This is a genomic window from Candidatus Hydrogenedentota bacterium (assembly GCA_035450225.1).
Taxonomy (GTDB): Bacteria; Hydrogenedentota; Hydrogenedentia; order Hydrogenedentales; family SLHB01; genus DSVR01.
Genome location: DAOTMJ010000029.1, coordinates 1 through 57,671, shown reverse-complemented (window position 1 = coordinate 57,671; position 57,671 = coordinate 1). Strand labels below are relative to the sequence as shown.

The 57,671-nt window shown below is 61.1% G+C and carries 33 protein-coding genes and 1 tRNA gene (1 of these 34 running past the window's edge); 21 read left to right on the top strand and 13 right to left on the bottom strand.

Translation table 11 applies throughout. The features are described from left to right. Both P5540_14445 and P5540_14440 read left to right on the top strand, forming a co-directional pair. Positions 1-365, top strand: the end of a protein-coding gene (locus tag P5540_14445; protein HRT66014.1) for a glycosyltransferase family 39 protein. The gene continues 2,995 nt to the left of window position 1, outside the view; 365 of the gene's 3,360 nt are visible here — the last part of the coding sequence; the start codon falls outside the window, past its left edge; it ends in the stop codon at positions 363-365. Beyond that, the gene (locus P5540_14440; protein ID HRT66013.1) at positions 362-3,604 is read left to right on the top strand and encodes a glycosyltransferase family 39 protein; all 3,243 of its coding nucleotides are present in this window, start codon (positions 362-364) and stop codon (positions 3,602-3,604) included. Before P5540_14445 ends, P5540_14440 begins: the two co-directional genes overlap by 4 nt. A gap of 66 nt (positions 3,605-3,670) precedes the next feature. Here P5540_14440 and P5540_14435 read toward each other — a convergent pair whose 3' ends face one another. The 5 genes from P5540_14435 to dnaG all read right to left on the bottom strand — a co-directional run bounded on the left by P5540_14435 (position 3,671) and on the right by dnaG (position 16,807). After that, the gene (locus tag P5540_14435) at positions 3,671-11,602 is read right to left on the bottom strand and encodes a leucine-rich repeat domain-containing protein (protein HRT66012.1); all 7,932 of its coding nucleotides are present in this window, start codon (positions 11,600-11,602) and stop codon (positions 3,671-3,673) included. Between the two features lie 256 nt (positions 11,603-11,858). Then, positions 11,859-12,977 (bottom strand): pyridoxal-phosphate dependent enzyme, encoded by a 1,119-nt coding sequence (locus tag P5540_14430; GenBank protein ID HRT66011.1) that lies wholly within the window; start codon positions 12,975-12,977, stop codon positions 11,859-11,861. A gap of 183 nt (positions 12,978-13,160) precedes the next feature. After that, a tRNA-Ile gene (locus tag P5540_14425) sits at positions 13,161-13,236 on the bottom strand. 12 nt (positions 13,237-13,248) lie between these two features. Next, entirely contained in the window at positions 13,249-15,012 is a 1,764-nt protein-coding gene (rpoD, locus tag P5540_14420; GenBank protein HRT66010.1) for an RNA polymerase sigma factor RpoD, read from the bottom strand. Between the two features lie 52 nt (positions 15,013-15,064). Further along, the gene (gene dnaG / locus P5540_14415; protein HRT66009.1) at positions 15,065-16,807 is read right to left on the bottom strand and encodes a DNA primase; all 1,743 of its coding nucleotides are present in this window, start codon (positions 16,805-16,807) and stop codon (positions 15,065-15,067) included. 399 nt (positions 16,808-17,206) lie between these two features. On the opposite strand from dnaG, the gene P5540_14410 reads away from it, so the two are divergent. After that, on the top strand, positions 17,207-17,497 hold the full coding sequence (locus P5540_14410; protein HRT66008.1) for an HU family DNA-binding protein: 291 nt from the start codon (positions 17,207-17,209) through the stop codon (positions 17,495-17,497). A gap of 104 nt (positions 17,498-17,601) precedes the next feature. On the opposite strand, the gene srlD is transcribed toward P5540_14410, so the two are convergent. Genes srlD through P5540_14395 form a run of 3 tightly spaced genes read right to left on the bottom strand, consistent with a single transcriptional unit; the run spans position 17,602 to position 20,825 of the window. After that, on the bottom strand, positions 17,602-18,393 hold the full coding sequence (gene srlD, locus P5540_14405) for a sorbitol-6-phosphate dehydrogenase (protein ID HRT66007.1): 792 nt from the start codon (positions 18,391-18,393) through the stop codon (positions 17,602-17,604). Beyond that, complete coding sequence (locus P5540_14400; GenBank protein ID HRT66006.1) at positions 18,393-20,006, bottom strand: alcohol dehydrogenase catalytic domain-containing protein; 1,614 nt, start codon at positions 20,004-20,006, stop codon at positions 18,393-18,395. Before P5540_14400 ends, srlD begins: the two co-directional genes overlap by 1 nt. A 54-nt stretch (positions 20,007-20,060) precedes the next feature. Beyond that, positions 20,061-20,825: a class II aldolase/adducin family protein gene (locus P5540_14395; protein HRT66005.1), complete on the bottom strand. Its 765-nt coding sequence runs from the start codon at positions 20,823-20,825 to the stop codon at positions 20,061-20,063. A gap of 211 nt (positions 20,826-21,036) precedes the next feature. Between P5540_14395 and P5540_14390 the strand changes: the two genes are divergently transcribed. The 4 genes from P5540_14390 to P5540_14375 all read left to right on the top strand — a co-directional run bounded on the left by P5540_14390 (position 21,037) and on the right by P5540_14375 (position 27,798). Next, complete coding sequence (locus tag P5540_14390; protein ID HRT66004.1) at positions 21,037-22,308, top strand: GDSL-type esterase/lipase family protein; 1,272 nt, start codon at positions 21,037-21,039, stop codon at positions 22,306-22,308. 87 nt (positions 22,309-22,395) lie between these two features. Then, entirely contained in the window at positions 22,396-24,582 is a 2,187-nt protein-coding gene (locus P5540_14385) for a hypothetical protein (protein ID HRT66003.1), read from the top strand. Next, positions 24,579-26,246 (top strand): hypothetical protein, encoded by a 1,668-nt coding sequence (locus P5540_14380; protein ID HRT66002.1) that lies wholly within the window; start codon positions 24,579-24,581, stop codon positions 26,244-26,246. The genes P5540_14385 and P5540_14380 overlap by 4 nt, the downstream gene beginning before the upstream one ends. A 118-nt stretch (positions 26,247-26,364) precedes the next feature. Further along, positions 26,365-27,798 carry a sulfatase-like hydrolase/transferase gene (locus P5540_14375; protein HRT66001.1) on the top strand — a complete coding sequence of 478 codons (1,434 nt, stop codon included), beginning with the start codon at positions 26,365-26,367 and terminating at the stop codon, positions 27,796-27,798. A 19-nt stretch (positions 27,799-27,817) separates the two neighbouring features. Here the strand turns inward: P5540_14375 and P5540_14370 are convergent, their stop codons facing one another. After that, on the bottom strand, positions 27,818-29,728 hold the full coding sequence (locus P5540_14370) for an OPT/YSL family transporter (GenBank protein HRT66000.1): 1,911 nt from the start codon (positions 29,726-29,728) through the stop codon (positions 27,818-27,820). Positions 29,729-30,032: 304 nt separating this feature from the next. Here P5540_14370 and buk point away from each other — a divergent pair, with 304 nt between their 5' ends. From buk to P5540_14355, 3 genes are all read left to right on the top strand, one after another. Then, entirely contained in the window at positions 30,033-32,126 is a 2,094-nt protein-coding gene (gene buk / locus P5540_14365; protein HRT65999.1) for a butyrate kinase, read from the top strand. A gap of 386 nt (positions 32,127-32,512) precedes the next feature. Beyond that, positions 32,513-33,649: a DegT/DnrJ/EryC1/StrS family aminotransferase gene (locus tag P5540_14360; protein HRT65998.1), complete on the top strand. Its 1,137-nt coding sequence runs from the start codon at positions 32,513-32,515 to the stop codon at positions 33,647-33,649. Then, positions 33,646-34,395, top strand: coding sequence for a class I SAM-dependent methyltransferase (locus P5540_14355; GenBank protein ID HRT65997.1), 750 nt, complete (start codon positions 33,646-33,648; stop codon positions 34,393-34,395). Before P5540_14360 ends, P5540_14355 begins: the two co-directional genes overlap by 4 nt. A gap of 73 nt (positions 34,396-34,468) precedes the next feature. Here the strand turns inward: P5540_14355 and P5540_14350 are convergent, their stop codons facing one another. Further along, positions 34,469-35,854 carry an NDP-sugar synthase gene (locus P5540_14350; GenBank protein HRT65996.1) on the bottom strand — a complete coding sequence of 462 codons (1,386 nt, stop codon included), beginning with the start codon at positions 35,852-35,854 and terminating at the stop codon, positions 34,469-34,471. 403 nt (positions 35,855-36,257) lie between these two features. On the opposite strand from P5540_14350, the gene pdxB reads away from it, so the two are divergent. From pdxB to P5540_14325, 5 genes are all read left to right on the top strand, one after another. After that, complete coding sequence (gene pdxB, locus P5540_14345) at positions 36,258-37,418, top strand: 4-phosphoerythronate dehydrogenase PdxB (protein ID HRT65995.1); 1,161 nt, start codon at positions 36,258-36,260, stop codon at positions 37,416-37,418. Next, positions 37,415-38,665, top strand: coding sequence for a lactate racemase domain-containing protein (locus tag P5540_14340; GenBank protein HRT65994.1), 1,251 nt, complete (start codon positions 37,415-37,417; stop codon positions 38,663-38,665). Before pdxB ends, P5540_14340 begins: the two co-directional genes overlap by 4 nt. 112 nt (positions 38,666-38,777) lie before the next feature. Next, positions 38,778-39,395 carry a tetratricopeptide repeat protein gene (locus tag P5540_14335; GenBank protein HRT65993.1) on the top strand — a complete coding sequence of 206 codons (618 nt, stop codon included), beginning with the start codon at positions 38,778-38,780 and terminating at the stop codon, positions 39,393-39,395. 77 nt (positions 39,396-39,472) lie between these two features. Continuing rightward, a complete protein-coding gene (locus P5540_14330) occupies positions 39,473-40,759 on the top strand; it encodes a diphosphate--fructose-6-phosphate 1-phosphotransferase (protein ID HRT65992.1) in 1,287 nt (428 codons plus the stop codon). 75 nt (positions 40,760-40,834) lie between these two features. Next, positions 40,835-42,598 carry a sodium:solute symporter gene (locus tag P5540_14325; protein ID HRT65991.1) on the top strand — a complete coding sequence of 588 codons (1,764 nt, stop codon included), beginning with the start codon at positions 40,835-40,837 and terminating at the stop codon, positions 42,596-42,598. A gap of 8 nt (positions 42,599-42,606) precedes the next feature. On the opposite strand, the gene P5540_14320 is transcribed toward P5540_14325, so the two are convergent. Next, entirely contained in the window at positions 42,607-44,061 is a 1,455-nt protein-coding gene (locus P5540_14320) for a radical SAM protein (protein ID HRT65990.1), read from the bottom strand. After that, positions 44,061-45,932, bottom strand: coding sequence for a tRNA uridine-5-carboxymethylaminomethyl(34) synthesis enzyme MnmG (gene mnmG / locus P5540_14315; GenBank protein HRT65989.1), 1,872 nt, complete (start codon positions 45,930-45,932; stop codon positions 44,061-44,063). Before mnmG ends, P5540_14320 begins: the two co-directional genes overlap by 1 nt. Positions 45,933-46,116: 184 nt before the next feature. Between mnmG and P5540_14310 the strand changes: the two genes are divergently transcribed. Then, complete coding sequence (locus P5540_14310; protein HRT65988.1) at positions 46,117-48,591, top strand: galactokinase family protein; 2,475 nt, start codon at positions 46,117-46,119, stop codon at positions 48,589-48,591. A 135-nt stretch (positions 48,592-48,726) separates the two neighbouring features. Here P5540_14310 and P5540_14305 read toward each other — a convergent pair whose 3' ends face one another. After that, entirely contained in the window at positions 48,727-51,456 is a 2,730-nt protein-coding gene (locus P5540_14305) for a right-handed parallel beta-helix repeat-containing protein (GenBank protein ID HRT65987.1), read from the bottom strand. A gap of 348 nt (positions 51,457-51,804) precedes the next feature. Between P5540_14305 and P5540_14300 the strand changes: the two genes are divergently transcribed. The 5 genes from P5540_14300 to P5540_14280 all read left to right on the top strand — a co-directional run. Next, complete coding sequence (locus tag P5540_14300; GenBank protein ID HRT65986.1) at positions 51,805-53,199, top strand: arylsulfatase; 1,395 nt, start codon at positions 51,805-51,807, stop codon at positions 53,197-53,199. 75 nt (positions 53,200-53,274) lie between these two features. Further along, positions 53,275-54,888, top strand: coding sequence for a putative Ig domain-containing protein (locus P5540_14295; GenBank protein HRT65985.1), 1,614 nt, complete (start codon positions 53,275-53,277; stop codon positions 54,886-54,888). 147 nt (positions 54,889-55,035) lie between these two features. Next, positions 55,036-56,226 carry a uroporphyrinogen decarboxylase family protein gene (locus P5540_14290; GenBank protein HRT65984.1) on the top strand — a complete coding sequence of 397 codons (1,191 nt, stop codon included), beginning with the start codon at positions 55,036-55,038 and terminating at the stop codon, positions 56,224-56,226. A 14-nt stretch (positions 56,227-56,240) separates the two neighbouring features. Next, complete coding sequence (locus P5540_14285) at positions 56,241-56,426, top strand: hypothetical protein (protein HRT65983.1); 186 nt, start codon at positions 56,241-56,243, stop codon at positions 56,424-56,426. A gap of 236 nt (positions 56,427-56,662) precedes the next feature. Beyond that, on the top strand, positions 56,663-57,671 hold a 1,009-nt coding region (locus P5540_14280; GenBank protein ID HRT65982.1), incomplete at its 3' end, for a hypothetical protein.

Below are 57,671 nucleotides of genomic sequence, written 5' to 3'. Positions count from 1 at the left end.
CCGATCCTTTGCTGCTGCAAACAAAGGGCCTTGCCCACCGCGCGCTGCGACAATACGGCGAGGCCGTGGCCTCGCTGCGGCAATGTGTCGAACAAAAACAGGCTGCCGTGTCCGTCTATTGGGACCTTGCGCTCGCGCAGACCGCTGCCCACGACAACACCGGCGCGATCGAATCGGCCCACCGGGTCTTCGACGGCGACCCCGGCCTTGCGGCCAGTTACCGCGCGTTGTTCGACGCCGTCGTCGCCAATCCCGACCCGATGCGCGCCGAGAACGAGCGCGCGCGCCTGCGCGCCGAACGCATTGCCATTCCGCACGAACTCTGCGCCACTAATGTCCGCGAAACCCGCCAGGCCAATCCATGATGGATCCGGAAAACGACATCGCAACGACATGTGCGGGCGATACGGAAAACGGGCGAAACCGCTTTTCCGCCTTTTCCGGTCTTGCGCTGGCGGCGATCGTGCTTCTGGCCGTTGGGCTGCGTGCATACAATCTCGACGCGCAATCGGTCTGGTATGACGAATGCCAGAGTATAAGCCGCCTGAATGAACCGGGGCTGATTGCTTTTCTCCGCGCGGAGCGCAGCCAGGACTGGTACATGGTCCCGCTGTATTTCGTTCTGCAATACGCATGGGCGCACACCGTGGGGGATTCGGCAACCGCCATCCGGTGGCTTGGCATTCTGTTCGGCGTGGCGTCCATACCTTTGCTGTATGCGACGGGGCGATTTTTATTTGGCCGGGCGGCGGGTCTGACGGCCGCGTTGTGCATGGCGCTTTCGCCGGCCCACCTGTTTCTCGCGCAGGAAATCCGGCCCTATGCCCTCATGAACCTGTTAGTGCTGGTTTCGGCGGGGGCTTTCCTTCAGGCGCTTCGAAAGGGCGGCCGCCGGTGGTGGATGTTGCATCTGGGCGCGAACTTCCTGCTGATCTGGACCCATCTGTTCGGGGCCTTTTTCATCATGGCGCAGGGCGCGTATCTGTTGGCGCGGCGGAACGGCAAACGCAAGGCGGCGGCATGGGCGGCCGCGCATGTCCTGCTGCTGCTGCCGACCGTATTTTGGGTGCTTTCCGTCAATCGTTCCTTCGCGGGGAAGGAAGAGGCGCCCGCTGCATGGCGCATTGTCGGCAATGCCTTCGGCGACTGCATGCCGCGCAATTCGCCCGCTTACATGCCGGAAGACCGCCCATGGGAAAACGCGCCGCCCGCATGGACGCGGCCCTTGCGCGCGGCGTTTCCCTGGTTCGACCATGCCCTGTTTCTCTTTTTCACGACAAGCCTCCTTTGGTTTTTGGGGAAACAGATCCTTCGACACAAACGATCCGACGGGGCCTTTCTGCTGTATTGGCTGTTTTTACCGTGCCTTTGCCTCTTTTTTGTCGCGCGATTATGGCGGCCGGACGCGTTTGCCGCGCGCTACACATCGTACTGTCCGCTTGCCCTGTACCTGATCGTGGGCGCGTTCCTGGCTGGTCTCCCGCGCCGGACATGGCGCGTGGCGGCCATCGCGCTGCTTGTCGTCCTGTACGGGCATCGCCTGACGCTGGCGCTGGCTTCGCCGCAACGGACCGATTGGCTGGCGGCCCGAAAATGGATTCTCGAATCCGGCGCCCCGGCTCAGCCCATCATCGTGTATCCCCCCGGATACCATTTTGAATGCATTTACAATTGGCGTCCCGAACGCCGTTCCGTGTCTTATGCGGCCCATCTCGAACATTTGTGCGACTGGACCGAAAAGACGCTTTCGCGGGAACCGTCCGCATGGATCGCGTGCGTGGGGCTGGCCGGAACGGATGAACTGGCGGCGCGGTTCGAACGGTATCTGGCGGCGCGGACCATTCCCCATGAAACAAAGGGGTATTGGGCGTTTCAACTGCCCTATCTGATCGTTTATCGCCTCTTTCCGCCGGAAAAACCCGCCACGGCCGATGCAATCGCCTCGGCAATCCGCGCGGCTACCGAAGAATTCGATGCCGAACAGGCGCGATTGAAGGCGGCGCGCGACGCGCGCGCGGAAGGCTTGGCCTTGTTGCGCGCGGGTTCGCATGAAGCCGGCTGGGAGGCGTTCGACAAGGCCTTCGCGACCCTGTCGTGGGACGAGGAGGCCTACGTCGCGCTTGCGATGAGCGTCCAGAAGGCGAAACAAGGCTACCCGCGTCTCGTGTCCGCGGCCCGCGCGTATGCGGAAACGCATCCAAACGATCCGCGCCCGCACGCCGACCTCGGATTTGCGCTTGCCGCCGAAGGCGACGACGCCGGGGCGGAAGCTGCCTTTCGCAAGGCGATCGAACGCGATCCGGCGAACCAGCCCGCGGCCTGTCGCGCCTTGCTGGAACTCCTCCGCCGTCGCAAAGACACACGGGGATCGCTCGACGTGGCGATGGCGGCGGCGCGGAACATGCCGTCGGAATCCGTCTTCGCATCGCAAGCCGTCCTGCTGGCGTTGGAGTTGGAGGATTGGGACACAGCCACCGCCGCCTACGAATTGCTGTTGAATGCGCGGCGGAGCGATCCCTTCGCATTCGAACAACTGGCGCGGGCCCTGATGACAAAGAAACGGGACCCGCGACAGGTTATCGAACTGGCCCGGCGCACGATTGCCGTCGCGCCGAAACAGGCGGGCGCCCATGCCGCGCTGGGGACCGCGCTTATGGAAACCGGTTTGCGCGACGAGGCTTTCGACGCGTTCTGGAAGGCGGCCGCATGCGACCCGGAAATCGATCCCGCCATCCATCGTTACCTGGCGGATATCGCGTGGGAACGGAACGATTACGCGGCCGCCGCCAAGGCCGCCGCGAGGGGTTTGCGGCACGCCCAAGGCGATGCGGCGCTTGCCTCGCGGCTGGCCCAGGCGCTGTGCAAGCAGGGCAAGTGGAAGGACGCGCGGGCGCTTGTCGAAAAGGAAACGTCGCCGGAGACGGCCCCGATTCTCTTCGGCATCGTCGCCAACGCCCTGCTTTGGGAAAAAAAGGATTTTACAGGCGGAATCGCCTTCACGCGGGCTTATCTGGAGCGTTTTCCAAACGACGCGGGCGCGCAGGCGATCCTGGGCATGGCCTTGCGCCATGAAAACGACATGGAAGGCGCACTGGCGGCTTTGCGGAAGGCTATCGAATTGGCGCCCGGCGCCTCGCCGTGGACCTACGGGAACTTGGCGCTGGTTCTGCTCGAACGCGCCGATGCGGCGGGGGCTGTCGAAGCCGCCCGGCAGGGCATCGCGCTTCTTCCGACGGACTCGTTCCTCTACGATGTGCTGGCGCAGGCCCTGTGCCGCATGGGTGAGCATACCGAAGCCGTCGAGGCCGCCCGCAAAGCCGTCGAACTGAATCCCCGGATCGGAAGTCCGCCGTGGACGCTGGCCATGGCGCTGCTCGGCGCGGGACGGCAGGCCGAAGCCATTACCGCGGCGAAGCAGGCGTTCGACCTCGATGGCGGACTTGCGGACACCTACCGAACCCTGTTCACTCTTGCGTTTGAAAAACCCGACCCCGCCGCCGCCCGGCAAGAAATGCGGCGGTTACGGCGCGCAAACATCGCAATGCCCCACGAACTCATGAAAGCGGTCGAAAGGCTGCCGCGGGATATTTCCACGGGGCGATAAAACCCGGAACCGGCGGTCGAAAACGGTTCCTTGGGTCTTGCTGCTACGGCCGGTGTTGACGCAGCGTTATGTTCGTATTCGTTTTCTCCGGAACACTGCCGAGGCGGCGAGGGCCAGGATGACCGCCGCCGGCATGAGGGGATCGCCTTCGTGCGGCGGCGCGATCCGCGTCACATCCTGAAGAAATCCGCCGCAACAGCCGCCATTGATTGGGCCCGCCGCCTCAAGCTGCAATTCGACGGTCGCGACCGAACCGCCCATGATCGTCACTTGCCCGGTGGCTTCCTTGAATCCCGGCGCGGTCGCCTTGACCTGCGCCGTGCCCGTGTTCATGCAACTGAAGACGTAGATGCCGTCGGTGTTCTGGGTCAGCGCGAAGGGCGGCCCGGGCGACAACTGGACCGATCCGGTGCGGATGGGCGCGCCGGTTGCCTTGTTGACCACGGACACCACCGCCGCGCCGCACAGCAGGCTGTTGACCGAGAGCGTGCCGGCCGATTTCTCGACGCTGTTGTACCATGAAAGGTCGTCGCCGAATTCGCCCTTGAGTTTCGCCTCGTTCAGTGAAATGGGCAGTTCGATTTTCTTGGGCGCGGTGTCGGGCACGTTGAAATGCAGGATGGCGAGCGATTCGGTGGATTTGGCGGCCTTGGCGGCCTCGCTGTTGCTGAAAACAATCCGCGCCAGCCCGTTTCCGATGTCGTAGGCCATCGAATAGTTTTGCGTGGCCGTCCCGCGGCTAATCGAATTCAGCACCAGCATCGAGCTTTGCGCGGGGAAGGTCACGAACAATTCGCAGCCGCTCAGGCCTTCCGGATTGTCTATGTAGATGGGAATATCCACCGAGCCGCCCGGTCCCGTCTCCATATTCGGAATGTAGCAATGGATCTGGCGTCCCCGGACCGTCTGGCCGTCTTCTTCCGGATTCAGCGGGCGATCCTCCGCAATGCGCATGATCATGACCGCGTCGGCGCTATCCACCAGCGTGTCGCCGTTCATGTCGCCCGCAGTGAGCTGGCAGCCGTCCGGGATGACCTTTTTGACCACGATGCGCAGGACGACCGTGGCATCGAACATTTGCACGATCCCGTTGCCGTCCATGTCGCCCATCTTGCACGCGCCCGTCACGCACACGCGCGCGGTGTCGAAATAATCCGCGAGCACGTCGTTGCCGTTTTCGTCCCGGAAAAACACATCCGTGAACGACAGGTTGCCGCAGGTGTTGAGGGCCAGCCCCGGCTTGATACAGGCGCGGACGTCGAAGATGTGGCCTTCGCCCTTGAGCACCGAACCCTGGCTGGTCGTGATGACGAGTTTGCCCGGCGTAGACGTGTCTTGCGCCACCACTGCGTCCGCCGTGATGGCGGTCCGCTCGACTTGAATCGTGGCGGGATCGAGCACGTTGGCGTTGTAGGCCAGTTCGATCCGCAGTTCGTGCGGATCGATGCCCGCCGTGTTCGCCACGTTGAGCGGAATGCGGATGCACTCGCCCGAGTCGCCGTCAATGTCCGGCATCCAAATGGTGATTTGTCCCGGACGTCCCTCGACCTGTTCGGAATAATCGCTTTCGTTGTCCTGCGTGTCCACGGCGGTGACCATGTAAAAATACGAATGCCCCGGTGCGGCGGTGGTGTCCACGTGACGCAAATACGGTATCGCGATCGGCGTGATCGGCGCGGGCGTCCCCGTGGGCGAGTCCGACCGGTATACGCGATAGCCCTTCAGATCCGGCTCCGTGTTGGGTTCCCAGCGCAGGAGGATTTGGGTGGCGCCGGGGATGGCCGTCAGACCCTGCGGGGCATCCGGCGCGGAGGGAATCAGGGCGACATTCAGCCCGGCGGGCGCCTGGAATCGCGGTAGATCGTAGTTGTCGTAATTGGCCTTGGACACGTGCAGCGACAGGAAAAGATCCGCGCTGGGCGTGGACACGGCAAACTGCCCCGATTCGTCCGTCTGCGTCTGGTCCAACGAGGCGCCGGTTTCGAAGTTGAACAAGGTCACGGTGGCGCCTCCGATCGGCGAACCATTCCGGGCGTCGGTGGCCACGCCGGTTACCTGCAAGGTCTGCGCGGATGGCACGAATACCGCCGTGGCCTGCGAATCGTACATCACCTGGATCGTGGTCATTGCGGACAGCGTGTTGACCACCAAGCCGTCCCATCGCTTGAACTGCCAGCCGTTGGCTGGATTCGCCTGAATGGAAACGGTCGTTCCTTGTTTGACGGCCTGCGTTCCCTCGAACGGCTGCACCGATCCGCTGCCGATTTTGGAAAGTGTGAGCAGCGCACTGGGAACAAACACAGCCCGGACGGACTTGTCGGCATCCATGACCACTTGCGTGGACGGGGCCGCCGTATTCAGCACGGGGCCTTCCCACCGGTCGAACATCCAGCCGGAAAACGCCGTCGCCGCCAGGTCAATGGTGGCATTCACGCTGTGGGTATACTGGCCCGCGGCCGGCGTCGTTTTGCCGTTGCCTGTCACGGCGACCGTGAGGGTATACTGGGTGCGGACAAACACAGCCGTCACCGTCTTGTCGGCGTCCATAACCACCGTGGTCGGATTCGCGGTGGGATTGGCCACGGCCCCTTCCCAGCGATCGAAGGCCCATCCCGCCACCGGCAACGCCCTGATCGTGACCACTTCATCGGGTGCGTAAGAGTGAACGCCCTGCGCCGGGATCATCGTGCCGGTGCCGACCCGCGCCATCGTCAATTGACGGGCGTTTACCTGCAAGGTGGCCGGATCGGACGGCACGCCGCCGTAAGGATTGGACACGGTGCAGACATACGAACCCGCATCGGAGGACTGCGCCGCCGCGATGTTCAGCGTGGCCGATGTACCCGAGGCGATCGGCGTGCCGTTCCGGGTCCATTGGTAACTCAGCGGCCCCGCCCCTTCCGCCACGACGGAAAACGACACCGGCTGGCCCAGATTCACCGTGGCGGATGCCGGCTGCTGCGTAATCACCGGCAGCGCGTTCACCGTAAGCGTCGCGGTGTTCGATTCGACGCTGCCGGCCATGTTGCCGACCGTACAGGTGTATGAACCGGCGTCGGACGGCTGCACCGAGGCGATGGACAGGGTGGCGGCGGTGGCGCCGCCGACGGAGACGCCGCCCTTGGCCCACTGGTACGACAACGGGGCCGTGCCCGTCGCGGCGACCGTAAAGGAGGCCGACTCACCGGTTGCCACGGTCAGCGACTGCGGGTGCGTGGTGATGGCCGGCGGATCGTTCACGACCAGCGTGGCGGCGTTCGAGATGGCGCCGCCCGGATTGGCTACGTTGCTCACCACGCAGCGATAGGCGCCCTCGTCGGATTGTTGCGCGGAGGAAATGGTGTAGGACGCGAGCGTCGCACCGGCGATGTCCACCGTGCCTTTCTGCCAGCGGTAACTCAGCGGCGCGGTGCCGGTGGCCGCCACGGTAAAGGTCACGCTGGCGCCGGGATTGACCGTGGCCGGTTGCGGCTGCGTCGTGAACACCGGCGGATCGGTGACGGTCAGCGCCGCCGCGTTGGACGTGGCGCTGCCGACGATATTGGTCGCGACGCACGTGAAACTGCCCTCGTCGGATTGCTGCGCATTGGTTATCGAATAGGTGGCATTGGTGGCATTGACGATAGGACTGCCATTCTTTCGCCATTGGAAACTGATCGGCGGCGTGCCCGTCACGGTCGCCGAAAACGTCGCGTTGGCGCCGGGATTCACCGTCAGGGATTGCGGGTGCGCCGTGAATGCGACCGGATTGTTCACGGAAAGCACGGCCGCATTCGAACTGACAGACCCCGAAGCGTTGGAAACCTCGCACCAATACCGGCCCTCGTCGGCTTCGGCGACGCCCTCGATCGAAAACGTGGGCGAATCCGATCCCACCATGACGGGATCCTTCGCGGTGTTGTCGAACCACCACTGGTACGTGAACGGCTCCGTCCCGGCGGCTTCGACGGTAAAGGCGGCCGTGTCGCCCGGATTGACCGTCTGCGATACGGGGTGCTGGAGAATCACGGGCGGTTCGGCTTCATATTCATACGTAAAACCATCGTACAGGTAGGCGTGCGCTCCGCTCGGATTGACGACGACCACATCGCAGACGCCGGGTGTGAAGGCCGGGAACGTGCAGGTAATCGTTGTCGCGCCGGTATAGCCGCCCGACTGGACCACGACGTCCGTGGCGTATTCGAGTTCCTCCGTCGAGGACCGCATCACCTTCACCTGCGTCGTGCCGAACTCGTCGAAACGCTCGCCCGTGATCGTGACCATGAAGCCGCCGCCGACCGGCCCGCGATCCGGGTTGACCGCCCAAATGACCGGATCGTTGTAGTCCACATAGACGCCGCGCGAGCGAAGCGTCTCGATGGCGTTCAGGGAGGCGAGATTCAAGGGATTCCCGGACAGCCATACGGTATCGCCGTCTCCGATGCCTTCATTGGCCAGCAACGGGGTTATGTCCACAAGGAGATTGGCGTCAAGGTAAAGATATTGAAGATTGGTCAGGGATGCCAACGCCCCAATATCGGTCAGCAGGTTTTCGGACGCCACCAGTATGGACAGATTGGCAAAGGCCTCGATGCCATCCAACGACTCGAACGAGTTGCCGGGAATGGTAAGCGTTGCAAGGTTGGGAAGCACGGGAAGGTTCGCCGCCGAGGCAATCAGGTTGTAACCCAAATGCAGCGCATGCAAGGCAGTCAAGCCGGACAGCCCGGATGCGTCCGTTATTTGGTTGCTGCCGAGATCAAGGAGGGTCAATGCCGTCAGCGGCGCCAGCGGCGCCACGGATGCTATCTGGTTGCCGTCCAATTCAAGTATTTGCAGATTCGTCAAGCCCGACAAGGGCGATGTATCCGCAATCGCGTTTCCGTTCAGGCTGAGTTGCGTCAGATTCACGCAGTATTCCAGTCCGGTCAGGTCCGTGATGCCCCGGTACGAGGCATACAGTTCCGTCAACCGCAGCAGCGGATCTTCATAGATAGGAACGCCTACAAGTATGCCGGTGGCCTCGCGGATGGCGGCTTCGAGGTTCGCGTCGGGAAAGATTACTTCCGTCATGGAGGGCATGCTGAGCGGATCGAGCGGGTTCGAGTCGCCCGCGACTTCATGCAGGTCCGACGCCCAATCGCCATCCGTGTCCCACGACCGCGGATCCGTTCCATGCGTCACGAGTTCGTCGTAGTCGTTCAGCCCGTCGTTGTCGCTGTCCGCCTTGGTCAAACTCGTTCCCACCTCGGATTCATAGGCATCGAGCAGGCCGTCGTCGTCGGAGTCCTGCCCGCCGCAGGTTCCCGTGTACGAAACACCGACGCCGCGGCCTTGCAGCGCCGGGACATGGCTACATAACGAAGTCTGGTTCAACGGCGTGACCTCGAGGTTCACCGTGTCTTCGCTGCCGATTCCCGCGTTCGCCACGAGCGGACCGATGTCCGTGATGGGGTTCCAGGCAAGATCCAGATGGTAAAGGTTTGTCAAACCGGTCAACGCCGCGACGTCGCCTATGCGGTTGTTGTTCAGCGTGAGCTCATTGAGCGCCGTAAGACCCGAGAGTGCGCCGATACCGGCGATTCGGTTCTCGCCTAGGTAGAGATGGGTAAGCGTCGTCAAGCCGGAAAGCGGACTCAGATTCGAGATCCGGTTCTGTTGCAAATAGAGCGTGTTCAGATTTGTCATGGCCGAAAGGGGGGCGATATCGGCGATCTGATTGCCCTCTGCATCCAGCCTTTGCAGGTTGACCAGACCGGCGGCCACATCGAGCGAGGTCAATTGCAGCCACCAGATGCCGAGAAATTCGAGATTGACGAGACCCGCTATCGGACCGACATCGGCGATTTGATTGCCGCCCACGTCCAGGTAACGAAGCGCCGTCATGCCGCTTACAGCCGAGATGTCCGTAACCGCGCTTTGGTGCACATCCAGGGTTTGCAGATTGGGCATGTCGCTGACCGCGTAAATGGATGCCAGAGAGCTGCGGTCCACATAAAGCGCTTGCAGGCTGGTCAAGCCGCGCAGGGGTTCGATGGACGTAAACGGATTGATGGACAAATATAAATATTCAAGGTTCGTCAAGCCGGTGAGCGGTGTAAGATCCGCGATCCCGGTATCGGCAAGATACAGGTTTTTCAGATTGGTCAAACCGCTTAGGGGGGAGAAGAAGGTGATTGGATTGCCGTTGAAAAAAAGAGTCTCCGCGTTGATGAGGAACTCCGAACCGGTCAGATCCTGGATGTCGCTATAGGATGCATACAAGGCATTGATATGTTCCACCGGATCCCGCCAGATGGGGCCTTCGGGTTTGTTGATGGCGCTCCGGATGGCCGCTTCGAGATTGGAATCGGGAAAAATCACTTCCGTGAGCACGGGCGTGCTGGCCGGATCGAGCGGGTTGCGCTCCGAGGTAATTTCGTGCCAATCCGAGGCCCAGTCGCCATCGGTGTCCCAGCGGGTGGGATTGGTTCCGTAATAAACGAACTCGTCATAATCGCTGATGCCGTCATTATCGGTGTCCGTCTTGTTGGGGTTGGTTCCGATTTCGTTTTCGAGTTCGTCCTGCAAGCCGTCGTCGTCCGCATCCTCCCCGCTGCAGGCGCCGGTGTAATCCACGTCGGCGCCGCGCGCGGTCAGTGTGGGAATTTGCTCGCAGAGGGCATTGCTGCCCAACGGCGTGCGGCGCACGTCGAGATAATTTCCGGAGCCGAAGCCCGTTATCATGACGATGCCCGAAAGATCCGTTATCGGATTGTCGGAAAGAACGATAGATTCCAATCCATTCATCGCCGAGAACGGGGATGTGTCGGAGATGCGGTTGTTCGACAGATTCAGATGGACGAGATACATCAGGCTCGAGAGCGGCGATACCGAGGTGATGCGGTTGTTGGCGGCATCCAGCGTGTTGAGGTTGTAAAGGCTATCGAGATCGTCCAGGCCGGTCAGTCCGCACGAGCCGAGATAGAGATAGCGCAGGTTGTACATCGTGGCTAGGGGCGCGAGCGCCCCCAGCGGATTGGAGGAAACATCCAGATTCTCTAAGGAAGTAAGAGCCGATAATGGCGTTAGATCCGCGATATTGTTGTTTCTGGCTACGAGAAGTTGAAGATTGTATAGATTGGCAAGGTCGCTCAGGTCGTTCAATCCGCAGGAATCAATATAAAGAGATTGGAGGCTGTACACCGCGGCAAGGGGCGCGAGCGAACTCAGCGGGTTGTATGACACATCCAAGTCGTAAAGATACATAAGGTCCGACAACGGCGACAGATCGCTGACATGGTTGTTCGAAATGTGGAGCAGGAAAAGGTTGGGGAGCGATGCGAGGGGCGCTATCGAGGCAATCTGGTTGTCCGTCACGATGACATCCGTCAGATCGGTGCATTCTTCCAAGCCTTTTAGGGTCGTGACGCCCATGCCGCAAAGTCTGATGTAGCTGAAGCCCACGCCTTGTACGTCCGCGGGATAGATGGGACCGGTATATTTGTCTATGGCATGCCGCACGGCGGCCTTGACCATGGGATCGCCGAACACGATGCCGCCCCCGGCGTCCAGGGAAAGATCGATTGCCACGAGCGAGAAGTATCCTGTGGAACCATTGTTTTCCGCCACGCGAATCAGATACGTGTTCCCGGAAGTCACGCTTATGCGTATGGCCGACTTGTTATCGCAGTTGCTGTCGTCGTTGCAGGCGAGTTCCGTTCCGCCGCAGCCGTCGTAAACGGCCAGCGTCGAGTCGAAGACGTCGCTCTCCCATGTATCAATCAGTACCTCCATGTTGGTAGCGGGCGTAAACGAATACCAGACATCCAGCGCATCCTCGTATCCGCAGGAAGAGATATCTGTGCCCGTGGCGCCAACCGTGGTTCCAAATACGGGAGTACCGGCGAGAATGACTTCGGCATTGCCGCACAAGTCGTTGGGCGGCGGCGCCTGCGCCCCCGCAACGGAGGAAAGCAGGACCGCCATGCCGCAAGCCATGACAGCCAATTCCTTGGTAAAACGGTATTTATCGCGCATGACCCACTCCCCTGAACTGTTTTTCCAAGCCTATGGCCACTTCCCGCCTACAACCGTATACGAATGGTATCATAACTTGGACGAAATTCGCAAAGGTAAAAAGTTGGAGTGCGATCCGCATACAAAATGCGGCTGGATGCGTTTCATGCCGTGCTGGCCGCGTTGCGGTGGGAAAGGCATGGTCGCGCGCCGATGAAGTTGGGGAGTGCGCGCGTCCCCGCGCGCCGCATGGCATTGACCAACCCGGTCGGTTTTTTCAGGTTGCCGGGACGTCGTCGGGCATTTCGAAATAACGGTGGAAGGCCTTGGGTAATTCGTGGTAGTCCACATTGGCGATTTCGGCGCTGAAATCGCGCGAATTGTAGGTGTTCCAAAACAGGGCGGTTTTATTGCACAGACGGCCCGCGGCGGCATCGGCCAACAAGGCCGCGAACGCCTTGCCGGTGTAGGTGCCTTCGATGCGGATCCCTTCCGTATCGTTCAGAAGTCGAATTGCATCAAGGGCTTCCGGCGTTGGAACGCCGTAATCCTCCCCGTAACAGTCGTGGCGCAATATAAATTGCTGATCGTCGAATGCAACCGTGGGAAAGGCCGGATCGGCCTTGCGCAGAAGCCGCAGCGTGTGTCTGAAATAACGCCGCGCCTTCTCCATCGAAGTGAACTTTGCGGCGGTCACGCGGACCGCCACGATTTGCGAATGGAGTCCTGCCGCTTGCGCGCCCAAGTGAAGTCCCACCACCGTGCCCATTGTCCCCGAGGCGGCATAGATGCAATCCGGTTCCGGCAGATCGCCGCGTCCGATCTGCTGCCGCAGTTCGAAGGATGCGTTGACGAACCCGAACATGCCCACCGGCGACGACCCGCCGGGCGGGATCAAATACGGACGTTGGCCGTCGTCAATCCGGCGCCGGACCAACTGATACAGCGCATCGCGCGCCGAAGCCGCGTAATAGGGGCTGAAATGCAGTTCCGCGCCCACGCGGTGGCTCATGAGCAGATTCTTGCGGACCGACGGGGAATTGGGCTGCGGCACCAGCATCGAAATCGTGTGCAGGCCGGCCTGCCGCGCATAGATGGCCGTTGCCAGGGCGTGATTCGATCCCGCCGCGCCAAAGGTCAACGTCGCCTTGCGGCCTTCGTGCAACGCGCGCCCCAGCAGAAATTCCAATTTGCGGACCTTGTTCCCGCCGTAGGGCTGCCCGCTCAAATCGTCGCGCTTAACGAAGAGGCGCGCATCGCCGAGCCCATCGCCGAAACGTTCCCGCAACGCCGCCTCCAGCCGTTCCATCCGCTGCACCGGCGTCGGCCACTGGCCCAGTGCCGCATGCGGCAGCCGCTCCGCCAACCGCGGATATATCTCGAACAGGGCAATCATCGTTTACCTGTGGCGCGGGCAAACCCACCGCTGGAGTTTACGCCCTTCCCGCGATCCCTTTCCGGTTTTAGCGGCCTTTCCCGGCGGCGATGGATTGGGCTGCATTTTCGCGAATCCGCCTTTTGCAATATTGTCCGGACGACACCAAAAAAGCCCCATAACTTTTCCGTAAGCGTTTTAAAATGGTGGGCCTGGTAGGAGTCGAACCTACGACCAAGTGATTATGAGTCACCTGCTCTAACCACTGAGCTACAGGCCCATGAAAAGGGCGTTACAGGTTCAGGGACCATTCGAGGAAGGGCTTGAGTTCGCGTGCGCGGGTGGGGTGGCGCATTTTGCGCAGGGCCTTGGCTTCAATCTGGCGTACCCGTTCGCGCGTCACGTTGAACACGCTGCCGACTTCTTCAAGGGTTCGAGGATACCCGTCTCCGAGTCCGAAACGCAAGCGGAGCACTTTTTCCTCGCGTTCGGTAAGGGTGTTGAGGACGTCGTTGAGTTTTTCCTGGAACACGCTGAAAGCGGCGGAGTTGGCGGGGGATTCGGCGCTCTTGTCCTCGATGAAATCGCCGAAACTGCTGTCCCCGTCGTCGCCGACGGGGGTTTCGAGGCTGATGGCTTCCTGGGCAATTTTGAGGATGCTGCGGACTTTGTCGGCGGACATCTCCATTTCGCGGGAGATTTCCTCGGCGGTGGGTTCGCGACCGTAGGACTGGATGAGGCGGCGGCTGGTGCGCACGAGTTTGTTGATGGATTCGATCATGTGGACCGGGATGCGGATGGTGCGGGCCTGGTCGGCGATGGATCGCGTGATGGCCTGGCGGATCCACCATGTCGCGTAGGTGCTGAACTTGTAGCCGCGCTGGTATTCGAATTTGTCTACGGCTTTCATGAGTCCGATGTTGCCTTCCTGGATGAGGTCGAGGAAGGACATGCCGCGGTTGGTGTATTTTTTTCCGATGCTGACGACGAGTCGGAGGTTGGCCTCGACCAGTTCCATTTTGGCCTTGTAGATTTTTTCTTCTTTTGATCGGATTTCGTCAATGAGGACAGCAATCCGGTCGGTGGACAGGTGGGCGTCGGTCTGGATTTGGTCAATTTTTCGCTGGGCCAGCGAGAGGCGCCGGTCGGCGTCGAGGATCTGGTCGCGGTCGCATGGAATTTTCGGCATGGCGTTCGGCCGGCGCAACTGGGCGGCGAGCGCGTGGATTTTGTCGGTGGCCATGCCGACTTCGCGTTCGACGCGGTCAATTTCGTCGCGGGCAGTGGCGATGCGGCGCTTGAGCCCCTTGATTTTGCGGGCGATCTTCATTATTTCCTTGGGTTTGAGTTGGAATCGGCGAATGATTTCGACCTGTTCCTCGCGGAGTTCACGGATGTGCTCGGTGTTGGCCTCGACGGCGCGCTTGGAGAGGCCCGACCGTTCCAGGCGTTTTTCGATTTGATCAATTTGATGCGAGATCTGGCTGATTCGGTCCACGGCGGCGGGCAGTTTTTTGATGAACTGCTCTTGGGCCTTTGGGTCTTCGATGTCGCTGACCTGCGGCAGGACGAGTCGTCCCGCGAGCAGCCGCGCGGAGAGCATCTGCACTTCCTTGAGGGTGTAGGGGGTATTGAGCAGGACTTCGGTGAGTTCTTTCTCGGCGGCTTCGATTCGCTTGGCGATCTCGACTTCCTGTTCTTTTTTGAGCAGGGGCACGCGGCCCATTTCGCGCAGGTACATGCGGACGGGGTCGTCGGCGCGTTCGATGGTGCTGTGGGTGGCGTCGCGGCGAATGACGGCCTTTTTGCCGAGCGCTTCTTTTTTCTGTTGCGCCTGCTGTGTTTCGGCGTCCATTCGGAATTCGTCCACCACTTCGACGTTCATGCCGCCGAGTTTGACCATCAGTTCGTCCATGGCCTCCCAACTGGCGTCTTCCGGGAGGATGTCCAGAAGGTCGTCGTAGGTGATTTTCCCTCGTTTTTTCGCGAGTTCGAGGGCGTCTTCCTTTTTCTGCGTGTTTTTGTTCGGGATTTCTTTTTTCTTTTCCGTGCTCATTGCCATCCTCGATGTCACCGTTCGCTTGTTGAATCTATTTTCATGCGCAAGCTCATGCCGCGCCCAAACCCTGGATTTGTCGATCGATGCCCGCCTTTTGCCGAAGTAATTCGGGAATGCTTTCCCGGTCCATGGCGCGTTCGGCCTGGAGAATCAAGCGTTGCACATTTTCGCTTTCAGCCTTGAGTAAGGCCCGTTTGAGGTTTTTGACATATTCGGCCACGATATTGGCCGCCGTTTCCGGCGTGATTTCATCCCAGTTCGCCGCCGCCGCGTACAACATGCCGGCGTCCTCATCGTTATGAAACACCGGCGAAGCGCCGTTATCTTCCCATAATGCCTTCAATACCTGGATTACGGGTCCGGGTTGCAGGGAAATGCCGTTGAGTGCTTCATGCGCGCGTTCGAGCAGGCCGGGATACTGTAGCAGGGCGGCAATGAAATCCCGATCCGGCATGGAGAAGGCGCGCCGTGGCGGTGCTTCCACGGTGGGGGGGCGGGCCTCCTGTTCGTGGCGGAGCCGGGCGAATTCGCTTCGACAGGCCCATTCGCCGAGTTGAAGGGCGCGGGCCATGTGTCTCAGATATTCATTCACGCGCAATTCGTCGTTGATGCCGGCCAGGATGACGAAGAGTTCCCGGGCGACAGCGGTCCGGCCCTCGATGGTGTCGAGGCGGTTTTCGCTCATCCGCACATAGAAGGTAACGAAATCCGCCGCGGCGTCGGCCAGCGCCCGGAAGGATTCCGGTCCGTGTTTTCGGATGTATTCGTCGGGGTCCTTGCCGTCGGGCAGCGTCATGGCCCGGACGGTCAGGCCGGCGTTGGTCAGCAGGCTTACTCCGCGGAGGGCCGCGCGAATGCCGGCGAGGTCGGCGTCGTAGACGATAACGACTTCCGGCACATACCGGCGGATCAGGGCGGCCTGCTCGGCGGTCAGCGCCGTGCCGCAGGTGGCCACGACATGATCGATTCCCGCGTCGAAACAGCGCATCAGGTCGAAATACCCCTCGACCAGCAAGACCCGCTTTTCGCGGCGCATGCCCTCGCGCGCCTCGAACAGGCCGTACAGGGTGCGAGTTTTCTTGTACAACGCGTTTTCCGGCGAGTTGATGTATTTCGGAACGCCATCGCCCAGGTCGCGTCCGCCAAACGCGACGGGGTTGCCCGAAATGTCGCGGATGGGAATCATCAGACGGTTGCGAAAGAAATCGAAAAGGCCTCGTTCGTTGCGCCGGGCCAGGCCGGATGCCTCGATGACGTTGTCCTTGAATCCCTTTGCGCGGGCCGCTTCCACGAACCGGTTGCCGCCGTCCGGCGCGTAGCCCAGTCCGAACCGCTTGACGGTTTCCGGCTTCAACTCGCGGGTCTTGAGGTACTGGCGCCCCAGTCCGCCTTTCAGCACGTCGCCGATGCAGTCCTGAAAAAAACGGGCCGCGAATTTGCCGGCCTCGACCAATTGCGCCCGCAGGTGATCTTCGCGGTCGTCGTAATCCGACACGGCGGGCAAGCGGACGCCGCCGCGATCCGCGAGCTTGCGCAACGATTCAATAAAGGTCAATCCCTCGAATTCGATCAGGAAACCGATGGCGTCGCCGTGCTTTTCGCAACCAAAGCAGTAATACTGCTGGCGGTCGCGGCTGACGGTGAACGAGGGTGTTTTTTCGTTGTGGAAAGGACAACAGGCCTTGAACCGGCCCGATCCGGCCGGTTTCAATTCCACGCAGGAACCCACGACGTCAACGATGTCGTTCGCCGCAAGCACCTGCGCCACCACTTCTCTTGAATACTTCGGCACTGGCCGTTTCCAGACACTCAATACAGCCCCTTGGCGTCCGCCGGCCAAGGAGCAAGCCCAATTTCTTTGCACCCTGGACCGGTGTAAGGTCCCCAAAAAGACGGACCTCCCCTCAGGGCTGTCAAATCGGGTAAAGTATACCACCTTTTCGCCCGAAACGTCAAGAATTGCTTGCAAAGCGGGACAGCCCGTCCAATCCCGTAAAAAAAGGCCTGAAAAATAAGACTTGACAAAATCCCCTTTTATTTGTATGGAAATAGCGTGGCCGGGCGAGCGGCAGGCCCGTGGGCCGTATCGGAAAGGCGCGCCGACGCGCGCAAAGCGGTTTGCAGACAAGCAGTGAACTGCTCTTGTATTGTTGTGGGAACACAGGTGGCCAATAAGGCAAGGAGAACGAACATGGCAAAGGCAATGACGAAGACGCAGATTGTGGCGAAGCTGGCGGAGAAGGCGTGCATCACGAAGAAGCAGGCCGGCGAGGTGCTGGGATGCCTCGTGGAACTGGCCTACAAGGGCGCCAAGGACGGCTTCACGATTCCGGGTCTGGGCAAGCTGGTGGTTGTGCAGCGCAAAGCCCGCACCGGCCGGAACCCGGCCACGGGCGCAACCATCAAGATTCCGGCGAAGAAGGTGCTCAAGTTCCGTATCGCCAAAGCGGCGAAGGACGCCATCGTCCCGGCGAAGAAATAAGTTTTCCATCGTGTTGCAAAACGCCGGCCCTGTTGCGCGGGCCGGCGTTTTGCATTCTTCGGAATAGGACGGATCGGACGGATTGGAGGGATCCGGCCGATGTTTCAGCGCATTTCTTGTCCGCCGGTGACGTTGATGGCTTGTCCGGTCATGTAGCCGGCCTCGTCCGAGGCGAGGAAGACCACCACGTTGGTCACGTCGCGGTATTGGCAGGGGCGTTTCATCGGCACCTGATCAATGTATTTTTGCCGTACCTGCTCAACGGTCAATCCCTGGTTGGCGGCGTATTGCTTGAACAGGCTGTTCACCCACAACGGTGAATCGAGGAGGTTGCCCGGGCAGACGCTGTTGACGCGGATGCCCTGTTCGGCGAATTCGAGCGCCAGGCTTTGCGTGACGCCGATGCCGCCGAATTTCGACGCCGCATAGGCGCTGTTGCGGAAACTGCCTTTTTTTCCGGATTTCGAGTTGATTTGGATGATTGCGCCGCCGCGTCCGCCGGCGAGCATGACGCGGGCCGCCTCGCGTGCGCAAAGAAAATATCCCACCAGGTTGACGTCAATCACCTTGCGCCACTTGGCCGCGTCGAAGGTTATCGAGTCGCCCGAAATGAGGATGCCCGCGTTCGACACGAGGATGTCCAGTCCTCCGAGCCATGCCGCGGCATCGTCCATCGCACGGCGCACGGCATCCGCATCGGTGATGTCCACCTGCGCGCCCATCGTGCGGCGCCCGGTCTTTTGGGCCGTCTCGGCGGCCGTGGCCTGTGCCTGCTCGATGTTCACGTCCCATCCCACGACATCGCAGCCTTCTTCCGCGAGCCGTTCGACAATGGCCGCGCCGAGCCCCTGCGCCGCGCCGGTGACCAATGCTTTCTTTCCAGCCAGACGTTCCATCACACAAACATCTCCAGGAGGGCCTGTTCGGCCTCTCGTGTCCATGCGCCTTCCGGACTGAGTTTGTCCGCCAGCGCCGGCAATCGTTTCGGAATGTCCTCAAGGCTCATCAACGGCAAATCCACCACATGCGGATAGATGACCGTTTTTCCGGGAAACCGCGCCGCCTTGACGCCTTCGAGCCCTTCGCGCGCGGCGTTGAGTCCGCCGATTGCCGCGACGCTGAGATTGGTGTTGAGCCGGCGCGTTTCGACCATGCTCAGCAGTTTGCGAAGGTCGCTGATGCGCGATCCGCTGCTGCCAATCAACTTGACGCCGCGGCACAAGTCGCGGAGTTCGATGTCGGCGAAACTGCCGATGCCCAACCCCGCAAAGATGTTCACGAACGCGTCGTCCGCCGCGAAACGGAGCGAATCCTTGACGAGCGCCGCCACGGGCGCCAGCACGATCACGTCGTCGTAGCCGTCCGGCGCCTGCGCGTGAATCCACGCGTCCATCGCGTCCTTGTTCGGGAAGTCCGACGGCGCCAGCGTGATGAAACGGATGCCGTTGCGATCCGCCAGGTTCTGGAAACGGTTTTGCAGGTGATCCAGTCGGCCGCGATCCAGATCGGTCACGACGACGCGCTTCGGCCCATTGGCGATTTCCAACGCGCGCTGCACGTGCATTTGCCCCATCGGACCGCCCGCGCCGATGAACAACGCGTTGCCGTCCCGCAGCAAATCATGCCGTTTGTTGGCTTTTGCAACGTCCCCGATGGTATCGCCGCCCCCATAATACCGGATATTTTCATAATGGATTCGCCCCAGATCAATCGAAACGACGCCGGGTTCCGCGGGATCGCCGAGCAGGAACATTACGCCGTTCTTGCGCAAGCGCGGCGAAAGATCGTTGACCATTTCCGGCGAGGGATCGGGAACGATGATATCGTCGAATTTTTCGTCCGCCAGTCCTTCGAGCGAACGCGGGACAATCCGCGCGCGGGGATTCGGTTCCCGCCACTGTTCCGGCGTGTCGCTTACAATCAGCAGGTCCCCGCCGCCCGGCGCAAGGCGATCGTCGAGGCTGTACGACATTTCGACGCATGCCCACGGTTCGGCGAGCGCCGCCTCGCTGTAGCCTGTTTCCGGTTGGACCGGCAACAGGTAACAGCCTTCGTCGCCGGCGAGCGCGCGTTCGTCGAGATAGCAATACTGTTGCATGCCGCCCGGAATCAGATAGCCAAAGGCAAAGCCGGCGCCCTTGTAATAGATGTCCGCCTGCACGATGTAGCGTTCGCCGGGCCGAAATGTGTCCTTCCACTGGTTGCCGGCCTTCACGACCGTTACGGCGCACTCGTGGCCGAGCACCGTCGGATCGCTGGCAAGGTCGCGCCCGCGCAGCCGGGGGTGAGCCCTGCCCTGATTGATGATTTTGATGTCCGACAGGCACAGGCCCAACGCGTCCACACGCAGCAAAATTTCATTGTCCGCCGGATCGCGCAGGGGCAGCGTTTGCGGCTTGCCGTCGCGTCCGAGATTGTCGAATCCGGCGCCAAACACCTGCCACGCCAAGTAAGTTTCCGGCAGCGGCAACCCGGCCTTGCGAAACGCATCGAAACGTGACACTTCCATCTCCTTCCGGTTCCTTGCCAAGGGTGCGACGTATTCGTGCCGCGGCTTATTCCTTCATCCCTCGGACGCCAGCCTTTTTTCCCGGTATTTTTCATCCGGTCGCGTGTAAATCCGGGCAATATCTTTTTCGGACATGAACACGGGTCCGCCGAGGCTGTATGTGCCCACAATGATCCGCGCGGCCTTTTCGGCCATGTCCGTGATGTTCATGACGGTTCGGGGGGAATCTCCGACCGCGATAAAGCCGTGGCCCTGCATCATGATTGCCCTCGGCAATGTTCCTTCCGTCTCGATAAACGCCTCCACCCGCGCGCGGATTTCCCGTGCAAGGACCAGTCCGGGGTCCACATAGGGAACAAACACCGATTTTGCGGCCATCACCACGACATGATCCGGGCAAATGCGGCCCGTCGAGGCCTCCTCGGCCTTTTTTGAACACAACAGCATGTTCGTGTGGATCGGGTGGGTGTGACCGACGAATTTTATCTCCGGATAACGCAACAGCAATGCGTGAAACAGCGTTTCGACCGATGGTCGCCGCGTTTCGCCGGGATCCACGCGGGCCTCCGTCAGCACACGCGACACCGCCGCGTCGTCCGCGCCGGGGTCGTCCAGCAGCGCGAGTACTTTCGCGCGCGATACGGCCACGAATCCGCCGCCGTCAATGTTGCCCAAGACGGATCCCGACGCTTTTACATAAAACGTATCCTCGTCAATCCGCGCTGAGGTATTGCCCTCGCCGAGGATTGCATACCCCCGGTCCGGATCGCCCAGATAACGCGACAAGTCCACCAATTGCTGCAGGATCGCATCACGCATAAAAATATACACATCCCTTCCATGTCATGCAGGTGATAGGGGAGTATACCATTTTCGCGCCGAACCCGGCAAAAAAACACGCGTTGCGAAAGCCAACACTATACGCATAAAATGACATTTGTTGAAACGCAAGCGCGCTGCTGTCGGCGTCCCGTTGGGCCGCTTTTTCCAATGTCTGAATTGGGGTGCGCCCGGGCAGGAAAACAATGCCATGAAACGTATCCTTCGCATGATTGTCAATTTGTTGCTGGCGATCATGGCGATTTATGCTGCGGCCAAAATGTTGGTGATACTGGATGCCGTTGCCGGATGGTTGCTTCCCGAACGGGTTTGGCCGGGGCCAACGGGGATTTATTTTGTTCCCGGCACGGAAGTCCGTTACGAGATGCACGACTACGTTTGCACGGATCGAATCAATTCCCTGGGATTCCGGGATCGGGACATTGCCCTGGACAAGAAAAGCCGGCGGCGCATTGTGGTCATCGGCGATTCGTTTACCTACGGCTGGGGGGTCAATATCGAAGACGCGTGGTGCAAGCGGGTTGAATCCCGTTTGCGCGAGCAGGGTTTCGACGTCGAAGTGCTGAACCTTGGCAAGCCCGGCGCCGGTCCCCGCGACTACGCGGGCATCGCGGAATGGGTTATACCCCGGCTGAAACCCGACATGGTGGTCGTTGGTTGTCTGGCCGCGGAAGATCTCGCCCAACTTGGCGACATCTGGAGCATCGAACCCGGGACATGGCTCCGGGAAAATTACTCCCATCTGCTCGATCTCGTGCAACATGTGCAACACGCTTGGCGGGGCTTGCCGCCTCCGCCTTCCCTCGTGCGAACCGCCGAGGATGTGCGCCGGGAATACGCAAACGTCGCGCAGGATATCGCCAACGGTTTTTCCGATGAGCAGCGATCGCGTTTCAATGCATTGGAAGAATCCGTCCGGAACGTCTTTTTCGAGGGACGTCTGAACCCGTGGATGATTGAGCATGCCATTGTTTCGCCGAATTATTTCAGCGACATGACCCATTTGCGCCTGCAAACGAGCCGACTTCAACAGCACCTTCGGCGCATCCAAAAAGCCGCCACGCGCCAGGGCGCCAAACTGGTGGTTCTTACCATTCCGGAAGGCTTCTATGTGAACAAGGAGGCGTATGCCAACATCGGACGCGTGGGTTTTCGCGTACACCCCGAAATGCTCCAATCCAACGCGCCCGACCGGGCCGTGGAAAAGGCGGCCCGGGGCGCCGGCGTATCCGCGTTTTTCAGCGTTACGGATGAATTCAGGAAACATCAGAACACGAAAGGCCTTTATTTCGAGTTGGACCGACACATGACCCCGGCGGGAAACGCCCTGTATGCCGCGCTGGTTTCCCCTTTTCTGGCGGAGGAACTGCGCTCCCTGGATGCACGGCCTCCAACCCCCGAAACAGACGCGCTGGACTCCGGCGCGTCACAAGGCAATCTGGCTGCCATGTTTCCTTCATGAGTATGATTTTCTGGTTGGCAATGTCTGCGCGCCCGGCGTGGATGTTTTGAGCGAAGAAACCAACAGCCCGTGGCAAGGCGGAATCCCATGCGTGTATTCCAGACAAGAAGCGGCGAGGCGGTCATCGTGGCGGCCCTGTTCCTGATGGCGGGCACGGCGGGGTGGGCGTTTCTGAATCAGCCGGGCGTTCTTTTTCGCGCGGACGCGGAAAGCGATTGCAAACTGTTTGGAGCTTCCCTGCTTTGGGCCATGGGCCGCGGGATGCACGGAACCACCGAAATCACGCCGGAAATGGCCGAATTCTTCACGCAGCAACGTCCCTCCTTGTCGCCTGAAGAGGTTCCCCCGGACCTTGCGCGATTTCCCACCACCGGCAAGTTTCACGTGGATCGCCTTTACATGCTTTATGCCGTGGGGATTCTTTGGAGGCTGTTTGGAATCTCCTGGGCGTCCGTCAAAATTTTTTGGGCCGCGGTATTTGGCGTGACCGGCGTGTTGACGTATGGGATCTTTCGCTTGGGCATGAACCGGTGGCTGAGCCTCGCCGGAACGGTGTTGACGCTGGCTTCGCCGGTCATGCTCGGCCAACTTCCGTGGTTGCGCAGTTTTTGCAAGGCGCCGTTTCTCTTGGCCGTGATGCTGGCCGCAGGATACCTCCTGTTGCGCGAGGTACGCCCGCGCACCCTGTTGTGGCTTTCCTTGGTCATGGGATTTGTCATCGGAATAGGATTTGGATTCCGGCAGGACGCCGTCATGGGCCTCCCGGCCCTGTTGGCGGTTGTCGCGCTGGGTACGCGGGTAGCCCATCGAACCCCGGGCCGGTTTCGACTTGCGGCGGCTTTGGCGCTTGTCGGCGCTTTTGCGATTCCCGCATGGCCGGTCCTGCGAATGACACGCGAAACCGGCGGCAACAACGCCTTTTACATGGCCCAGGGATTCGCCCTGGAATCGGTCTTCGACATCGGCGCCGAACGGGCGATGGTGTGCCCGTTCCATAGCAACGGCGATTATCTCATGCACGCCCTGATTGCCGATTACGACACCAAGCAAGACCATCTGCCCCCCGACGATTTTTCGAGCCTGCGCACGCTGGGTGCGGCCCGCCTTGTCACAAGCCTGCAAGCCAATCCGCTTCAGGCCGTGATGGACCTTGTATTGAACATGGAGTTATTCAATCGTGATCAGGTGGACATCTGGCGGAAAAAGACCGAATTGCTGACCCGGAAACTGGTGTTGTCCTTGTATGCGACTTTTCCGGCGGACGTGATAGGCCGTTCGTATGCCGCCTCGCTCAGGATTGTCCGCAACCTGCAGCCACGGAACTTTTTCAAAGAAGAAAACGGCATGTTCCGCGCGGCGGAACGATGGGCGGTTCCGGTGTCGCGCCATTTGGATGTGTTCGGCCCATGGTATGCCGCGGCGGCGTTTGTGGTCATCGGATCCCTCGGTTTGCGGCGGGCCGCCGGATGTCTGCTGTTGTTTCTGTATTTTACCGGTTATACCAGCATCGAATTTCAGATGCGTCATGCGTTTCACCTCAATTTTCTGTCCTTTTGGTTTCCTCTTTTTCTTGCGGGAGCCGCGTGGGCCGGTCTGCGCGGTGTGATGCGTGACGGCTTGAAACAGGCGATTGCCAAGGCAAGACCGGCCTTTCCCCGCGCGGTGATCTTCACGGTTTGCACGGCGGCGTTTCTGGCGGGACCGTTATACGCGGCCCGGTTCTACCAGGAAAAAACAACGGGCAGGCTTATGGAGACTTATGCACAAGCCGATCTTGAGCCGCTCGATGTCGAAATCCGCGAGAACGGCGGGGCAACCGTCTTTTCCCCGGCCCGGCTGCCGGCGTTCGAAAACACGGCGATGGACAACCTGCGGAAAAACCTGGCGCTGGATCGCCTTGGGCTTTGGCCGGAACGCAATGTCCGGACGGAATACCTGGTGGCCGAAATGCGCGTAACCGGACCTTGGGCGCGGGTGTCGTGGCGCTACCGCGACCTGCCCGATATCCTGTTGGATTCGTACCGCCTTCCGAACCCCGGCGGTCCCTGCATGTTTCGCTATTATTTTCCCGTCATCCAGTATTCGGATTGGTACCAGGATCAACATCCGGGCGAAGGCCGCTTTGGTCCGTTCAACGGGCTTACGTTGGGGTCGGACGCCGAGTTTTTAAGGTTTTACCGGGTGCGAAATGTGCAGGATTTTCCTTTGTTGATGAGCGTTTGGCTTCCATCGGAACGGGAGCAGATGCGCTATTGCCTGGAACTTGGACTATGAGGAAACACAGGGCGAATCCATGCCGCCGGACTCTGTCCGCCGTTGCCGTTGCGTTGACGGCCGCAGCCGTTTTCCCATGCGTTGGATCGGCTGCGCCGAACGGCGATGCCGCTTCCGCCGCAAGGTTGCTTTCCCTGGCGCCTGAATCGGCCGCCATTGCCTGTGTCGTGCCGCATCTGTCGAATCTTGCAGGCAAAAGCCTGAATGTCGCGGATCGGCTTCTGCCTCCGGAGATGCGCAACGGCGAGACGGCCCACGCCCTTTTCGAAGGGGCAATGTCCGCATGCGGTTCCGACGGCGCGAAGACCTTTTCCGATTTCCTCGTGGAGAAAGGTTTCGCGCCGGACACGCCGTTGGCGTGTTTCTTCGATTTGAGTTCGCCGGCCAAGGAGGCCGCGGAACTCATGGAGACGATTCGGACGGAAGATTTGGGCATTGTCCACCGTAAAAGACCGCCCGCCGCCTTTGCGGCGATTGCCGAATACAGCGATGCAACGTCCGCGGCGGCCTCGCTGCATTCCCTGGCGGACGCATGGCAGATTGCGTGTCGAAACGTGTCCGCTCAAGGGAAAACCGAACCCGACGGCCTGTCCTGGCCGGATGGCGCGCTGGGCTACTGTTTCGCGGGCGGATGGATCGTCGTATCCAATAGCCCGGCGTTCCTCCGGGAAACGATTGCCCGCATCGAGTCTCCCGCAACCTTCGGCCTGTCTCCCGAAGCCTGTCCGGATTTATTGTCATGCGATGCCGCATTGGCGACGCGCCCGGAAATGATCATGCCGGCCACGCCAAACCTTGCGCCCCTCCTTGGATATGTCGCCCATGTGCTGAAGCACGAGGCGGCGGAAAAGGCCGGCATCATCGAGGAACGGGATCAAGCCTATCGGGGAAACGGTCTGCTCGTGACGACCTTGACGATTGCTGAAGACGGGATTGCGCTTCGATCGCGTCTCGACACGCGAAACCGTCCAGCGCTGGCCGTTCATTCCGGCGATATCCCGCCGATGCGCCTTGCGGCGGTGCTGTCCCCTGAAAACATGTTCAATGCAAGCGTGCGCATTACGGCGCCGTTGAGACGGACGGTGTTCGACTTGTTCAATCTGATACCTGGTTTTATGCGGATGCGGGAAGTTCGCATCGCGCAACAGGCCGCCGATTGCCTCCTTGCCTCCGAAATCGCGGTGGGCATCGCCGTCGAAGATGGCAAGCCGGCATTGTTCGGCGCGGCAAGGATTGCCCAAGGCCGGGATCCAAGAACCTTCCTGAAGGCGCCGGGAACCTTCCCGAAAACCGGCGGAGAATCCGGCGAGACGTGGACTTTCGATGTCGCCGGAATCACGTTGCATGCCACAGTCCGCGAGGATATCCTCGTTGCGGCCACCCGTCGGGACAAATGCCTGGAACTGGCGGAGGCAATCGCCAGACCCGGCGAACCGGTTTTCCCGTTCCCTCTGAACACCGGCATCAATCCGGCGTCCATTTTGACCTTCTGGTCGCTGGACGCGCCCAAAGCGGCCCACGTGTTGCCCCTGCTTGTTCCGGAATTGGACAACCCCGGACGGCAGTTGCTGGGGCGAATCGGCGAAACGGTTCGTGAAGTGCGCGGCATCAAGCGTTCCGACAAAGGTTGGCAGGAAATGACCCTGTCGGTTTACCTGAAATAAACAGACAAGGCGCGGACATCCATGGCCGAAATTCCGAATCCGGCATGAAGGTCCCCGCCGGGAACCAGCCCGTATGAATGGGGTTACATGGATAAAAACCACGGGAAAGGTGCGAGCGATGGACTCCAAGGTGAACAGAAGGGATTTTTTGGCCAAAACGGGTGGCGGCATGGCGGCGGCTTGGCTGGCCGGCGCGACCGCACACGCATCGGGTTCCAAGGGCACGGATCGTCCGCCGAATTTCATCGTGATCCTTGCGGACGACATGGGCGCCAAGGAACTTTCGTGTTACGGCAACAAGGTTCACCACACGCCCAATCTGGACCGGCTGGCCGAAACGGGCGTCAAGTTTGAAACCTGTTTCGCCTCGCCCATCTGCCATCCCACCAGGCTCATGATCATGACGGGGCAATACGGGTGCCACAACGGCGTCTATAATTTTGCCGGACGCCGGGGCGGCCCCGAACCGAATTCGCCGGTGGAAGACATTGCCAAGTCGCACGTGACGTTTGCGAATCTGCTGAAAAAAGCCGGGTACGCAACGGCCCTCGCGGGAAAATGGCAACTGTCGGGGGAGCAGCCCAATCTCATCCGTGAATGCGACTTCGACGAATACTGCATGTGGGCCTATGAACGGGACTTGCCATCGGGCGTAACGCATGCGGGGGCCTATGAAAACGACCGGAAACCGTCGCGCTACTGGCATCCCTCCATCGTCAAAAACGGCGAATACATCCCGACAACCCCCGACGATTACGGACCGGATATCCATGCGGATTTCGTGAACGATTTCATCCGGCGCAACAAGGACCGGCCTTTTTTTGTTTACTACACCATGTGCCTGACGCACGGTCCGCATGTGCCCACGCCCCGTTCTTTGAAACCGGGCATGGACAAATTCAAGAACGACAAGGCGAACTTCAAGGACGGGGTCGAATATGCCGACCTGCTGATAGGCCGGCTCGTGGCGGCGTTGGACGAACAGGGTTTGCGCGAGAACACGGTCATCTTCTTCACGACCGACAACGGCACCGGCGGCGAAGGCAAGGGCGATCCCACCGAATTGGGCGCGCGGGTGCCGATGATCGTCAATGCGCCGGGTCTCGTGAAAACCCGGGGAACCACGATGGAACTCACGGATCTCTCCGACGTCATGCCGACGATGATGGAACTTGCCGGCGTGAAACTGCCACAGGACCGCATCATTGACGGGAAATCGTATGCGCGGTTCCTGCGCGGCAAGACCGATCGCACGCGCGAGTGGATATTCAGTTTCATCGGCGACGCGCGTATCCTGCGCACCAAACGCTTTCTGCTCGAGGACAATTCGCCGCACCGGTTCGGGCGGCTCTATGATTGCGGCGACAGCCGGGATGGTTCCGGTTACAAGGATGTCACGGACTCGACGGAGGCCGCGGCGCTCGAAGCCCGGAAGCATTTTACCGCCCTTCTGGAAAAACTACCCGCGCCGATCATTTCCGGCGAGGGCCATCCCAAAGACAAAAAGGAAAAACCGCGGCGGCCGTCCGGAAGGGAACGCCGGCGGAAATAAAGGGGCCGTATTTTCCGCGTCAGAACCAGAAGCGGTAGACTTGGACTTCCATGACGATGCCGTACAGGTTCCAGAGCGCGCCGACGATGAAATCGCCGAGGATGAGGCCGATGAAAAACGGCACGGCGGGCCGGTAGGCCTTGACGCCCCCATAGCGCATCACGGCCACCTTCAACAGCCAGCCGATCAGCACGCAAACCCACAGGCGGTCCATGGACCATGTCCCGGCGAGCGCGAATCCCATCGGATGCAGCGGCCACCAGGCGAAGTTCATGCGCATCGCGGCCAGCAGAAACGAGAACAGGGCGCCGAGGCCGATGACCATTGTCGAGACGAGTTGATGTGGCTGCGGCGCGGTGAACCACATATTGACGCGCGACCAGATTTCCCAGCCGAACCCGTCGCCCGCGACCATGCCCGCCGCCCCGCCGTAATGGTAGTGCATCCACATCATGGCCCACATGGAGGCCATCGTGCCCGCGACGACCGCAACGAGCATGGCCATGAGATACCGTAGGTTGTCCATCTTGAGTTGATGGGCCAGTTTGAACGCCTCCATGCCGTGCGGCATCGGGTGGCCGCGATAGACCCGGTTGAAGAAATTGAGCATGCCGAACATGACGAGGTCCGCCGGATTTTCCTTGCGCATGTTGGTCATGCCCATCGCGTTGAGAATCTGGATGTTCGGTCCGAAACTGTGGAGATCGTGGACGGGCGGTCCCAATTCGGCGCGCATCCGCGTGATCGCGAGCGAGATCAGGAAATAAAGCGCAAAGAACAGTGCCGTTACCCACCACGTCATCCCCGTCCGCCAGCAAAAGAACAGGAGGAACGATCCGCCGCCGGCCAGCAGCAGGGCCGCCCATCGTGCCTCATGGCGATCCCAGTCGGTGATGTCGTCGTCGCGGCATCGGCCCAGAAGGATGAGCGCCACGCGCTTCAGGTGGCGGCGGCTGATCCACAACGCGATGAACGCGATGGCGTAGAATCCGCCGGCCATCTGTTCCGTCAGAAACGGCGCACCCTGAATGCCCTGCAATCCGAAATGGCTGACCAGAATCCGCTCGGCTTTGAAGAAGAAAAAGAAGAACCAGCAGGAAAACGCGAGGTCCACCGGCATCAGGAAGAACATCGCGATCGCGAAGGGATAGAACGACACAATCGCCTCGCCCATGTCGGACCACGGGCGTTCCGGAAAGAAGGTGCGCAGATCCACGATCGAGGCGATGGGGATGCGCGGCAGCAGCGGGAAAAGCCGGTTCAGGCCGTTGATCATGCCGATCGAACCGGCAAGGCCGAAACCCGCCCAGAAAATTCGGTTTTGGAAGAGCGTCCGCGGCTGAACGGCCAGTAGATAGGGCACTTGCAGGATGGGATAGGCCAGTTTTTCGTGTTCGACCCACTGCTTTCGGAACAGCAGGGTAATGCCCCACATGACCGCGCACAACGCAATCACGAAGCCGAACCACCATGCGAGCGGTTCGATCCAGGGCGCGAAGTTGGCCCAGTGATACACCGATTCCTGGCCGATGTACAGGCCCTGCAGTGCGGCCTGATCCTTTACGACGAGCCACGGCGGAACGTGCGGCAGGATTTCGGTGTACAGCCCGCGCAACGGCGCGTAGCGGTGGAGATGCGTTACCGTTTGCAGCCAGAGTTGCAGAAAATCGTGGCCGGCCAGCCCGCTCGCGATGCCAATCATCGTGTAGATGACGAGAATTTCGCTGCCCTTCAACGCCCACGCCGGATTGAAACGCTCAACGGCCATGTTCACGATCGCAATAACGAAAATGCAGAACACGGCATTGAAAAACAGGCTCAGGCACGTGGGAAAACCGGAATACCAGCCCAGTTCCGCCAGCACGACCCAAAGCGCGTTCAGCGGAATCAGGATGAGCCCGATCGCCACACTGCGAAACGTTACACCCATGTTCGGTTCCCAAGCCTTGCATGAAACCCCGCAAGTCCAACACGACGCGCATGGCCGTGTCAAGGCATCCCGGCCGGGATGCGGATAAATTCATTTCTTTCATGCTTGCTCATGCTCGTGCTCGTGTTCGCAATGCCGATGGCGATAGCGATGGCGGGCACAAGAGAGAAACGATGGAACCTTCCCGTTGACAGCTGATTACTTTCGCAATTCAGGCGGGCGTTTGTTACCATTCAAGGCGCGCGATCGTTTTTTTTGCGACGCCGGGATCGGAGGGCCGGCAATGTCTGGAAACGGTGGACGAATGAATACGGAACTGGCGGGCGGTTGGCGGACGGTGACGGACCTCGTCGAAGTGGCGGGGCAACTGCCGCCGACGAAAGCCGCGGTGGCGGGGGGCAGCCGGATCGAGGATCTGCGTCTGGTCGAATCGGCGCGCGATCACGGGATTCTGGACCGTATTGTCCTGGTGGGCGACGCACGTCGCATCGCGCGGTCGGTGGAAGAGGCGGGCATCGAGATTCCCCCGGAAGACATTGTGGCCGTGGAGGACGACGAAGCGGCGTGCGCGGCCACGGTTGCGCTGGCCCGATCCGGCGTGGTGAACATGGTGCTGAAGGGGAGCGTTTCCACGTCGTCCATCAATCGTCACATGCTGCCCCTTGCCGATCGTCCAACGGTCAGCCTCGTTTCGCTGTTCGATGCGGCGCCGATCGCGGACGGACGGCCGATGATCCTGACCGACGCGGGCATCACGACGGTCTGCCATTTCGGACGCATGGCGGACCTGATTGGAAACGCCGTCGAGGTCGCGCGCGTGGTCATGGGCATCGAGCATCCACGCGTCGCCGTGTTGTCCGCGAGCGAGAAACCGGTCGAATCCATGGCCTCGACATGGATGGGCAGGCGGTTGGCGGAACGCGACTGGCCCGGTGTCCATGTCTACGGTCCGATTTCGCTCGATTTGGCGACGGATCCGCGATCGGTCTCCATGAAGGGCTTCGATGTGCCGGAGGCGCGCGAGGTGGCGGGCCGGGCGGACATCCTGCTGTGTCCGAACATTGACACGGGCAACGTCATCTACAAATGCATCAGTGCGATGATCAAGTACGGCCTCGCCTCGCTCGCGAACATGATTGTGGGATTTCCCATTTCCTATGTCCTGCTTTCGCGATCGGACGCGCTCGAAACGCGCCTGAATTCCGTCGCGCTGGGCAGCATTTACGCGCAGCGCGCGCTCAACCGGCCGCGCCCGGCATGCACCGTGGCCGTTCCCGATCCCGTGGCGTACCGCATTCTGGCGGTCAATCCGGGTTCGACGTCGCTGAAACTCGCCATTTATGAGGACGACCAAAACGTGCGTGAAACCGAATTGGCGTGCGAGATTCGCCATTCGGGCGTTTGGGAATCCGACGAGGCGGAAGCGGCCCGTCTTGCGGATCTTGCGCAGCGGGAATTGGAAACGAGCGGCGTTGGCGGCGTGGACGCGATTGCCGCGCGCGGCGGATTTCTGCCGAGACCGCCCGGGAAACTGCCGGGCGGCGTGTATGTCGTGGCCGAACGCACGGCAGACGGCATCGCGGTTGACGAGGCGATGGTCGGGCAGGTATTGCGGCATCCGGAACGCCGCCACGCCGCCAACTTCGGGATTCCCGTCGCGGCGATTCTGTCGCGGCGGTTCGGCGTGCCCGCGTATGCGGTGGATCCCGTCGTCGTGGATGAATTCGATCCCGTCGCGGAGATTTCCGGGTATGCCCCGATAACGCGGCGTAGCACCTCGCACGCGCTGAGCATCCGCGCGGCGGCGGCGCGGGCCGCGCGCGAGATTGGGCGTCCGCTCGCGGATCTGAATCTCGTCGTGGCGCACCTGGGCGGCGGAATCACGGTGGCGGCGGTCAAACGCGGCCGCATGACGGACAACAACATTGCCCTGCTTGGCGGCGGGCCGTTCACCCCGCAACGGGCGGGCGCGCTTCCCACGGGCGCACTGATCGATCTGTGCTATTCGGGACGGTTCGCTCGTGATGAATTGATCGAAGAATTGACCCGGCGCGGCGGATTGCAGTCCTATCTTGGCGAATACCGCATGGAAACCATCGAACGGCGCATCGCGGACGGCGACGAACACGCCCGGCTCGTGGTGGACGCCATGGCGTATCAAATCGCCAAGGAAATCGGCGCCATGTACGTGGCCACGGGCTGCGACATCGAAGCGATTGTCCTGACGGGCGGGCTGGTTCACGGGGCGACGATACGGAACGCTGTGCGCAAGCGTATCGGCATGCTGGCGCCCGTCATCGTCTATCCCGGATCGTTGGAGATGGCTGCCCTTGCCGCCGGGGCAATCGCCGTCCTGTCGGGACGCGAAAACGCGCAGGTCTATCGTCCGTTATCCTGAGACCGGAGATTGAAAGCGGCTCTTGTTGCCCGAATTCCGGACGAGGTGAACGTTATGAAAAAGAGGATCTTGTCTGAAAGGTGAAACCCCTCGTGGGTCCATGTCGTCTATAAAGTCCATTTTCCCGATTACGATTGTCGTGAGCCCCGGGTTCCCCATGGAGGGTGAAAATGAGTTCCCTTGAATAATCCTGCAAGCGATTGAAGAAGTTTATAACTCCTTGTTTCAAGCACGAGCACGATTACGAATACGAGCACAAGCACGAGAGGTTATGATGTTATACTGATTGGCATTGCAGCGCCAAACAGGGCCCATTATGGAAATAAACGGATTGTCCAGTCTGTTTCACGCACTTTCCGTAATTGCCCGCGACAGGAGATGGGCGCATGGCGGGTGAACCACCCATCGAGATACCTTTTGGAGAACTGAAAAGCCAATTCCGCGCGATCGAGACCGAGATTCGCGCGGCGATCGACGACGTCCTCGGCAATGCGTGGTATATCTTCGGAAAACACTGCGCGGCGTTCGAATCGGAATTCGCGGCCTACATCGGAACGCGGCATTGCGCGGGAGTCGGATCGGGCACGGAAGCGATCCATCTCGCATTGCGCGCGGTGGGCGTACAGGCCGGTGACGAGGTAATTACCGTCGCCAACACCTGTGTGCCGACCGTTGCGGGAATCGCGGCCAGCGGGGCGACGCCCGTGCTCGTCGAACCCCGCCCGGACACGTTGGCCATGGACCCGGATCGTCTGGAGCAGGCCATCACGCCGCGCACGCGGGCCATCGTCCCCGTTCATTTGTACGGCCATCCGTGCGACATGGACGCCATTGGTGCGGTGGCGGCCGCGCACGGGCTTGCCGTGGTCGAGGACTGTGCACAGGCCCACGGGGCCCGCTACCGGGGCCGACGCTGTGGATCGTTGGGCACGGCGGCGGCGTTCAGTTTCTATCCGAGCAAGAACCTCGGCGCGTACGGCGACGGCGGCGCGGTGACGACCAGCGATCCGGAAGTGGATCGCCGGGTCCGGATGTTGCGCAATTACGGCGAAGAAACGCGCTATCGCCACGTGTCCGAAGGGTTCAACAGCCGGCTCGACGAAATTCAGGCGGCCATTTTGCGCGTGAAACTGGGATATCTGGACGCGTGGAACGAGGCCCGGCGCGAACGCGCGGCGGTGTACGGACGGTTGTTGTCCGGCGCGGGCGATATCGTCCTGCCCTTCGAGGCCGCGAATGCGTTTCACGTTTACCATCTCTATGTGATTCGTACGGCGCATCGCGATGCGTTGCAGACGTATCTGCGCGCGCGCGGCATCGCGACGCTGCTGCATTACCCCGTGCCGGTTCATTTGCAAAAGGCATACGTGCGGCTCGGATATGCCCGCGGGGCGTTTCCGGTGGCCGAATCGGCGTGCGACCGCGTGCTGTCGCTGCCCATGTACGCCGAAATGCCGCTCGAATACGCCGTGCGCGTCGCGGAAGCCGTGCGGGCGTTCTTCGACGCCGAAGGCTGCGCATGAATCGCGAAGAATACGCCATCATGTTCGCGACCGAAGACCGGCATTGGTGGTATGCCGGCCTGCGCGCGATGCTCGACGGCGCGTGGCGCCGCCACCTGTGCATTCGGAATCCACTCGTGCTCGACGCGGGATGCGGCACAGGCGCGACGCTGCAATGGATCGCGGGCCGGACATCACGACAGCCGGTAGGTTTCGACATTTCACCCGATGCGATGCGTTTCTGCCGCCAGCGGGGTTTGGCGGGGCTTGTGCAGGCGTCCGTTCTGGCGATGCCATTTTCGGAGGCCGAGTTCGACGCCGTCGTTTCGCTCGACGTGCTCTATCACCGGAACGTGCCGGATCGCATGCGGGCATTGGCAGCGATCTTTTCGGCCTTGAAACCGGGAGGCTTTCTGATCCTCAACCTGCCGGCATACGGCTGGCTCCGTTCGTCGCACGACGAGGCCGTCCACACGGCGCACCGCTTCACGCGCGGGGAGTGCGTGGAAATGCTGCGTGCCGCCGGTTTCGAGGTACTCCAGGCAACGTATTGGAACACGCTGCTCTTCCCGGCGATTGTCGCGACGCGGCTATGGCGCAAGATGCGCCCGCCCGCGGATTCGGACCTCGCGCCGCCCGGCGCGATGGCCAATCGCCTATTCGGCGCCGTGCTGGGCATCGAGCGGAAAATGGCCGGCCTGTTTCCGCTGCCGTTCGGCCTGTCGGTTTTCACGGTGGCCCGCAAGCCTGAAGCGAACTTGTCGTAACGCCCCTGTCAAGGATGCGAGTTCTTTGTTTGCAACTTCTTTGCGCGGCGCGTGGAAATCGCGAAGAGGGAAACTACCAGCCGTATTTTTCCGGCCCCCAGGGCTTCATGACGTGTTCCTGTTTCGGGATGAGCAGGGTCCGTTCGGGGACGTCGTCGTAGACGATCGCGCCGCCGCCCACGCAGGAGTAGTAGCCCACCTTGATACCCGGCATGAACATGGCATTGACGCCGGTCCGGCAGTAGTCGCCGATGAACGTGTACGAACCGTAACATTCGGGGTGTTCGCGACGGCCCTGGACGGTTTGCGCGCGGATGCCGTCGTCGAAACGCCATGTACCGCAGACCGTCGCCGCGCCGATGTCCACATGCGTGCCAATCAGCGCCGTGACACAGCAATAATGATAAAGGTAGACGGTGTCGAACATGACGCCGTCGAATTCGGCGCAATGGCCGACGATGCTGTTTGGACCGATGACGGATCCCTCGCCGATCTTGCCGTATTCCTCGCAACGGGCGTTTGCGCCCATGACGACGCCCGGTTCGAGGATCGCGCCGCACGTCGCGCGGGCGCCGGCGCCGAGAATGGCCGATCCGCCAATCCGGCAATGTTTGCCGATGTGTGCGCCGCGTCCAAGCCACAATTTTGCGTTCGGGGCGATGTCCGCGCCGTCGTCTATGCGCGCGCCTTCCTCCATGAGGGTGGATTCGAGCGCCTCGACGGCCTCGCGCGCGGCGAGCCGGTTGGCTTGCACGATGTGCCAGGGCTTGTCCACGTCCACGAAAAAGCCGGGCGCCATGACGGCATGCACTTCGATGCCGTCGCGCCGCATCATCTCGAACGCGAAGGCCGCGTCGCCTTCGCGGGGCGGCATCGCGCCGACGTGGACATTCGGCATGATGCCCGGATCACGTTCGAGATAGCGAGTCAGCAATGCCGTCCGCGCAATGGCCATCCCGCCGAACCGGGGATGACTTTCGTCGCCGCCGCCCCAAATTTCGCGTACCCATCCATCCGGCGCGACATCCACCGTCGTGCACGAGGCGGTAAGCCCGCGCGGCGTTTCGGCGGCCAGCACGGTCGCCTCCGCCTTGTTTGCACGGTGTCCGTCGAGCAACGCCCGCACCGTTCCCCGCGCAACGACAATGTCGCCGGAGCAAAGCAATACGCGTTCGCCCGACACGGCGGCCAAACCGTGCAGGGCGGCGTCCACGGGTCCCCGGTTGGCCGGCGTTTCCACGAAACGCACACCGTCCAGATCGCCCAGAACGTGCCGCACCGACTGGCCTTCGGAATCCACCACGACGACAATATCCTTGATCCCGTCGGCCAGCAGATCGAGCGCCATACGGCGCGCCAGCGGCACATTCGCAACCGGCAGCGCGGCCTTTCGGCGGACGCCGGTGTAGGGCCATGCCCGCGATCCCGTTCCCGCAGCGAGAATAACGGCTGAATCCATCGTGTCTCCTTCGCATTCTTCCCGAACCGCCCGTTTTCATGCGCCTCCGGTCTTTGGGCGTTGTCTCTTTCGGCGGATCGCGGCGTGTCGTGGCATCAGTATATCCGGGGATGGCCGTAGCCGCAATACGCCCTGCGCGTAGGGAACACGGCAAGGGCGCCGTGTCTACAGTGGAAGCGTCATCTTGCCGCTTTTTCGTCACCCCGTTCGATCAAGCCGGCTTTGCAGAAGCCTTTTCGTGCGGTGGCATAGTTGATATCCAATGGCGCGGTTGGAGACGCGTGTATTCTTCGCGTAGAATAGCGGGAGTTGGACGTTTGGAGTTGTGATTGGCAATAGTGTTTTGTGTCCCGTTTTCATGGTCTCCGATGGCCTTTCCCGTTTCAAGCCCAAAGATGCTTGCATGATGAACATTTTGGCTGATGAAAACATCCCGTATGTGCGCGAGGCGTTTGCCTCGCTGGGCGAGGTGGCGGCCGTTTCGGGGCGCGCGATTTCTCCGGAACGGGTGCGTGGCGCGGATATGCTGCTGGTCCGATCCATTACGAAGGTCAACGCGGATCTGCTCGACGGAAGCGCGGTGCGATTCGTTGCGACGGCCACCATCGGCGAGGACCATGTGGACAAGGCGTATCTGGCTTCGCGAAACATCGCGTTTTCGAGCGCGCCGGGATCCAACGCCGGCAGCGTGTGCCAATATGTTTCGGCGGCGCTGCTGCGAATCGCCGAACGATTCGCATTGGACCTCGCTCGTCTGAAACTGGGTATCGTCGGCGTGGGGAATGTCGGCGGCCGCGTGGATCGCGCTGCACGCGCCCTGGGTATGACGACTGTTCTGAACGATCCGCCGTTGGCGCGGCAGACCGGCGACACGCGATACCGCCCAATCGATGAGATTTTCGATTGCGACATCGTGACGCTGCATGTTCCGCTGACGAAAGAAGGCCCGTACGCCACGCATCATCTGGCGGATGATGCGTTCTTTCGCCGCCTGAAATCCGGCGCAATCCTCATCAACAGTTCTCGCGGGGCCGTTGCCGATGGAAAGGCGATTCTCCGCGCATTGGACGGAGGCCGCCTGCGCGCCTGCGTTCTTGATGTCTGGGAAAACGAGCCGGACATAGACATTGCCTTGTTGGAAAGGACATTTATTGGAACGCCGCATATTGCCGGTTATTCGTTCGACGGAAAAGTAAACGGCACGCGGCAAATTTACGAGGCCGCCTGCGGATTCCTCGGCGTTCGGCCCGCGTGGGATGCAACGCCGTTGCTGCCCGCGCCGGAATGTCCGCGGGTGTCCGTTGACGGCGCGTCGCCGACGGCTGTGCATGATGCCGTGCGCGCGGTTTACGACATCATGCGCGATGATGCCGCCATGCGGCGATTGATGTCCGTATCCGCCGAAGAAAGGCCGAAATTGTTCGATCGGCTACGTAAGGAATATCCGCGCCGCCGCGAATTCTTCAACACGCGTGCGACGATATGTCCTCCCAATCCGGCCGTCGAAGCCGTGCTTGCGGGGTTGGGCTTTGTCGTGGAATCGCAAGGAGGTGTCCCGTCATGATTTCCCGAATCGCGCCCGAAGGCGCCCACTTGTCGGATGAGGAGTTGCGCGCATTTGTCGGGCAGGCGTTCGCGGACGCGCCCGTGGATGGCCGTAAAATCCTGTTTGTCATCCCCGACAGCACGCGAAGCATGCCGATGCCCGCGATGTTCCGTGCGCTTTGCGCGACATTGTCCGGCCGCGCAGCCCAGGTTGATTTTCTGGTTGCGCTCGGCACGCACCCGCCGATGTCGGAAGAGGCGTTGAACCGCCTGCTCGGCATCTCGGCGGAGGAACGCCAAGGCGTCTACAGGGACGTGGGCGTTTACAATCACGAGTGGCAAAACCCCGAGGCGTTGGCCTTCATCGGCACGCTCGACGAAGACGAAATAGCGCGCTTGTCGAACGGTCTGATGCGGCAATCCGCGCGGGTCATGGTGAACAAACGCCTCATGGATTATGACCTTGTCTGCATTGTCGGCCCCGTGTTTCCCCACGAGGTCGTCGGGTTTAGCGGCGGCAACAAATATTTCTTTCCCGGCGTGGCCGGCGAGGAGATTCTGAACCTGTTTCATTGGCTGGGCGCCTTGATTACGAATCCGAAGATCAACGGAACGAAGGACACGCCGGTCCGCGCCGTGGTGAACCGCGCGGCCTCGCTGATCCCCGTCGAAAAGCGCTGTTTCTGCCTGACGGTCGTCGAGAAGAAGGCCCGCGCCATTTTCTTCGGCGCGCCGGAGGAGGCGTGGAGCGCCGCGGCCGATTTGTCGGCGCGGGTGCATGTGATATACAAGGACCACCCGTTCCATAGTGTGCTTGCGATGGCGCCGCCGATGTACGACGATTTGTGGGTGGCGGGCAAGTGTATGTACAAACTTGAACCGGTCGTGGCGGACGGCGGCGAGTTGATTATCCATGCGCCGCACGTGAAGGAAGTCAGCGTCACGCACGGCGCGCTCATCCGGAAGATCGGTTATCACACCCGTGACTATTTTCTTGCGCAGATGGATAAATTCGCGGACATTCCGGGCGGCATTCTCGCGCATTCGACGCATGTTCGAGGTATCGGAACGTATGAAAACGGCGTCGAACGTCCGCGCGTGACCGTCACGCTGGCGACCGGCATACCGGAATCCGAATGCCGCGCCATCAACCTGGGATATCGCGATCCGGCGTCGCTCAATCCCGACGATTGGAAAGACAAGGAAGACGAAGGGCTGTTGCTGGTTCCGAACGCCGGCGAAATCCTTTACCGATTGCATCAATAATGATTGTTGCGGGGAAACTGGTATACTTGGGACATCTTATTTTCACGGGTAACAGGAGTTTCTCAAAGTCCCAACAAACAAGTCCGTGACGTTTTGTCGCGAAGGATTGGAGATGATGAAAGCGGTAAGATATGGGCTGGTGATAGGCATGGTGATGCTGCTGTCGGCCTGTTCGGCGCCGGACAGCGAGGATTACAAGCCGTCGAAACGTGCGGCGGATCTCAACAACAGCGCGGTGCGTGCGTTGAACGAAAAAGATCCGGCGCGCGCACTGGCGCTGGTGAGCGAGGCCATTTCGCTCGAACCGAATTTTTACAAGGCCTACGCCAATCAGGCGGCCATCCTGAACCAGTTGGGCCGGCCGGAAGACGCGGCGGCGGCGCTCCAAAAACTGGTTTCGATCAAGCCGGATTATGCCGAGGCCTATGTGCCGCTTGGCCTGTTTCTCGAAAAACTCGGAAAAACCGAAGAAGCCATGGCACAGTACGAAAAGGCGGCGGAATTGTTTGCGATCCTTGCGCAAAAGAAACCGAAAGACTCCAATCCGGTGATCAACCGGGCGGTGGCCTTGTTCTTGTCGAACAACAAGCGCCAGGCGGTGGAATCGCTGAACGCGTACTTGGCCCAATTTCCGGACGAGGAGTATGCCAAGAAAGTGAAAGCGAAAATCGAAAATACCGATCGTCCGTCGTTTGTGACTTCGATGGAAGAACAGAAGAGTAGTCAGTAGGCATCATTGTACGTGCACGTGCAGGAGCAGGAGCACGAGAATTGCGCGAAGATGAAGTGTGAAGGGAGAGTTTGATCATGCCGAAGAATGTGATAGTTGCCCAATCGGGCGGGCCGAGTCCGGTTATCAACAGTTCGTTGCGCGGGATTATCGAAACATGCGCGTTATTTCCGGAGACGTTTGGAACCGTCTACGCCGGCTGGCATGGCATTGAAGGGGTGCTCAAGGAGGAATTGCTCGATCTTTCCGCGCAGGACGCGGAGGAGGTGGCGCTGCTGCGCTACACACCGGCGGCCGGTTCGATCGGCACGTGCCGTTATAAACTGAAGAAGAACCAAACCGAAGACTTTGCGCGCGTCATTGACGTGATGAAGGCGCACGATGTCGGCTACTTCTTCTACATCGGCGGCAACGATTCGATGGACACGGCGCATAAGGTCAGCGTGCTGGCCAACGAGAGCGGTCTCGACCTCGTTGCGGTCGGCGTGCCGAAGACGATTGACAACGACGTCGGCGATTCCGAATTCAAACTGATAGACCACACGCCGGGGTACGGAAGCGTCGCGCGCTATTGGATGGGCGTCGTGCAAAACGCCAACGAGGAGAACGCGGGGTCGTGTCCGGCGGACCCGGTGCTGGTGATGCAGGCGATGGGCCGGAAGATCGGCTACATTCCCGCTGCCGCGCGCCTCGCCGATCCACGGCGCGAGATCCCGCTCCAGATTTACCTTGCCGAGGCGGGCGTCACGGGCGAGGCGATGTGCGATTACGTCAACGACGAACTCAGGCGCAGCGGACGCTGCATCATCGTCGTCAGCGAGGGATTCGACCTTGGCGATCTCGGATTCACGAAGGACGGTTTCGGCCACGCGCAGTACAGCGCGTCGAAAACGACCGTCGCCCAGCAGGTCGTCAACATGCTCAACGCGAAGGGACTGCCGGTTCCCGGCGCGGCGCGCGGGCAGGTCTCCGGGACCGACCAGCGCGACACCTGCCTGTACGCGTCCGTAGTGGACCTCGACGAGGCGTACAAGGTTGGGCAGAAAGCGGTGTTGATTGCGCAGGAAGGCGAGAACGGCTGGATGGCGACGATTCTGCGCAAGCCCGGCGTGATTTACAGCGTCGAATTCGACAAGGTTCCGCTCGAAAAGGTCGCCAACTCCGAGCGGACCTTCCCGAAAGAGTGGATCGCCCCGAACGGAATAGATGTGACGGACGATTTCGTCCGGTATGCCCGGCCGCTCATCGGCGAAGACTGGGCCAGTGTGCCCGTCGTCAATGGCCGCCAGCGTTTCACACGCTTCAAGCCCCTGTTTGCGGACAAGAAACTGCCCGCCTATGCGCCGCAGGCATTGCGCAAATAACGGAGTGTTTTTCGCGCCGGGCCGGTGTCATGAAGTACACTTTTCCCCGCGAAGACGATTCGGAGGGGTACGCGCATGCAGTGGCTCGACTGGATGGTGGTGGCAGCGTATTTTGCGCTGTTGTTTGGACTGGCATGGTGGGTCATCCGTCAGAACAAGGACACGGCCGACGACTATTTTCTGGCCGGGCGCAATCTTGGTTGGTTCCTCGTCGGCGCGTCCATATTCGCGTCGAACATCGGCTCGGAACACCTCGTCGGACTCGCCGGTTCGGGCTGCACGGACGGCGTGGCGATGGCGCATTACGAGTTGCATGCGTGGTGCCTGCTGGTGCTGGGATGGGTCATGGCGCCGTTCTATGCGCGCGCGATGGTCTACACCATGCCCGAATTTCTCGAACGGCGCTTCAATGCCACCGCGCGCTGGGTCCTTTCCATCATTTCGCTGGTCGCCTATGTCCTGACCAAGGTGGCGGTGGGCATTTTCGCGGGCGGCGTCGTGTTCGCGACCTTGCTGCCGGAACTGCGCCTGAACTTCGGCGGGTTTGTCCTCGACAGTTTCTGGATCGGCTCCATTGCCGTGATCGTGCTGACGGGGCTATACACCGTGTTCGGCGGGTTGCGAGCGGTCGCCTATGCCGACGGCCTGCAGGCGATTGTGCTTGTGTTCGGATCGTTGCTGGTGACCGTGTTCGGCTTGTCGAAACTCGGCGGATGGGGCGCCCTGCGCGATATCTGCGGGCCGGAGATGTTCAATCTGTGGAAGCCGCTCGTGCCGGCGGGGATGGAAGGCACATGGGCGCCCGTCAAGGAAGCGAATCGCATCGCGTGGTATTTCAACGGCAACTACCCGTGGGTTGGAATGCTTTTTTGCGCGCCGATCATCGGACTCTGGTACTGGTGCACCGATCAATACATCGTGCAGCGCACGCTGGGCGCGCCGAACGAACAGCAGGCGCGGCGCGGGACCCTGTTCGCCGCGTTTCTGAAACTCCTGCCCGTGTTCATCTTCATCATCCCCGGCATGATCTGTTTCGCGCTCGCCAAGAGCGGCAAAATCGAAGCCCTGCAATCCGCGCTTTACACCGGCGGCCACATTGACGCCGCCAAAGCGCAGGCGGCCTTTCCGCTCATGGTCCAGCATGTCCTGCCCGTGGGCGTGCGAGGGCTCGTCGTATCGGGGCTCCTCTCGGCGTTGATGAGTTCCCTGGCCGGCGTGTTCAATGCCAGTTCGACCCTGTTCACCATGGATCTCTATGCAAAATTTCGCCCCGGCGCGAGCCAGCGGCAGCTGGTGTGGATGGGGCGTCTCGCCACGACCGCGATGGTCCTGATCGGCCTTGTGTGGATTCCCGTCATCCAGGGCGCGCAGGGCCTGTACGGTTATTTGCAGGGCGTGCAGGGCTATCTCGCCCCGCCCATCTTCGTCGTGTTCTTTTTCGGGGTGTTCATGAAGCGGCTCAATCACAACGGCTGCCTTGCCGCGCTGATTGCCGGATTCGCGCTCGGCGTGTTCCGCCTTGCCGTGGATACCCCTGTCGCCCTGCGCCTAGCCGGTTTCGAAAACGGCTACACGGAAGGCACCTTCCTCTGGATGGTCAACAACACCTATTTTCAGTATTACAGCCTGCTCATCTTTCTCGTATCCGCCGCCGTCATGATCGCGGCCAGTTACCTGACCGACGCCCCCGCACCCGAAAAGATCCGCGGGCTTACCTTTGGGTCCATTTCGGACGACGACCGCCGCCGCACGCGCGGCAGTTGGGACTGGCGCGATGTCGCCGCGTCCGTTCTGGTCGTGTTCCTGATTTTCTGCGCTTACGTCTACTTCAGCGGCTGATCGCGTTTTCAGCCCGTGGATGTCCGGAAAATCCAGCGTGCGGCGTTTCGCGCCGCTTCGACCCATGGCCGTTCCACCAGCCGAATGCCGGCGCGGCTGCCCACGAGTTGCCCCCAGCGCCATTGCGCCCATGCGCGAACCACGGCGTTCGGATGCGCAATCCGCGCAATCAGGAACTGCGCATCCGCGATGAGGCGCGACTGTTCCCTGGAGAGCCAAGGCCGCTCCGGATGGGTCCAGTCCATGGCCACCCAATCCTCGAGCGTTTGCGGCTCATGGTAGCCGCGCGCGGCGCACGCCGGAATCAAGCCGATCCCCGGATACGGCGCGAAAATGGACATCTCGCGGACAACGGTGTCCGGCGCGATGGCGCGCAACGCATCAATCAGGCGGCATGTTTCGAGGAATTCCCCGGTGGTCTCGGTTGGAAAACCGCCCATAAAGTGATACGTCGCCCGGATCCCGCTTTCCGACATCTTGCGCGCGACGTTCAACACCTGCGCAACCGAAATGTCCTTTTGGATGAATTCAAGCACGCGGTCCGATCCGGATTCGACGCCGAAGGTCAGTAGCGAGCATCCGCTTTCCCGCAGCAGCGCAAGGAACTCCGGCGTATACCGGGCCGCGTAGTTGATACGGCAACTCGCCGTCCACTTGATGTTGGCTTTCTCCGTAATCAACGCGCGCGCAATCGCTTCGACACGCTCCCGCTGCACGAAAAAGTTATCCTCGCGAAAGGAAATGCCGTCCACGCCGAAGCGGCGGGCAACCGCCTTGATACGGGCGACGCAGTCCGCGGCTTCGAGGCTCCGCCACCGGCTGCCGTGGACCGATGCAATGTAACAAAACCCGCAATGGTGCGGGCAGCCCCGGCTGGTGCATATCTCGAAATGGCGAGCAATGCCGAGATCCGGGCGCCGCGTGATGTACCGCTCGACATCAACGAGATCGTAGGGAAATTCCGGCAGCGCCGCAAGATCCACAAACGATTGCGGGCACGCGCCGAGAATTTCGCCGCCTCGTTCGCAAAACACGCCGGGAATTTCGGCGGGATTGCCCTGCCGGGCCAGGCATTCGACAAGATCCGCGAACGCGAATTCGCCCTCGCCGGCCACGACGTAGTCGGCAAGCGCGTGGCGTGCGGTCTGTTCGGGCAAAAGACTTGCATGAATGCCGCCCCACACGATGGCCGCGCCGCCGCGTTCGCGCACGTATTTCGCCCAGCGAAGGCCGTGCCGGATCTGTTCGCCGGTCATGGCCGTGATGCCCACGGCGACGGGCCGTTTCGCAAGCGATTGTTCGAGGCGCGCTTCGAGGTTCGGCGTGGTCATCTCGTCGAGAATTTCCACCTCGATACCGCGTTCGCGTAAGACCGCCGCGAGATACAGGTACGCCCACGGGACCGCCGGCGCCGATCGGTTCCGGCTGTCGTACGCGGGCCGGATCAGGACGGCGAACGGCATCACGCGTCCTCCCGGCTGCGCATGAATTTCCGCGCGTACACGTGAAGCACGGCGATATCGGCGGGCTTGACGCCGGAAATGCGCGAGGCTTGGCCGAACGTGACCGGGCGGATACGGCTGAGCCGGTCTTGGCATTCGCGTGGAATCCCCGGCACGGCGTAGTAATCGAGTCCTTCGGGGATGGGCAGGCGCTCGATGCCGCGCATTCGTTCGACCTCGCGTTCTTGTCGTTCGATGTAGCCGTGGTACTTTGCGCGAATTTCGATCTGTTCGGCGGCCTCGAACGACAACGGCGACGGGGGCGGCGTGATTCGCCACACGTCCGCGAGGGTCCATTGCGGACGCCGCAGCAGTTGCGCGGCGGATTGCGGCGCAGCGATTGCCTCGAGACCGTGCGACGCCAGCATCGCGTTCAGTTCGCCGGACGGAACGATCGTGGTTGCTTCGAGCCGCCGCATTTCAGCGCGCACGGCGGCTTCTTTCGCACGGACACGTTCTCGAAACGCCGCATCCGCGATGCCGTGATGCGCAAGCCGCACATCGGCGTTGTCGTGGCGGAGAAGAAGACGGTATTCGGCGCGGGACGTGAACAGGCGGTATGGTTCGGCGACCCCGCGCGTCACGAGATCGTCCACCATCACGCCGAGGTACGCCTCGTTGCGTCCAATGTGGAGCGGCGCCTCGCCGCGTATATGGCGCACCGCGTTCAACGCGGCGAACAGGCCCTGCGCGGCGGCCTCCTCGTACCCGGATGTGCCGTTGATCTGGCCGGCGTGAAACAGGCCGCGCACCCGTTTTGTTTCGAGCGACGGCGTAAGTTGGGTCGGTGGGATGAAGTCGTACTCGACCGCATAGCCGGGCCGCAGAATTTCCGCGTCCTCCAGCCCCGGTATCGTGCGGAGAAACGCCTGTTGAACGTCTTCCGGCAGGCTCGTTGACAGGCCGTTGACATAGACCTCCGCCGTGTTCAGTCCCTCCGGTTCGAGAAAGATGCGGTGGCGATCCTTGTCGGCGAACCGCATCACCTTGTCTTCGATGCTCGGACAATACCGTGGCCCGACGCCTTCGATTTTTCCGGAAAACAGGGGGCTGCGGTCGAGATTCGCGCGGATGGCCGCATGCGTCGCCTCGTTTGTATAGGCAATCCAGCAGACGATGCGGTTCGGGTTGAACCCCTCGATGGGCGTCGAGAACGAGAACGGGCGCGGATGTTCGTCGCCCGGCTGCGCTTCGAGCGCTTCGGTGCGGATGCCGCGCCGGTGGATGCGTGGACAGGTGCCGGTCTTGAGCCGGCCCACCTCGAAGCCGAGGCGGCGGTACGCGTCCGAAAGGCCGTTCGCGGAAATTTCCCCGCCGCGTCCGCCCTCCATGCTCGCGAGGCCGAAATGCAGCACGCCGCGCATGAACGTGCCCGTGCACACGATGACGGCCTTTGCGGAGATCGTGTCGCCCAGCGTCGTGCGAATGCCCGCGACCGCCTCGTTGCGCACGATGAAATCATCCACAATGACCTGTTTGAGCGTAAGGTTTTCCTGTTCCTCGCAGACCCGCTTCATGTCGTTCTGGTAGGCGACGCGATCCGCCTGCGCGCGCGGCGAATGCACCGCCGGCCCACGCGACGCGTTCAGCATCTTGAAATGGATGCCGGTGCGATCGATGCACCGCGCCATTTCGCCGCCCAGCGCGTCAATCTCCCGCGTGAGATGCCCCTTCGCGACGCCGCCGATCGAGGGATTGCACGACATCCGCGCGATGGTGTCGAGATAGATTGTCGCGAGAAGCGTCCGGCAGCCGCTGCGCGCGCATGTCAGCGCCGCCTCGACGCCCGCATGCCCGCCGCCTATGACGATAATGTCGAAATCGCGATCCATGGGGGAAGTGTACCACCGGGAAGCCAAACGGGAGTAGTGGGTGGTGGCGGGAGGACGGTTTGGGTCTTCTCTTTTTCGTGCGCGCCTTGGGTGGGCATTTCGTTTTTCTTCGGTTTGGCAGTTTGAATGCGCTCTGTCTATACTTGAATGCCTTGTTGGGTTTCCAATTACAGGAAGCATTGCCATGCGTCGTATTTCAACGAAATGTCCCATTGCCTCGATTATTCTGTGTGCGGGAAAAGGCCGGCGCATGCAGGCGCCCCGCACGCCGAAAGTGTGTTTTCCCATCGTCGGAAAGGCGGCGATCCTCCACATGCTGGAACGGCTTTCGGCCTTGGGCGTGTCGCCCAACATTCTCGTTGTCGGTCATTTGGCGGGCATGGTGGTGGACGAGGTCGGTCCCAAGTTCCCGGATGCCCTTTTCGTGTACCAAGCCTCTCTGCTTGGGACGGGGCATGCCACGCGATGCGGCGCGGCGGCGCTTATGCAAACGAAATTCGACGGGGCGGTGCTCGTGATCGCGGGCGACAAGGTGGTCGAATTGCGCGCCCTGGAAAAACTGATGCGGACATTCGAGTCCGAGCGCGCCGATGTGGCCCTGATGGTCGCGCCGAAAAATCGTTGGCCGGAAGCAGGGCGCATTATCACGGATGAAAACGGACATCTGCTGTGCATCTTGGAAAAGGCCGACCTTCGACAGGCCCAGGCAGAGGGGCGGACCCTGCATGTAGAGGGCGCCGGAGACCTTTCGCCGCAGGACATCGAGGATTCCGTCGAATGGGTCAACCAGGCCGTCTATCTCTATCGGTCGGATGCGCTTTTCAAAGCGCTTGAGAGTCTGGGGCAGAACAATGTCCAAAAGGAAGAGTATCTGACGGATACGATTGCATCCCTCGTGCAACAGGGCCAACGGGTTGTGCCGGTCCCGGTGGACGAGCCGGACGATGTGCTTGCGTTCAACAATCCCTCGGAACTCCTGGAAGTCGAGGAACATTTTCGGAAAAAACTCGGGATCGAAATCCACGACGCGGCGCCGCTGGACCCTCGCATGGCCAAACCGCCTGCGGAATGGGCGCGGCTTCTCGACAGGCCGGACGCGGCGGTCCGGCGCATGCTGGGTGATATTTACGGGCAAAATTCTTCCCTTTGCGAGGAGAAAAGGAGACGACTTCACGAGGCGGTGCGCTTGTTCATCGAACGTTATGGCCCGGAAGGCGAAGTTGTGGTGATTCGCGCTCCCGGCCGCGTAAATTTGATGGGGCGGCATGTGGATCACCGGGGCGGATGCGTCAACCTGATGGCCATTGACCGGGAGCATATCCTGGTGGCGCGGCCGCGCCGCGATACCACCGTGCGGGCATGCAACGCCGATACGGACACGTTCGACGCTCTCGAATTCACGATGGATGACTTGCTGAGGCAGGTCCGGCTCGACGATTGGCGCGAGTTTGTCAACAGCGACACGGTGCTTCAAATCGTGCGCGACCTCCAAGGCGACTGGGGAAACTATCTCAAAGCGCCCATGCTGCGGCTGCAGCAAGAGTTCAAGGATCGCAAGATATTTGGAGTGGATTGCGTTGTGAGCGGGGATATCCCGATGGCGGCGGGGCTGAGTTCGTCGTCGGCGCTGGTAGTGGCCATGGCCGAAGCGCTGGCGCTGACCAACCGGTTGGACGTGGCGCCCCACGACATGGTTGACCTGTGCGGTGAAGGGGAATGGTTCGTGGGAACGCGCGGCGGCAGCGCCGATCACGCGGCCGTCAAACTGAGCCAGTTCGGGCAGGTCGCCCATGCGGGTTTCTTCCCGTTTGCCATCCAGGAATACGCGCCGTTTCCCAAGGGATATTCGCTCGTCATTTGCAATTCGCGGGTCCAGGCGCGCAAGGCCGCCGGCGCGCGGGACGCCTTCAACGAGCGGGTGGCGTCGTATGAACTGGCCGTGGAACTCGTACGCAAACGGTTTCCCAATTATGCGTTTCTAATCCGGCATCTGCGGGACATATCCCCGTCGGGATTGGGTGTACGGGCCGCCGACGTGTACCGGATTCTGCTGGACGTGCCCGAACACATCCGCCCGGCCGAACTCCAGGCGGAACTGGGCAAGGACGTTTTCGATCGCATCACCTCGATGCACCATCCGCCCGAGTCCTATGCGCTGCGGGGGCGTCTCCTGTTCGGGATTGCCGAATGCGAGCGCAGTAAATACTGCATCCGGCTGTTGAAACAGGGTCCCATCGAACGGCTCGGCTGGCTAATGAACATTTCCCATGACGGGGACCGCGTCGTAACACCCGACCACCGGCCGTTCTCGACGCCCGTTGACGACGATGCCCTGCGCGAGCGCATCGGCGACCTGCAAAGCGAGGATCCCGATCGCGTGTTGGCCGGGCAACTGTTCGCCCAGCCGGGTTCCTATGCGTGCAGCATACCGGAAATTGACGCCATGGTTGACATCGCGCTGGCCACGCCGGGGGTGTTGGGCGCGCAGTTGTCCGGCGCCGGACTGGGCGGATGCATGATGGTGCTGGCGCGGGAAGAGGCGACAGAGTCCGTTATCGAGCGCATGAACAGACTCTACTATGAGCCGAACAACCTCGAACCGGGGGCCATGGCCTTTATCCCTATCGCCGGTTGCTCCCCGTTGGCTGTGGATGCGTAGCCGGTTTTTCTCCGGTAGACACTGAAGGCTTTGGATCCCATGGACGGGATGGATTGAAAAAACGGTTCATCGGCTGAAGCCCGCGGGGGGTCCGCAATGTCCGCTTTGTCCATGACTTGCGAAAAAGAGCCGCTTTCAACCGCCGGCTTGGGGCTTGTCGGCCGCAATTGTTACGTCGTCCAAATAGAACGTGCTGGCGCCGTTCGTGTTGGAGACGAATCCGAACCAATCCAGTCGCCGGAAAGCCGGATGGCCGCAGGCGAGTCCATCAAAGGACTGCGGGGTCTGGCCGGGCAGCGTAATCGTCAGGGTAAACATCCCGTTGGCGGCCTTCCCCAGCGGGCACGTTATTTCGAGGAAAAACCATTGGCCATGCGGGATTGTGGCGAGGGTTTTGCCGCCCGCCTTGAGATCGCCTTGTCCGTCAATCCACAGACTCGGTCCAACACGATACGGGTTGCAGTGATCACGCCATTCATGAAACACGACGGCGCCGGGTTCGACGCGCAACGCAAACCGGCCCTTGACGGTTCCCGAAATAATCGCCGGCGAATAGTAGACATGAGGGTTGAACCCATGCGCGAGGCCGGGCGCATCGGTGAACTTGAGGCTGTGCTTGCCGGAGGCGGCGGTTTCGTCCGTGACGCGCGCCGTACCCGCGCCTTCTTCATTCGTCGAGACGCCGGGCGTCTTTGTGCCGGTCTCAACGCCTTCGAAATCCTGGCTGATAGCCGTCGGTTCGGGGGGCTTGGGCATTGGGAACGGCTCGCGGACTACCCGGGATGGCTTCGATGTCCATTCCGGCTCGCCGTACAACCCCGTCAGGCTCAGATCGATAGGAACGAACCCCATGGCCAGGGCGGGCGAACCCGGTTTCAGGCGAAAATCGAGCGCGGCCGCATTTTCGAATAATGGATCCGCGATGATGCTGTGTACGTCGTGGCCGAGCGCTTTCCATTCGTCGAAATCGTGCCCGGCGAAGTCGAAATCGTCGCCGGACATGTCCCAATAGCAGTTTTTATCCAGATAGAAGTTGTTGTTGCCCCAATTGCTGCCGAGGAGTTGCCCGTTGTTGAACAGTACGATGTTGCGCTCGAAGAAGAACGACTTGTGATCTTCGGGGCGGGACCGGATGATTTGCGGTCCGTGCGAGAACGCGAAGATGTTGTTCTGTACGCGGTTGTCGCGTCCGTAGTGCTGATGAAACGTGCCCGTCAGCGTGTTGTAGACGATATTGTTTTCCGCGAGGAGGTCCGTGCTGCCCTCGTCGAAATAAATGCCCCAACCGCCGTAGCCTTTCGCGAACGACATGACATCGTGGAATTTGTTGAACTGGATGACGGTGCCCGGCGCCACGCCGAGCAGGTAAATTCCGCCCATGTCGCCCAGTTGGCCGTGGCCGATGTGGTGGACATCGTTGTATTCGATGATATTGTGGTTGGCGGAACTGGCCGCATAGCCCCACGACCAGCCGACCGAGATGCCCGTATAGCGGAAATCGGAGATGTCGTTGTGCGAGATGCGATTATAGGACGATCGCCCGATCCACACGCCGACCGCGCCCCGGAAGATTTTGCCGCCGTCGTGGATGAAATTGTTGTCCACGACATTGCGCAGCGCGGCCCCGGCGTCGTTCGGCGGATCGCCGCATTCGCCGATGCGCACGCCGCCCGCGCCCAGATCGGCGATTTCGCAACGCGTCAGCAGGTTGTCCTGGCATCCCGCGCGGAACCACACGCCATAGTTGCTCACGTGCATGACGTCACAGCGTTCAAAAGCGCAGAAACGCGCGCCCGTGGCCTGGACCGCCGCATGGATTGACGCGGCCGCTTGGCCGTCGCTATGGCCCTGCGGTTCGAGCGGGCAATCGGTATACAGAAACCGGATGCCGGCGAAAGTCAGATAGTCCACGAACCGGCCCTCGTCGGGTTTGCCTTCGATTGTCAGCAATTGCCGCGCGACCGGCGCGACGACCTCGGCCGTCCTCATGTCTTCGCCGGGCATCGGCATGTAGTAGAGAACGCCGGTCTTGCGGTTCAGATACCATTCGCCCGGCTGGTCGAGCGCCTCGAAGATATTTTCGACATAGTAACGCTGCGGCGTGCCGCCCCAGTAGCCGAAATGCCAAACGGCAGGGCCGGTAAACTCGACAACGCGGTTCGCCTCGTCGAGGTTCTTGATGCGGTGCCGCGACGTTTCCCACGAATGATAGACGAGCACAACCGCGTCCTCGGGGTTCGCCCACGGCTTCAGATCGTCCCCGGCATATTTGAACCGGGTTTTACTCGGAATTTCCTTGCCGGTATCGGGGTCGTTTTCCCTGAGATATTCGGCGATGTGGAAGGTATCGCTATCCTCCGGCTCATCGCCCCACGCATGCGCGGGATTCGGCGTGCGCGCGGGTTGCCGGCGTTCGCCGTTCACCCAGAGCGACTCGAAATACCACTTGCCGTCGCGCACCTCGGGGATGTCCACCGCCCACAGATTGCCTTCCTCCCGCCAGCCCGAAAGGATACGGCCGCCGTGAATCGCCGGCTGTTCGCCCGGTGCGGCCTCGTAACGGACCGGCAGGTCTTTCGTACCGGAATCCTCCGGGCCGAATACGACCGGCTCCGTCACGGGATATGATCCGCCGCGCAGGACGACGCGCACCGGCGCGGCAAGCGCGCCCCCGGCGCGTAAGGCGCGAATGCGGTCGCGCGCGCCGGCCAGCGTCGCCAAAGGGCCGTCCGTGCCCTCCTCGTTGCGTTCCGCCGCGCCGGTCCACGCATCGTTTCCGTTCGGCGCGACGTGCAACGTCGTCTGCGCCCATGCGCTTCCGGCAAGCGCAATTGCAATCATCATGAAAATTGTCACGGTCCGCATATCGTTCTCCTTGTCCGCATGCCGCGCGGATCTCCAAAGACATTACACTCCCGCGGCGGCGCCTAGCATAACGCAAATGGCCCTGCGAAGAAACCCCGGGCACGCCGCGTGTAAAGAACGCGGCAAGGATGTCGCGTCTACGGCCGAAGCGGCATCTTGCCGCTTTTCCGATCAAGAGCAACATACTCAAATATGCAGAAGGACGTCTCCCGGCAAGCGGCATCCTTGTCGGCTTTCGGGCCTATCGGCGAGCCTGAACCAATTATTAGGCGCGAAATCCTTTGCAGTTTCGGTTGCTATGTTTCTATACTGGTCGCGGCGTATTGCCGGTATTCGGAGAATGCGATCATGAGCACAATCAGTCGGCGGAAAATGTTGCAGGTTCTGGGCGCGGGAGTGGCGGGCGGCCTCGCGTGGAGCGGTTGCGCGACGGCGGCGCCGCGTGTCCCGAAATCCAAGCCCAATATCGTGTTCATCCTTGCGGACGATTTGGGCTACGGAGATCTCGGCTGTTACGGCCAGCGGATGATCAAGACGCCGCATCTCGACGCCATGGCGGCGGAGGGCATCCGGTTCACGCAATGTTACGCGGGCAGCACGGTATGCGCGCCGTCGCGGTGCGCGCTGATGACCGGCATGCACATGGGCCACGCGTTCATACGGGGCAATGCGCGCATCCCGCTGCGCCCGGGCGACACGACCGTCGCCGAAACGCTCAAGAAGGCCGGATATGCCACGGGCCTTGTGGGCAAATGGGGGCTTGGCGAGCCGGATACCACGGGCGTGCCGAACCGCAAGGGCTTCGACGAATTCTTCGGCTATTTGAACCAAAACCATGCGCACAACACGTATCCGACGTATCTCTGGCGCAACACGACGCGCGTGCCCATCGAGGGCAATACCGAACGTCCGGACAAGCCCGGCGTCTGCGCCGAATGCAAGACCTTCTCGAACGATCTGTTTACGGAAGAGGCGTTGTCGTTTATCGAACGTCACAAGAACGGCCCTTTTTTTCTCTATCTTGCCTACACGATCCCGCACGCGAACAACGAGAAAGGCGCGGCGACCGGCGACGGCATGGAAGTTCCAGACTACGGGGAATACGCGAACAAACCGTGGCCCAATCCACAAAAGGGCAAGGCCGCGCTCATTTCGCGGCTCGACCGGGATGTCGGGCGTCTGCTTGCAAAATTGCGGGAACTCGGACTTGACGAAAACACGATCGTCTTCTTCACAAGCGACAACGGTCCGCACAAGGAAGGCGGCGCGCCGCCGGAATTCTTCCAGAGCTCCGGGCCGTTGCGCGGAATCAAGCGCGACCTGTACGAAGGCGGCATCCGTGTCCCGATGATCGCGCGCTGGCCGGGCGTCGTTCCGAGGGGCCGGAGCGACCAGGTGTGGGCTTTCTGGGATTTTCTGCCGACAGCCGCCGAATTGGCCGGCGTACCCGCGCCGCAGGGCCTTGATGGACGTTCCGCGTTGCCGCTCCTGCTCGGCGAAACGAAACAAATCCACGAGTTTCTGTATTGGGAATTCCATGAGAGGGGTTTTACGCGCGCCGTACGCATGGGCGATTGGAAGGCGGTGAGCCTTGGAAAGGACCAGCCCCTCGAACTCTACGACCTTTCCAAGGACATCGGCGAAAAAAACAATGTGGCGTCCGACCACCCGAAGATCGTCGAACGGATCGAGAAATACCTCAGGTCAGCCCGGACCATCTCCGAACATTGGCCGGTCAAATAACCTTGGGGTATTGTCCAGACTGATCTTGTCGCCACGAAGGACGTGAAAAACGCGAAGTTGCGGAAGGAACGGAGAATGAAATCTGGGTCGTTGGGAGAAAGGCGGGGGCGCCGCATAAAAAAAGACCTTGCTTTTTTCGTGTTCTTCGTGTCCTGCGTGACGACATTTCCGGTGTTTGTCGCGTGTGCCGCCGATCCGTATGCGGGCGATGCCGAGCCGTTGATCGTGCATGTGGAATCGTTGGCGCCGGCAATTCACGGGCCGCGCGTGACGGGCACGACGCCGGGGCGGCCGTTTCTCTTCCTGATACCCGCGACGGGCGAACCGCCGTTGTCCCATACGGCCAGCAACCTGCCGCCGGGACTCGCGCTCGACGAGGCGACGGGCATCATTTCCGGCGCGGTACAGGCCGCGGGCAAATACATGGTTACACTCGAAGTCCAAAACGGGCGGGGACGCGCCACGCGCGATCTGGCCATCGTCGCCGGCGACCACATGCTTGCGTTGACGCCGCCGATGGGCTGGAATTCGTGGAATGTCTGGTGGCGGCATCCGGACGACGCCAAAATCCGCGATGCGGCGGACTGGATGATCAAGAGCGGCCTCGCCGCGCACGGTTACCAGTACATCAACGTGGACGACTGTTGGCAGGGCGAGCGCGACGCCGGCGGCGTGCTTCACACGAACGACCGTTTCCCGGACATGGCGGCGCTCGCCGATTACGTCCACGCGAAGGGCCTGCGATTCGGCGTCTATTCATCGCCGGGCCAGGAAACCTGCGCGGGATACGCGGGCAGCCTCGGCTTTGAGGCGCAGGACGCCCGCATGTTCGCGGAATGGGGCGCCGATTACCTCAAGTACGACTGGTGTTCGTACCGGGTGGCGTCGTTCAATCTCGAAGAGGCGCAAAAGCCGTTTCGCATAATGGCCGAGGCCCTGGAAACATGCGGACGCGACATCGTGTACAGCATCGCGCAGGGCGGAATCGCCGATGTCGGAAAATGGGCGCCCGCGTTCCACATCAATCTGTGGCGGACGGCATCCGATATCCGCGACACGTGGGCGCGCATGTCCGAAAACGGTTTTTCGCAGGCGGGGCGCGAAGGGGACGCGGGACCGGGCCATTGGATCGATCCGGACATGCTCGTGGTCGGCCACGTCAACTGGAGCAACGATCCGCCGCATCCGTCGCGATTGACGCCTGCGGAGCAGGTCACGCATCTCTCGCTGTGGGCGTTGCTGGCCGCGCCGCTACTGATTGGATGCGACCTGTCGAAGATCGATCCGTTCACGCTCGACCTGCTCACGAACGACGAGATGATTGACATCAATCAGGATCCGCTGGGCCGGGCGGCGTCGCGCGTCGCGCAGTGCAACACGATTGTCCCCATGGCGAAGTGGCTCGAGGGGACATTCGCCGAAGGGCTTGTGAAACGAAAACCCCAGGCGTGGGGCGACGTATGGGCGCGGCCGCTGAGCGATGGCACGTTGGCCGTCGGCCTGTTCAATCGCGGCGACGTGCGCGGCGTCATCGCGGCGACGTGGGACGTGCTCGGTCTCGAAGGACCGCAGCCCGTGCGCGATGTGTGGCGCCACAGGGACCTCGGCGATTATGATGGGGCATTCAGCGCGATGCTGCCGCCCCATGGCGCGGCGTTGCTGAAAATCGGGAGGCCGGTGCTTAAATAGTTTCTGTCCGCAACTTCTGTGCATGGTACACAGAAGTTGCGGACAAAGAAATCATATCCTTGATTGAGGCCTTGCGGCTGAGCCGCGTTAGAACCGAGCGGTCCGATCCGTCCGATCGGTCTGATCATCGAGAAGGAGATTCGCCCCATGGACATGGAACAACGCTACCAGGATCGCCTGAAACGCTATACGACGGCGCTGCGCAACGGCAAGCCGGACATGATACCGATTCGTCCCTTTGTGGCGGAATTCGCCGCGAAATACGCCGGTTTCACCTGCCAAGAGGTCACGCACGACTTCAACAAGGCCTTCGAGGCAGCGCGAAAGTGCGCGGCGGATTTCGACTGGGACGCGGTCGTCGGCAACATGGTGTATGTCTGGACGGGCCTGACGCAGGCCATCGGCCTGAAATACTACGGCGTGCCCGGCATTGACGTGCCGCCGAACACGGGGTTTCAATACCGGGAACCGTCTGAGGACAACGCGCACATGCGCGAGGACGAGTATCCGCTGTTGATCGAAGACCCGACCGGGTTTCTGTTCAACGTCTGGCTGCCGCGCGTGTCGGCGGACGTGGTCGCGCCGGGCGCGCCCGCGACGTTCCGCAACAACTTGTCGTTTCTCAAGGGCGGCATGGCGATGATGAACTATTTCGGCGGGTTCGCCACCCAGGCCGCGCAACTCCGGGCGGAATCCGGCACGCCCGGCGCCATCGCGGGCATCCTGAAAGCGCCGCTCGACATTCTCGGCGACAAACTGCGCGGATACATGGGACTGACCATGGACCTGCTCGTGCGGCGCGACGAAGTCCTCAAGGCCTGCGAGGCGCTCATGCCGCATTTACTGTGGGTGGCCTTGTCCGGTGCGGATGTTGAAAAGAACGTGCCGATTACAATCTGGATGCACCGCGGCTGCGTGCCTTTCGTCTCGAAAGACGTTTTCGACCAAATCTACTGGCCGACGCTCAAGCCGATCATCGAGGAGATTTGGGCGAAGGGTCATCAGGTGCTCTTCTACGCGGAAGGGGATTGGGGCGCGCATCTCGATGCGTTCTCGGAATTGCCGGAGGGCAGCATTATCTATCATGTGGACCGCGGCGACATCTTCGAAACGCACCGAAAGATCGGCCACAAGTTCTGTCTGAGCGGCGGCATTCCGAATTACCTGCTCGGCGTCGGCACACCGGACGAAGTTCGCGGGTATTGTAAAAAAGTGATTGATGGTGTTGCCCGCGACGGTGGCTATGTCATGGATGCCAGCGCCATCATCCAGGATGATGCACAGATTGAAAATGTCCGCGCCATGACTGATTTCACGCGAGAATACGGCGTTTACTGAAAAAAGGAATAAATATGAAAGCCATGGACACTAATCAACCCATCGCGCCGAACCGCAAACCCGGTGTGTGCATTTCTTGGGAAGACAAGCGCCGTGAACTCGGCGAGATCAAGGGCGATGCGGAACTCGTGCGCAAAATCTGGGAAGATGTGGATGCTCTCGGATACGTCTACATCTGGCACTGCCTCGTGTCGTTCTGACACAGAATGCGTTTTCTGTGTTTTTCAGGCATCCGGCGGAAATGCGCTACCGGCATTTTTTTGAAAAAATGCTGGCGTTTTTTCCTAATTCCATTGTATAATCAGGTTTGAATGAAGAGATGGGTAAAGCCATTCTTGCGAATGGTTCCATAGCTGTCTGTGATGGGCACAGATAGGTCATTTTTATAATGGTTGCAGTGATTCAGCGGCAAGAACATCTATGGAGAGTGGAAACCATGAACCGTCCGTTCCCGACTTCACGCAAAACACAAGGCGCCAATTGGCGCATGGCGGCCGCCTTTGCTTTCTGCATGGCCGTCTTCATGGGAGCCGCGCATGCGGCCAGTCTGAGCGATTTGTACGTGAATCCCGGCGTGCCAAGTCTTGGATCGCTGGCCGTTTCGCCCAGCGCCACGGTCAACATTGACACCAAGACGTCCGGCGGCGCCGCGCCGACCCTGACGGTCGTCGGCATTGGAACCTATACCGGCGTGGCGAGAGATTATGGGCAAGGCGAAGTGGCCATCTTTTATTTCGATTATGTGGAAGTGCCGGATGGGACGACCGTGACGGTCACGGGGCAGCGGCCCCTGTCCATCGTTTCCGCCAACGACATGATATGGGGCGCATCCATCAATGCGCCTCCGGGGATGCTTGGCGGCGGCACGCGCGGTTCCCGTGGATCGGGCAGCGCGGGCGGCGGCGGCGGCGCGGGCGGCGCGGGCGGCGCGGGCGGTTCGGGTGGTGGCGGCGGTGGCGGCGGCGAGAATGACGGCGGCGGGCGGACCTATGGCGGCGACGGTGGCGCGGGCGGACCCGGCATAGACGGCCAGCCTGGAAGCCCCGGCGTTTCGGCCGCTGCAAGCGGCGGTAACGGCGGCGCGGGCGGCGCGGGATTCGGGGGTACCCCGGCTCCGGCGGGCGGCGGCGGCGGTTCCGGCGGCATTGGACTGGACGGCGGCACGCGGGGGACGGGCGGCGGCCAGACGGGCCAAGCCCCCGGCGGCTTGCGATCCGAAACGGTTGTTACCTATCCCGTGGATACGGGCATCATAGGCACCATTGATATTCATTTGAAATTGGGATTGGGCGGCGCCAATGGGACCAATAACCCCGGCAACTCCGGCGGCCCCGGCAATGACGGCGGCACTGGCCAAGCCGGTTCCCAAGGCGCCACGGCGGAATATGCCAATACGACGCTGGCCAGTACGCTCAATCTCGTGGCCGGTTCGGGTGGTGGCGGTG

Bases quoted from the DNA above. Each gene is read 5' to 3' on its own strand.
- P5540_14440 (HRT66013.1), top strand. From the start codon at position 362: ATGATGGATCCGGAAAACGACATCGCAACGACATGTGCGGGCGATACG.
- P5540_14435 (HRT66012.1), bottom strand. From the start codon at position 11,602: ATGCGCGATAAATACCGTTTTACCAAGGAATTGGCTGTCATGGCTTGC.
- P5540_14430 (HRT66011.1), bottom strand. From the start codon at position 12,977: ATGATTGCCCTGTTCGAGATATATCCGCGGTTGGCGGAGCGGCTGCCG.
- rpoD (HRT66010.1), bottom strand. From the start codon at position 15,012: ATGAGCACGGAAAAGAAAAAAGAAATCCCGAACAAAAACACGCAGAAA.
- P5540_14410 (HRT66008.1), top strand. From the start codon at position 17,207: ATGGCAAAGGCAATGACGAAGACGCAGATTGTGGCGAAGCTGGCGGAG.
- srlD (HRT66007.1), bottom strand. From the start codon at position 18,393: ATGGAACGTCTGGCTGGAAAGAAAGCATTGGTCACCGGCGCGGCGCAG.
- P5540_14400 (HRT66006.1), bottom strand. From the start codon at position 20,006: ATGGAAGTGTCACGTTTCGATGCGTTTCGCAAGGCCGGGTTGCCGCTG.
- P5540_14395 (HRT66005.1), bottom strand. From the start codon at position 20,825: ATGCGTGATGCGATCCTGCAGCAATTGGTGGACTTGTCGCGTTATCTG.
- P5540_14390 (HRT66004.1), top strand. From the start codon at position 21,037: ATGAAACGTATCCTTCGCATGATTGTCAATTTGTTGCTGGCGATCATG.
- P5540_14385 (HRT66003.1), top strand. From the start codon at position 22,396: ATGCGTGTATTCCAGACAAGAAGCGGCGAGGCGGTCATCGTGGCGGCC.
- P5540_14380 (HRT66002.1), top strand. From the start codon at position 24,579: ATGAGGAAACACAGGGCGAATCCATGCCGCCGGACTCTGTCCGCCGTT.
- P5540_14375 (HRT66001.1), top strand. From the start codon at position 26,365: ATGGACTCCAAGGTGAACAGAAGGGATTTTTTGGCCAAAACGGGTGGC.
- P5540_14370 (HRT66000.1), bottom strand. From the start codon at position 29,728: ATGGGTGTAACGTTTCGCAGTGTGGCGATCGGGCTCATCCTGATTCCG.
- buk (HRT65999.1), top strand. From the start codon at position 30,033: ATGAATACGGAACTGGCGGGCGGTTGGCGGACGGTGACGGACCTCGTC.
- P5540_14360 (HRT65998.1), top strand. From the start codon at position 32,513: ATGGCGGGTGAACCACCCATCGAGATACCTTTTGGAGAACTGAAAAGC.
- P5540_14355 (HRT65997.1), top strand. From the start codon at position 33,646: ATGAATCGCGAAGAATACGCCATCATGTTCGCGACCGAAGACCGGCAT.
- P5540_14350 (HRT65996.1), bottom strand. From the start codon at position 35,854: ATGGATTCAGCCGTTATTCTCGCTGCGGGAACGGGATCGCGGGCATGG.
- pdxB (HRT65995.1), top strand. From the start codon at position 36,258: ATGATGAACATTTTGGCTGATGAAAACATCCCGTATGTGCGCGAGGCG.
- P5540_14340 (HRT65994.1), top strand. From the start codon at position 37,415: ATGATTTCCCGAATCGCGCCCGAAGGCGCCCACTTGTCGGATGAGGAG.
- P5540_14335 (HRT65993.1), top strand. From the start codon at position 38,778: ATGATGAAAGCGGTAAGATATGGGCTGGTGATAGGCATGGTGATGCTG.
- P5540_14330 (HRT65992.1), top strand. From the start codon at position 39,473: ATGCCGAAGAATGTGATAGTTGCCCAATCGGGCGGGCCGAGTCCGGTT.
- P5540_14325 (HRT65991.1), top strand. From the start codon at position 40,835: ATGCAGTGGCTCGACTGGATGGTGGTGGCAGCGTATTTTGCGCTGTTG.
- P5540_14320 (HRT65990.1), bottom strand. From the start codon at position 44,061: ATGCCGTTCGCCGTCCTGATCCGGCCCGCGTACGACAGCCGGAACCGA.
- mnmG (HRT65989.1), bottom strand. From the start codon at position 45,932: ATGGATCGCGATTTCGACATTATCGTCATAGGCGGCGGGCATGCGGGC.
- P5540_14310 (HRT65988.1), top strand. From the start codon at position 46,117: ATGCGTCGTATTTCAACGAAATGTCCCATTGCCTCGATTATTCTGTGT.
- P5540_14305 (HRT65987.1), bottom strand. From the start codon at position 51,456: ATGCGGACCGTGACAATTTTCATGATGATTGCAATTGCGCTTGCCGGA.
- P5540_14300 (HRT65986.1), top strand. From the start codon at position 51,805: ATGAGCACAATCAGTCGGCGGAAAATGTTGCAGGTTCTGGGCGCGGGA.
- P5540_14295 (HRT65985.1), top strand. From the start codon at position 53,275: ATGAAATCTGGGTCGTTGGGAGAAAGGCGGGGGCGCCGCATAAAAAAA.
- P5540_14290 (HRT65984.1), top strand. From the start codon at position 55,036: ATGGACATGGAACAACGCTACCAGGATCGCCTGAAACGCTATACGACG.
- P5540_14285 (HRT65983.1), top strand. From the start codon at position 56,241: ATGAAAGCCATGGACACTAATCAACCCATCGCGCCGAACCGCAAACCC.